Genomic DNA, 55335 nt, shown 5'->3' with positions numbered 1-55335 from the left:
GCGAAAACCAGCCTGACCCGCCCTGGCGGCATCGACGACGCGGTCGTGAAGCGTCTGCGTCGGCTCGACCTCTGGGTCTGGGGCAGCTTCGCCGCCGTGCTGGCCAGCGGATTGGCCCTCGTGTTCTGGGGGGTGAAGGGGCCGCAATGGTTGCTGCACAACCCGCTGCTGTGGGCCAAGATCGCCTTGCTGGCGCTGATGGCGGCCATGTCCTGGCCGTCGACTCGCCGTCTGCGTCAGTGGGTGCTCGAAGTGCAATCAAGCAAAGCGTTGCATTGGACACCGGCGCGGGAGGACATCGCGCGAGAACGCCGCTGGCTGATGGCGCAGTCGCATGTGATGGTGGTCATCCCGTTGCTGGCCACGCTCATGAGCCACGGTTTCGGCTGATGGCGAGGTGCCTTCAAAGAGACTTCAAAGCGCGTCGTCCGCTTCTCGTTGCGCGCGGTAGTCGCGCCGCTTGCGCTCGGCAAGTTCCTCCACCGCGTCACGATCGCGCAAATAGTCTTGCAACGGCACGATCAGGCAATGCTGTGGATCGAGGGTGCCGAATTGACGGCTTTGCCCGTAGCCCTCGATGCAGAAAAAGTAACGCATAGCGTCTTCTGCGTCGCGCGCCTGGGGAATGAAAAACCAGTGGTCACTGTCGCCGTAATGCAGCAGGTAGTCAACCGGATCGTCCACGCTCAAGCCCCACGAAAGTGCGCGGCCAGCCACACCAGGCCGACGAACACCGGCTGGTGCAGCAGGTAGATGGTGAGCGGCCAGCGTCCGAGAAAGGACAGCGGGCGGATGTCGGGCAGATGGCGCAGCGGGCGGAACTGCACCCGCGCCAGCAGCCAGCCCACGCCCGCGCCGATCCACAGCACGCCAATCCACGGCAGCAACGGTGCGTAGTCTTCGGTAATGGGCTTCTGGGTGATCAGCCCGGTCCAGTTCCACATCGGCGGGTTGAAAAACGCGTGCCCCCAGAGCTGCGGCGCGGCGATGGCGATGGGGGCGAGCAACAGCACCCAGGCCCGCGCGTGACGGAACACCAGCCGATGCAGCAACAGCATGGCCGCAATGCCCTGCAGAATGCCGAAGTAGATGAAACTCTGCGGAAACGCCGCGTAGCTTCCGGCCGTGACCAGCAGCGAGGCGCCCACGATCTGTGCCCAGCGCTTCCAGAAATGCCGCGCCGGACGCCCGCTGACATCGGTGAAGGTCTGCGTCAACCCCACGGTGAAAACGAACAGGCTGACGATGGCGATGCGCTGATCGAGCCACCAGGGGCTGGTGTAGAAGTCGGTGTGGATGAAGCCGAACCAGTTCAGATCGAAGCTGAAATGGAACGACATCATCCAGACAATGGCCAGACCGCGCAGGGTGTCCACCCCGCCGTAGCGGCTGGTTCGCTGGGTTGCCTCAGCCACACCACACCCGGGCATTGCGGAACATGCGCAACCACGCGCTGTCGTCGCCCTTCCCTTGCGGCGCCCAACTCATCTGCACGTTGCGGAATACCCGCTCGGGATGCGGCATCAGGGCGGTGAAGCGTCCGTCGGGCGTAGTCACCGCAGTGATGCCCTCGGGGCTGCCGTTGGGGTTGAAGGGATAGCGCTCGGTGGGCTTGCCGTGATGATCGACAAAGCGCATGGCCACCTGCAGCAGCTTGGCGTCGCCCTGCTGGGAGAAGTCGGCCCGGCCTTCGCCGTGCGCCACGGCGATGGGCGCGCGGCTGCCGGCCATGCCCTGGAAAAAGATTGAAGGTGACTCGGCAACCTCGACCAGTGACAGCCGCGCCTCGAACTGCTCGGAGCGATTGCGGGTGAAGCGCGGCCAGGCGCGGGCACCGGGAATCATGGGAGCGAGTGCGGCCAGCATCTGGCAGCCGTTGCACACGCCCAGCGCAAAAGTGTCGGGGCGGCCGAAAAAGCGGGCGAACTGATCGGCTAGTTCGGGGTTGAACAGGATGGAGCGGGCCCAGCCCTCGCCCGCGCCGAGCACGTCGCCGTAGCTGAAACCGCCACAGGCGACGAAGCCGTGAAAATCAGCGAGCTTAGCCCGCCCCGCCATCAGGTCGCTCATGTGCACGTCCACCGCGTCGAACCCGGCGCGGTGCATGGCGTAGGCCATTTCGAGCTGCGAGTTGACGCCCTGCTCGCGCAGGATGGCGACCTTGGGGCGGGCGCCGGTGGCGATGAAGGGCGCGGCGACGTCTTGCTGCGGATCGAAGGTCAGGTGCTGGTGCAGGCCCGGGTCGGCGGCATCGGCCAGCGCGTCGTGCTCGGCCTGAGCACACTCGGGGTTGTCGCGCAGCAGGGCCATGCGCCACGAAACGCTGTCCCACACCTGCTGCAGATGGGCGCGCGGTGCGGTGTAAACGCATTGGGTGTCACGCCACACCTCGACGACATCGCGGTCGTTCACGCTGCCCACGGCATGGCTGTGCGCCGACAGGCCATGTCGCCGCAAGGTCTGCAGCACGGCGTCGCGCTGTTCGGTTGCGACCTGCAGCAGCACGCCCGGCTCTTCATTGAACAATGCGCGCAGGGTCTGGATGTGGCGCCGCGGGCCGACCTGCTTGGCCCAGTCCTTGGCATCGCCCCAGTCGTCGGCTTCGCTGCCTTCCAACGTGAGCACATCGACATTCAGACTGACGCCGCAATGCCCGGCGAAGGCCATTTCACAGGCGGCGGCCCAAAGGCCGCCATCGGAGCGGTCGTGATAGGCCCAGACCTGGCCTGCAGCGCGTAGTTCGGCCAGCGCCGCGGCAAACGAGGTCAGCAAGTCCGGGCTGTCGAGATCGGGCGTGACGTCGCCGATCGCGCCCAGGGTCTGCGCCAGGATGCTCGCACCCATGCGCTTCTTGCCCTGTCCCAGGTCCACCAGAATCAGGCTGCTGGGCGCGTCGGTGCGCAACTGCGGGGTGAGGGTGCCGCGCACATCGGGCAGGGTGGCGAAGGCCGACACCACCAGCGACACTGGCGAGGTCACGCTCTTGGCCTGCCCGGCGTATTCCCAGCGCGTATGCATCGACAGCGAATCCTTGCCGACTGGCACCGAAATGCCCAGCGCCGGACAAAGCTCCATGCCGATGGCGTGCACCGTGTCGTACAGCGCGGCGTCCTGGCCGGGCTGGCCGCAGGCGGCCATCCAGTTGCACGACAGTTTGATGTCACCCAGCTTTTGCACCGGCGCGGCCAGCAGGTTGAGCACTGCCTCGCTCACCGCAAGCCGTCCCGACGCGGCGGGATGGAGCACCGCGACGGGCGCGCGCTCGGCCACGCTCATGGCCTCGCCGCGAAAACCGGCGTAGTCGGCCAGAGTGACCGCGCAGTCGGCCACCGGCACCTGCCAGGGGCCGACCATGGGGTCGCGGTGGCTCAGGCCGCCCACGGTACGGTCGCCGATGGTGATGAGAAAACGCTTGCTCGCCACCGTGGGATGACGCAGCACCGCCTCGCAGGCCTGGCCGAGATCGACCTCGGCCAGATCGAGCGCCGCGCCACGCGGCAACTGCCTCTGCGCCTGACGGTGCATGCGAGGCGGCTTGCCCAGCAGCACATCCAGGGGCAGATCGACCGGACGGGCCTGATCGGGCTGGTCGGCATGCAGGCTGTCTTCGACGATCAGGGTCTGCTCCTGCGTCGCCACGCCCACCACGGCAAACGGACAGCGCTCGCGTGCGCACAGTGCCGCAAACGTCTCTCTCTGATCGGGGGCGATGGCCAGAACATAGCGTTCCTGGCTTTCATTACTCCATATTTCCTTTGGACTTAAACCTGTTTCTTCAAGTGGAACATCACGCAACTGGAACACCGCGCCGCGCCCTGCCCCCTCCACCAGCTCGGGAAAGGCGTTGGACAGTCCACCGGCGCCGACATCGTGAATCGACAAAATGGGGTTGCTCTCGCCCAGGGCACAGCAGGCGTTGATGACTTCCTGCGCACGACGCTGGATTTCAGGGTTGCCGCGCTGCACCGAGTCGAAATCGAGATGGGTGGCATTGCTGCCGGTGGCCAGACTCGATGCCGCCCCGCCGCCCAGACCGATGCGCATGCCAGGCCCGCCAAGCTGCACCAGCAGGGTGCCGGCGGGAAAGGCCTTCTTGTGCGTCATGCGCGCGTCGATCGAGCCCAGACCGCCGGCGAGCATGATGGGTTTGTGATAGCCCCAGACCCTGCCATCGACCGGCTGCTCGAACACGCGGAAGTACCCTGCCAGATTGGGGCGGCCGAACTCGTTGTTGAACGCGGCGCCACCCAGCGGCCCGTCGAGCATGATCTGCAGCGGGCTGGCGGTGTGGCCGGGCTTGCCCAGATCGGCGGTCTGGGCCTCCCACGGCTCGCTCGCTCCGGGGATGCGCAGGTGCGAGACCGAGAACCCGGTCAAACCGGCCTTGGGGCGCGAGCCGCGGCCGGTGGCGCCCTCGTCGCGAATTTCCCCGCCGGCCCCGGTGGCGGCGCCGGGAAACGGCGAAATGGCCGTGGGGTGATTGTGCGTTTCCACCTTCATCAGCACATGCCGCAGCGCCTCCTGCGCGGCATAGTGGTGCGTACCCGGATCGGGCTGCCAGGACTGCACCGTGCCGCCTTCCATCACCGAGGCATTGTCGGCATACGCCACCACCGTGCCCTGCGGCGCCAGGGCGTGGGTGTTGCGGATCATCTGAAACAGGGTGTGCGGCTGGTCGACGCCGTCGATGGTGAAGCGGGCGTTGAAAATTTTGTGGCGGCAATGCTCGCTGTTGGCCTGGGCGAACATCATCAGTTCGACATCGGTGGGGTTGCGCCCCAACTTGCGGTAAGCCTCTAGCAGGTAGTCGATCTCGTCGTCCGACAGCGCCAGACCCTGTTCGATATTGGCCTGAGCCAGCGCCGCCCGTCCAGTCTCCAGCGAGCCGGAGAGCACATCGACGTGCTGCAGCGGCTGCGGGGGCAACTCGGCGAACAGACGCTGCAAATCCTCGCGCCGCAGCGTCACCGACTCGGTCATGCGGTCGTGCAGCAGGTCGGCAAGTCGCAGCAGTTCGTCATCGCTCAAGGGCTTGGCCGCGCGCAGCAAGCCGCTTTCCATTTCGAGGCGGTACTCCACCGCGCGTTCCACCCGGTGCACCGGTGCGCCGCACAGGCGGGCGATGTCGGTGGCTTTCGAGGCCCAGGGAGACAGCGTCCCCAGGCGTGGCATGACGAACAGCGTCTGCCCCGCGCTCGGCCCGACGTAAGGGTCGCCGTAGCGCAGCAGCCCTTCCAGCTTGTCGGCAAGCGCCGATGACGGCGGGGCGTCGAGGGCGACGACATGCAGATAGCGGGCGTGGATGCGGCGCACCCTGGCGGCGAGATCCGGTTCGGCTTGGTGCAGACGGGTGTGCAGGGCGTCCTGACGGAAGGCGGACAAGGCGCTGGCGCCTTCGAAGAAAAGGATGTGCATGCGTGAACCCGAGGTGGGCGTGGCCGGAAGGGGAGGTCAGCGCGAAATTATAGAAAGCAGGCCTTCAGGCCCGGCCAGCGCATTCAGGAACGCAGTGAGATAATCCGCCCATGAGCATCACCATCAAAACCCCTGAAGAGATCGAGAAAATGCGCGTGGCCGGGCGACTGGCTTCCGAACTGCTCGATTACCTCACGCCCCACGTTCAGCCCGGCGTGACGACCAAGGCCATCGACAAACTGGCCTACGACTACATCACCCAGGTGCAGCAGGCCATTCCGGCCCCGCTGAATTACGCGCCCCCGGGTTACACGCCCTACCCCGCGTCGATCTGCACCTCGGTCAACAACGTCATCTGCCACGGCATTCCGAACGACAAGGCGCTGAAAAGCGGCGATGTGGTGAACATCGACGTCACCGTCATCAAGGACGGGTTTCACGGCGACTGCAGCCGCATGTTCAGCATCGGCACCGTACCCAGGCATGTGCAGCGGCTGGTGGACATCACCTTCGAGGCCATGTGGCACGGCATTGCTCTGGTCAGGCCCGGAGCGCGGCTGGGCGACATCGGCCACGTCATCCAGACCTTCGCCGAGAGCGCGGGCTACAGCGTCGTGCGGGAGTTCTGCGGTCATGGCATCGGACGCAAATTCCACGAAGACCCGCAGGTGCTGCACTACGGCAAGGCGGGTACGGGCGAGATCCTGCGCGAAGGCATGACCTTCACCATCGAACCCATGATCAACGCCGGTCGGCGCGACATCCGCGAAATGGCCGACGGCTGGACCATCGTCACCAAAGACCGCTCGCTCTCGGCGCAATGGGAGCACACGGTGCTGGTCACGCCCACTGGCTTCGAGGTGCTGACCACCTCGGCCGGTTGCCAGCCCGCACCCGATTTCGTCCGCCAGACCGCCCTTGCCGCCTGAGGGCGCGCATCCCGGGTCCATGACGGCCACCGCATCCCTTGTCGCCAGCCCGGATGCTGCGCTTCTGAGCGACATCCGTCAGCGCTGGAAGCAGGGCCGCGCCGAGCTGCTCGATCACTTCGCCCAGCACCCGCTTCAGGTGACGCCGCTGTTGCACGGCCTCACCCGACTGGCCGACCACACGCTGCAAGCCCTCTGGGCTGCCACGAGCATGCCGGCCGAAGCAGCCCTGATGGCTGTGGGCGGATACGGACGCGGCGAGCAGTTTCCGCACTCCGACATCGACCTGTTGCTGTTGCTGCCCCGTGCTCAGGGCAGCGACCGCGCGCTCGATGCCGCTGCCGAGGGCTTCATCACCGCCTGCTGGGACAGCGGCCTGGAGATCGGCGCGAGCGTGCGCACCATCGAGGCCTGCATCGACGAGGCGGCCAAGGACATCACCGTGCAGACGGCGCTGCTGGAATCGCGCTTTCTGTGCGGCCATCGCGCGCTTGCCGAGGCGATGCAGGCCAAGTTTATCCAGCATCTTGACGCCCGCGTCTTCTTTCAGGCCAAGATGCGCGAGCAGCAGCAGCGGCACATCAAGTTTGAAGACACGCCCTATGCGCTGGAACCCAACTGCAAGGAAAGCCCCGGCGGGCTGCGTGACCTGCAGGTCGTGCTCTGGGTGGCGCAGGCCAGCGGCCTGGGCCGCAGTTGGAAGGAACTCGCCGCCAGCGGGGTCATCCATGCCAACACGGTTCGTCAGATCCAGCGCAACGAGACGGTGATCAAGCGCATCCGCGCTCACCTGCACATGCTCGCTGGACGGCGTGAGGACCGTCTGGTGTTCGACCAGCAGTCGGCGGTGGCCAAGGTGCTGGGATTTGCGCCGACGCCCAGCAAGCGCGCCGGCGAACTCCTGATGCAGCGCTACTACTGGGCGGCCAAGGCCGTCGAGCAGATCAACCAGATCGTGCTGCTCGACATCGAAGGCAGGTTGTGGCCGCAATCGGTGGCCAAGGCCCAGCCCATCGTGGACATCGACGGCGTGGAAGACGGCCGCTACGTGCTGCGCGACGGCATGATCGAGCCCGCCGATCTGCAGTTGTTCCAGCACCAGCCCTGGACGCTTCTGGAGATTTTTGCGGTGTATCAGCGTGCGGCAGGCGCGCGAGGGCTGTCTCCGGCTGCGCTGCGCGCCATCTATCTGGCACGCCCCCGCATGGACAGCGCATTCCGCCACGACCCGCGCAGCCGCGCGCAGTTCGTGCGCATCCTGCAGGCGCCGGGCGGCATCGTCCATGCCTTGCGACTGATGAACCGCACCAGCGTGCTCGGGCGCTATCTGTGGGCCTTCCGGCGCATCGTCGGGCAGATGCAGCACGACCTGTTCCATGTCTACACGGTGGATCAGCACATCCTGATGGTCGTGCGCAATATGCGGCGCTTTTTCATGCCCGAGCACGCGCACGAATACCCGCTGTGCTCGGAGCTGGCCGCCCATTTCGACCCGCCCTGGGTGCTGATTCTGGCCGCCCTGTTTCACGACATCGCCAAGGGGCGCGGCGGCGACCACTCCGATCTGGGCGCCGTCGAAGTCCGCAAATTCTGCAAGGCTCACGGCATCGATGCCGCCAACACCGAGCTCGCCGTGTTTCTCGTGCGCGAGCATCTGCAGATGTCGCGCGTGGCGCAGAAAGAAGACCTGAGCGACCCCGAGGTGATCTCCGCCTTTGCCCAGCGCGTGGGCGACGAGCGCCACCTCGTCGCGCTCTATCTCCTGACCGTGGCCGACATCCGCGGCACCAGCCCCAAGGTGTGGAACGCCTGGAAAGGCAAACTGCTCGAAAACCTCTACCGCGCCACGCTGCGTGCCCTCGGCGGGCAGACGCCGCAACCTCAGGCCGAACTGCAACTGCGTCAGCGCGAAGCCCAGCGCATTCTCAACCTCTACGCCCTGCCCGAAGGCGCGCAAAAGCCGCTCTGGGACACGCTGGACATGGGCTACTTCCTGCGCAACGACCCGCAGGACATCGCCTGGCACACCCGCAAGCTCTACGCCCGCGTCGCCAGCGCCAGCCCCGTGGTCAGCGCCCGCCTGGCTCCCGAAGGCGAGGGGCTGGAAGTGCTGGTCTATGCGCCCGACCGACCCGATCTCTTCGCCCGCATCTGCGGCTATTTCGACAGTCAGAACTTCAACATTCTCGACGCCAAGATCCACACCGCGAACAACGGCTGGGCGCTCGACAGCTTCGTCGTCGTCTCGCCGCACACCAAGCTGCACGACCGCGGCATGATCGGCGTGATCGAAACGTCGCTGCTGCAAGAGCTCGGCAGTACTGGCCCGCTACCGGCCCCACACCACGGCAGACTGTCGCGCCGGGTGCGCAACTTCCCCGTCAACCCGCGCGTGGGTCTGCGCCCGGACGAGCGCGGACAGCGCTGGATTCTCAGCGTGACCGCGCATGACCGGGCCGGTCTGCTGTTCGGCATCGCCCAGGTGCTGGCCAGACACCATATCGATCTCCAGCTGGCCAAGATCACCACGCTCGGCGAGCGGGTCGAAGACACCTTCCTCGTCTCCGGCCCCGGATTGGGCGACGCCCGGATTCAGAACATCATCGAGGGCGAGCTCCTCCAAGCGATCGCGGATTGACATGGACATTTCCGCCCTGCAAGCCCGCCTGCGCCAGTTCGCCGCCGATCGCGACTGGACGCCCTATCAGACGCCCAAAAATCTCGCGATGGCCATGATCGTCGAGGCCGCCGAACTGGTGGAACACTTCCAGTGGATGACACCCGAGCAGTCGCAGCAGGCCGGCCAAGACTCCGATCTGCAAGGCCGGATCGCCGACGAAATCGCCGACGTGCTGATCTATCTCGTGCAGATTGCCGACCACACCGGGATCGACATCGATCGCGCGGTGGAGCGCAAGATCGGCAAAAATGCCCTGAAATACCCGGCTCCGTGAAAATCCCAGCAACTTCAAACATGGGACAATTCGAGTATCGTCTTGCCGACTTTCTCATCGTTGCGGGTCACGCACCACGCCCCGCCTCATTGACGCCTTGAAGATCCTTTTCGATTTTTTCCCCATCATCCTGTTTTTCATCGTGTTCAAGGTGGCGGGCATTTACGCCGCCACCGCGGTGACGATCGCGGCGACCTTCGCGCAGATCGGCTGGGTGTGGTTCAAGCACCGCAAGGTGGAGCCCATGCTGTGGCTCAGCCTGGGGGTGGTGGTGATCTTCGGCGGGGCCACCCTGCTGTTCCACAACGACACCTTCATCAAGTGGAAACCCACGGTGCTGTACTGGCTGTTTGCCGTCATCCTGGCAGGCGCGCAACTGCTGCAGGGCAAGAACCTGATGCGCAGCCTCATGGGCAAGCAGATGCAGTTGCCCGACCCGATCTGGAACCGTGTCAACTGGTCGTGGGTCGCCTTCTTCGCGCTCATGGGAGTGCTCAACATCGTGATCGCCTACAACTTCTCCACCAACCTATGGGTGGACTTCAAGCTGTTCGGCAGTCTAGGGCTGACGCTGGTGTTCGTCCTCGGGCAGTCGCTGCTGCTTGCCAAGCACATGAAGCTGGACGAAAACGCCTGATGCTTTTCGCATGACCCGTCGAGCGCGCATCGAGGCCCTGTTGCAACAGGCGCTGAACCCCGAATTTCTGAACGTGACCGACGACTCCGCGGCCCATGCCGGGCATGGCGGGTTCGATGCCGAAGGCAGTCATTTCCGGGTGCGGATCGTCAGCGCGCGATTTGCCGGCGCCTCGCGTCTGGCCCGACATCGCCTCGTGTATGATGCCCTCGCTTCGATGATGCACCATGAGATTCACGCCCTGGTGCTCGATTGTCAGGCGCCTGGAGAAGCACTTCAGGCAGGCTCATCTGACAAACCAGAGACGGCCTGATGGCTCGTCCTGGTCATGTGTTCCCTCCCCTTCCGGATGACTTCATGTTCAAACTCTCCCGCATTTTGACCGCCACGGCGATGAGCTGCGCGCTGGCCGCCCCCGTCTGGGCGCAGAACATCGCCACCGTCAATGGCAAGCCCATTCCGCAGTCCCTGGCCGACTCCGTTGCCAACAGCATGGCCAAGCAGCAGGGCCAGCCGGTCACGCCCCAGCTCAAGGACATGGTCAAGAACGAGCTGATCAACCGTGAGGTCATGGTTCAGGAAGCCGACAAACTCGGCCTGGACAAAGACCAGACGGTGCAGGATGAAATCCGCATCTCCCGTCAGAACATCCTGATTCGCGCCCTGTTCAACGCCTATCTGCAAAAGCACCCCGTCACCGATGCCCAGATCAAGGCCAAGTACGACGAGTTCGCCAAGAAGTTCGGCAACACCGAATACAAGGCTCAGCACATCCTCGTGCCTAGCGAGAAAGAGGCCCAGGACATCATCGCCCAGCTGAAAAAGGGTGCCAAGTTCTCTGAACTGGCGAAGAAATACTCCAAGGACACCGGCAGTGCCGCTAACGGCGGCGATCTGGGCTGGTCAACACCCAGCAACTACGTACCCCCGTTCGCCAAGGCTCTGGAGGCCCTCAAACCCGGCCAATACACCCAGACTCCGGTTCAAAGCCAGTTCGGCTGGCACATCATCAAACTCGACGCCACCCGCCCGGCCAAACCGCCCACGCTGGAACAACTCAAGCCGCAGATTCAGGCCGAACTGCAGCGCGAGGAGATCACGAAGTACCAGGACGAGCTGCGCGCCAAGGCCAAGATCACCGAGTAAGTCGATCCGCACAGGAAATTCCTCGTCTGGACAAAACGCCCGCAATTGCGGGCGTTTTGTTTTTCCGCCACCCTGCCGAGGGTCGAAAATCGCCCGGCGTTGGGTAATTGATGAGCACGCTCAGCGCCCCGGTCACTGCGTGCGATGCCGAAACAGCCATGCGGCGAGCGCCATACTGGCCACGCCAATGAGCGCCAGCGGCCAGTATTGCGGAATCAGATCGCTGACCCCGTACCCTTCCAGATAGACACCGCGGGTGATGATGAGGAAATACCGCATGGGGTTGATGTAGGTGAGCAACTGCACCGCCTCGGGCATGTTGGCAATCGGGGTGGCAAAACCCGAAAGGATGATGGACGGCACCAAAAACATGAACACCCCGAGCAGGCCTTGCTGCTGGGTGACGGCGATGGAGGAGATCATCAGCCCGATACCGGTGGCCGCGAGCAGAAAAAACAGCAGACCGATCGCCAGCGCAAGCACGCTGCCGACGAAAGGCACCTTGAACCAGATCACGGCGACGACGGCGATGAAAGCCGCTTCGAGCCCCCCGATGAGAAAGCCCGGCAAGGCCTTGCCAAGCAGGATTTCCACCGGCCGCAACGGCGTGACCAGTAACTGATCGAAGGTACCCATTTCACGCTCGCGGGCAACCGACAAGCCCGTCACCAGCAAGGTCACGACCAAGGTGAGCAGAGCGACGATGCCTGGCACGATGAACCAGCGCGACAGCAGATTGGGGTTGAACCAGGAGCGAACGTCCATTCGCGCGGGCGGCCCCTGCCAGCCATGCTGCGCCGCCCATTGCTGGTTGAACTGCAGCAACACGCCATTGGCATCATTCAGGGCCAGCGATGCCGTGTTCGAGTCGCGGCCATCGACCAAAATCTGCACCGTGGCGGGTTGATGACGCAACAGATCGCGGGTGAAATGCGGGCCGATGTGCAGCACCAGAAGAGCATCCTTGTCATTGATCGATGGAGCGATCTGCGCGTCATGCGTGATGGTCGCAACCTGCGCAAACGTGGTCGTGCCGGAAAAATGCGCCAGCAGTTCGCGTGAGGCATAGCCCGAATCTTCGTTGTAGACCGCATAAGGGATGTGGTTGAGGTCAAAGCTGGCGGCATAGCCAAACACCAACAACTGAATGAGCGGTGGGCCGATCAGCACCGTGCGGCTGGCGGTGTCACGCAGCAGCATGAGCAATTCCTTGATGACGAGTGCAAAGACGCGGGCCCACATGGTTCAGTCCAGTCGCTTGTGCGATTTGCGCCAGGCGATGCCCATGAAAATCACCCACATCACCATCAAGGCGGCGCTGTTGCTCAGAATCACCGGCCAGACATCTCCCGCAAGAAAGACGGTCTGCAAAATGGCGACGAAATAGCGCGCAGCCACCAGATGAGTGAGAAACTGCACCACGGCAGGCATGGACTCGATGTCGAAAATGAACCCCGAGAGGATGAATGCAGGCAGAAAGGTGACGATCACCGCCACCAGCGCAGCGACGAACTGACTGCTCGCCAGGGTTGAGATCAGCAGGCCCATGGCCAGCGCCACCAGCAGAAAGAGTGCCGAACACAGCACCAGCAGCCACAGGCTGCCCACCAGCGGCACGGCGAACAGCCACACGGCCATGGCAACCGACAGCGCCATACCTCCCATGCCCAGCACGAAATACGGGATCAGTTTGCCCAGCAGGATTTCCGCCATGGTGACAGGACTGGCCATGAGCGCCTCCATGGTGCCGCGTTCGCGTTCGCGCGCGATCACCAGTGCGGTGAGCAAGGCGCCGATCAGGGTCATGATGACCGCGATCAGCCCTGGCACCAGAAAGTCGCGGCTGCGCACCGCAGGGTTGAACCAGATGCGAGCCTGCACATTCACCGGCATGAGCAAGGGCCTGCCCTCACGCTCGGCCTCAAGTTGCAGCCAGTTTTGCCACATACCCTGCAGATAGCCCTCAGTGATGCGGGCATTGTTCGCATCCACGCCGTTCACCCAGACTGCAACCGGCGCCTCGCGGCCACTGAGTGCCAACCGGGTGAAATCGCCGCGCAGCCAGACAATGCCATCCACCTGCCGCTCCATCAGCGCACGACGCGCCTCGGCGATGTCGGGATAGGCTTTCGGCGCGAAAAAAGGCGATTGCTCAAGACCGCCGACAAAACTGCTGGTCTGGGCGCTGGGCTGATCGACCACCACCGCCAGCGGCACGCCGTGGGCGTTGAGCGACACGCCGTAGCCGAAGAGCAGCAGCAAGATCACAGGTAACACAAACGCAATCGCGATCGCAGAGGGATCGCGAACGATTTGCAAAAACTCTTTGCGCACCAGACCGCGCAGACGTTGTGGGTTCATCGGGCCACTCTCATGCCGCACGCCGAATTTGCGCCTCGTGCGACTGAATCAATGCGATGAAGGCGTCTTCCATGGTCGGATCGGGCAGCGTGTCGCTGCGCACGCGCCCGCGAATCTCGCTGGGCGTGCCGAAAGCCAGGATTTCGCCCAGCGACATCAGCACCAGATGATCGCAATACTCGGCCTCGTCCATGAAGTGGGTGGTGACCATGACAGTCACCCCGGACTCGGCCAGATGGTTGATGCGCTGCCAGAACTCGCGCCTTGCCAGCGGATCGACCCCCGACGTCGGCTCGTCGAGAAACAGAATCGAGGGCTCGTGCATCAGCGCACAGGCCAGCGCCAGCCTCTGCTTGTAGCCCAGCGGCAACTCCATGACGCCGGAGTCGGCATATTCGGCAAGATCGAATTCGGCAAAGGCCCATTCGAGACGCTGCCTTCGCCTGGCGCCCCTCAGACCATAGGCGGAGGCGAAAAAATCCAGATTCTGTCGCGCGCTGAGATTGCCGTAGAGCGCGAATTTCTGCGCCACATAGCCAATACGCGCCCGTGCGCTCGCACCTGCTGTACGCAAGTCCGCGCCTGCGACCCGCAGCGTCCCGGACGAAGCGGGAAGCAGGCCACACAGCATGCGAAACGTGGTGCTCTTACCCGCGCCGTTGGCACCGAGCAGGCCAAAGATCTCGCCCTTGTTGACGCTGAAACTGATCCCTTTAACCGCCTGGAAAGAACCGAAAAAACGTCGCAATTCCTTGACTTCAATGACCGTGAGCGGGTTGGTTGCCGCCGCGGCCTGAACGGGTGCAGCGTGCTCGGCGGCCATGGGCGCTGATGGCTGCGGTGCGGTCGTGGCATGGGCGAGTTGCCGACTTTGCAGCAAGCTGACGAAGGCGTCCTCAAAACGCGGCTCCACCGCCAACCATTGTTCGCCCTCCTGCGCTGGCGCGTCCGTGCTTTGCAGGACGACCCGCACCCCTTCGGCCTGCACCAGGGCGTCCACCACACCCTCTCGGATATGCAACGATTCCTGCAAGGCTCGGCGATGTTGTTGCGGATGCCTCACCAGAAATACGCGGCCCTCGAGAGGCGCGCGGAATGCCTTCGGCGGCTGATGCGCCAACACCTTGCCTTCGTGCAACAACACGATGTCATCGCATTGCTCGGCCTCGTCGAGATAGGCTGTGCTGACCACCACGGCAACACCCTGCTCGCGCATGAGCTTGATGATGCTCCAGAGCTCGCGGCGCGAAATCGGGTCCACGCCCACGGTGGGTTCGTCGAGCAGCAGCAGACTGGGCGCGCGCAGCAAAGTACAGGCCAGCCCGAGCTTTTGCTTCATGCCGCCCGACAACGCACCAGCGCGCCGGGCGGAAAACGGCCCGAGCGCTGTGAGCTTGAGCAACTCTGCAAAACGCTGCTGCCGCGCTGCGACGGTAAGCCCCTGCAGATCGGCGTAAAGCTCCAGGTTTTCCTGCACCGTGAGGTCTTCATACAGACCAAAGCGCTGGGGCATGTAACCGATGCGCTGCTGGATGGCAGTGGCGTGCAGCCGCGTGTCCAGACCCAGCACCAGAACCTGCCCGGCGCTGGGTTCGAGCAGCGCCGCAGCCAGGCGGATCAGGGTGGTTTTTCCGGCACCGTCGGGCCCGAGTAGACCAGAGATGCGGCCCGGCAGAAAGCGCGCGTCGAGGCCCTTGAGGGCATCAACCATCCTTTTGCCCTGCTTGAACTGCTTGTGCACCGCCACAAGCTCCAGGGCCGCTGCCGGAAGTTGAGCCCCCCGCGCCGCGCCGACGGCTTGCTCAGTGCTGGCAGACATGCTCTGAGGTCGCTTGCGGCGGGTTGTTCAACAGCGGTACACGCACGGTGACCGGCATGCCCAGCCGCAATTTTTGCGTGGGATTGCAGGCATACACCCGCACGCGATACACCAGTTGCGCACGCAGCTCGGTGGTTTCGACCGATTTGGGGGTGAACTCCGCAGTAGGCGAGATGCTGCCAATCCAACCTTCAAACGATTGCCCTGGAAAGCTGTCGCTCTCGATGCTGGCGTGCATGCCTGGTGCCAGCTTTCCGAGCTCGGTTTCGGGCACATACGCACGCACCCATACCGGGTTGTTGAGGGCGATGGTGATGACCGGCGTTTGCGGCGCAGCCATGTCACCAACCTCCAGAATGCGGTTTTCCACCACGCCGTCATCCGGCGCGCGCAGCACGGTATCGGCAAGCTGCCGCTGCGCCAGCGCCAGTGCGGATTTGTCGGCTTGCACCAGAGCCTGCGCCGCTTCGATGTCTTCCTTGCGCGGCCCCTGCAGGGCCAGACTCAGAGCTTGCTGGGCGCGCTGCACGTCTGCTGCCGCGGTCTTGCGTTGTTGGGTGATGTTGTCCAGGCTCTGTTTGGGCAGGAAACCCGAATCCACCAGGGTTTTCTGTCTTGCATAGGTGGCCTCGGCATTGGCTTGCGCTGCCAAAGCCGCGGACACTGCCGCGCGCGCCTGGGCAATTTCTTGCGGGCGACTGCCGGCGCGCAGCTTGGCAAGCTCGCTTTGCTGCGCCAGCAGGGCCGCCTGCGCGCGGTCCACGGTGTCTTGATAGCGCACGGCGTCGATGCGCGCCACCACTTGCCCCTTGCGCACCGCATCGCCTTCCTGCACGGCCAGCTCGACCACGCGTCCGGCATCGTTGAAAGCAAGCTGCACCTGTCGGATGTCGATGTTGCCGTACAGCGTCAGCTCATGGGTTGTCGGTGGCGCACGGTGGCTCCACCAATAAGCAGCACCTGCAAGCCCGAGTACGAGCAGCAGGAACAGAACGATCAAGGGCCGCTTTTTATTTTTCATGGGATGTGTCAATCATGCGGCGAAAAAGCCGTCAAAGTCGAGAGTCAATTGTCTCGCCAGCCTGCGGCCTGCTCTTGATCTGCGGCAACGATACGCAAGCGTCAGGGCTTAGCATCCATGACTGCATTTCACTCTTGAAGAACTCCGATGGCAACGCCTGGTTTGACCATTCGCCGCCTGACGCGGGCCGTATGCCTGGCTTGTTGTGGCCTCGGCCTGATGAGTGCTGCTCACGCCGAGACGCTGGCGCAGACCTTTGCGCTGGCGCAACAGCACAACCCCGCCCTGCGCAGCGCCCAGGCCGACTATCAGGCCGCGTTGTCGGGCATTGGGCTGGCCCGTTCTCGTCTTTTGCCGCAACTCGTCGCAGGCGCCGGGATCAGCGCCAATGCGCACGACAACAGCGAGAATCCACTGCTGACCAAATTCGGCATGCCGACGAGCTGGAACTACACCGAGCGCGACATCAATCTGGTCGCCACGCAGTCGCTCTACCAGCCGGGCGACCGCATCGGCGTTGAACAGGCCGAGCTGGCTGCGCGCATCGCCTACCTCAAATTCGTACAGCAAAACCAGACCCTGATGCTGCAAGTCGCATCGCGCTACTTCGATGTACTGGCCGCGCAGGACACTCTGCGCTCGCTCGAAGAACAGCAGAAGGCTGTGGTGCAGCAGCGCGCTGCTGCACAGGCCAATTTCGACGCCGGCAACGGCACCATCGTCGATGTGCGCGACGCCCAGGCACGCGTCGATCTCACCTCAGCCCAGACTCTTGCTGCAAAGAATCAGTTGCAACTCGCCCAGACCAATCTGGGGCAGGTCGTGGGGGCTTCGCTGCAGGGTGCGCTCGCGCCCCTTTCCCCCGATGCCTCCTTGCGCCCCCCGGCGGGCGACCTGCACGACTGGGTGCGCAAGGCAGAGGAACACAACCTCGGTGTCGATCAAGCCAGGCTCGGCGTGCAACTGGCCCGGCTGAGCGCGAAAAAGGCCCGTACGGGCGATTTGCCCACCATCTCAGCCTATGCCCGGGTTGATCATGACGCCACTTCAGTCGGTGGGCCGCTGTTTCCCTTTGGCAACCGCGCCAATATGGCGAGCATCGGTGTGCAGCTTCGTTGGGCCTTGGTGACGGGTGGCGCGGTGCAAAGCGATGTGGAGCAGACCGCCCAGCTGCTCGACAAATCCCAGGCCGATCTCGATGCCGCACGCCTGGGGGCGGCCCAGCAGGCGCGTGCAGCCTATTTGAATCTCCAGTCCAGTCTGGCCCAGGTCAAGGCGCTGGACGCGGCCATTGCGTCCAGCCGCAGTTCGCTGCAAGCCAACGAAACCGGGTTCAAGGTGGGCATGCGGGTGAACATCGACGTGCTCAATGCCTTGTCCCAGCTCTTTGAGACGCAGCGCCAGGCCGACAGGGCACGATATGACGTGGTGGTCAACGCCTTGCGCTTGAAAGACGCCGCCGGTGTGCTGTCACCCAGCGACGTCGAGGCCCTGAACGCTCTGCTGGCAAAGCCCTGAGCAGGGCCGCGTCATTCGCCTTGCAGCACTCGGGCGGTGGCAGGTCAACCCTCTCCGCCATGGGTCGTGCCGAGCCGATCCGTCAGGTGTCGACGTATGTTGCCTTGATGCGATCCCGAGCCCCTTACGCTTTGACGGTTTCAGGAAGGCCGAATTCATCGATCGCATTCAGCAGCGGCGTCATGTACATCATCGCCGGGCCACCGTGCATCAGCACGGCGAGAAAACCGGCCTCGATGAGCTCGTCGCGCTTTGCGCCTGCATGGACCGCTTGCTTGACGTGAAATGCGATACACCACTCGCATTGCGCCGCGACCGATAGCGCGACGTTCACCAATTCCTTCTGCTTGAGCGACAACGCAGGCCCGGCCTCGGCCTTGCCCATGAAATTCATGAAAGCCTGCACCTCGCTGGGGTGACTTTTGCCAAGCGTGGAAAGCAACGCCTCAATTTCGTGCAGGCGGTCGTGCATGGGGGTTTGTGCCATTTTCGTTTCCCTTCAGTCCAAAGCCGGAGGTTCAACTGCCACGCTTGCGCGCGACCGTCGTTTTTTGAGCGGTCGGCGACAAGCCCTTGGCCTGCTCGCTCATCAACTTGAGCGCCTGCTGCTGGGCATTCTGGACGGCCTCGATCGCCTGGTTGGCAAAGGTCGTCGCGCTCTGAAACAGTGCCTGCACAGGTTCGACATTGACAGGCAAGCCACTTGCACCCTGCTGGGCGGTCTCCTGTATCTCGGCTTGCATGCGGCTGAGGCGACTGTTCATGGTCTGCACCATCTCGGCCTGAGTGGCCGAGATGATCTGCGCGAGCTTCTGAAAATAGGTCAACATCTCCTCACCCCCGGTCTTTGGCGCCGCCTGAGCCTGGGCGTTCCATGCCTGCTGCAAGTCGCGTGCCGAGAGTGCCGCCTCCACAGCCGCTGCTGCATGCTGCGACATGTCGCGCATCATCTGCAACTGGAGCTGAGTCGTTTGCTCAAACCCTCGAAACAGGGTCTGGCTCAACGCGAAGGCAGCTTCCAGTTCGGCTTTCTGCTGCGCGCGCAGGGGATCTTTCGTTGACATCGCACACCTCCAAAGTGTGAATCGGGCTTTTCAGTGTGCTCCTGGCGCTACGGCATCGGCTTGACTTACATCAGGTCGAGTGAATGTGTGCGCTATCGCGCGCCAAGTCGCCCATCTTGGCGCGAAGTCACTCCTTGGGGAACAGCAGCTTGTGCACCGTATCGTTGTCGATCGGCTCGTCGAACAGATCACGCGCCAGAAGCTGGCTGCCCAGTAATTGCGGGGCAAACAGCACGTCGGGTTGAACGCGCCGGATCTTGTTCACATGCCTTACATCATTGACCCCGGCGATGGTCTTGACAGTGGGTGCCAGTTCCTTGACCGCAAGCACGGCGAAGGCGTTTTCCGCGTCGTCATCGCGCAGGGTCAGCACCGCCTTGGCCCTGGGCACTCCTGCCTGCTCCAACACTTCGTTGCGCGTGGCATCGGCGACGATAACGTCAGCGTTGGGCGGATAGGGCGACGCATGGCCGACGGGTGCAATCACCGTGACCGCCATGCCCCGGCTTGTGAGTTCTTTCCACATGGCGTAAGCCAGACTGGACGTGCCGATGATGACGTAGTGATTCTTGCGTTGCTCCTTCTGCATCTTGCCCTCCAGCGCGCGTTTGAGACTGCCCCCGACCAGCGGGCCGATGACCACTGACAGCGTGGTGGCAAACACCGAGATGCCCAGCACGATCATCGATACCGTAAACATCCGCGCCACCGTGGTATGCGGAACGATGTCGCCGTATCCCACCGTGGACATGGTCTCGATGGTGTAATAAAAGGCGGTGGGCAGGGAGTGAATCGGCGGGTCGTATCCTTGCCCGAACCACAGGCTGCCCAAGGTGCCATAGACCAGCAGGCTGCCCACACCGAGCAGTGCAAACAGCGAACTGGCCGCCAGACTGCTGCGCGCAAAATCCCTCGCGTACAGAAGCAGCAACAGCACCAGCGCGCCCGAGGCGATGACCACGCTGTCCAGACGTTGCGCCGCCCAGTAGCCCAGTCCTGCCGAAAGCAGCCCCAGCAGCAACGCCAGCACCCACGCAACCCGGGCGCGCAGCGCGAGCCCAGCGGCCATCAGGACGAGGCCCACGCCGATGATGACATGCGGCAGCGCGGCCAGATCGGCCAGCGCCGTCAACCCGCTTGCGCCATGATTGGCGATATTCGACACCGCCGCGCGAATATGGGTGAACTGCGGCAGGATCTGCAACGCACCGCAGAACAATGCCAGGCCGGACGCAAGCCAAGGCGGCCCTTGGTGCTGCCACAAGCCCCAAAGCCTGCGGCCGAAGGTCATGAGGCTAGGCTTGAGACGGCGCCAGGGGCCGGGCTGGCCGCTGGTTTTGCTGCCAGGGTCTTGGGACGTATCGTTCGACGATGCCATGGCGGGAGTATCGCTGATCGCATCTGCGCACGGCTTGCTGGGAGGCAAACCCGACAGGCTCTAGGGCCTGTTAACGCTATGGAGTGAACCAGGCGCTTCGACCGCCAGCGTCGCGCAGCAGCGTCCAGTCGCAGTCGTATAAATCGTGCAGCCGCTGCGGCTGCAAAGCCTGTTCGGTCGGGTCGAAAAACCAGTCTTGTGGCGCGCGGCGCAGCCCGAGTCCCAGCACATGCGTGGCATGTTGCGCCACCCAGTTGATGTCGTGTGCGCAAAACACCACGATGCGGTCTTTCAGGGTTTCCAGCAAGCTGCCGACAAGGCGCTGGTGGCCCGGATCCTGGAATGCGACGGGTTCATCGAGCAGCAGCAAGGGGCCGCCCTGTACTAGGGCCTGCGCAAGCGCGACACGCTGGCGCTCCCCGGCGGACAGGGAGAGCAGATTGCGGTCGCGCAGCGCCCAGGCGTCGACGCTAAGCAGAGCCTCCCGGGCCGATGGCAGATCGAGGCGCGGCTGGGCCAATTCGAGCAGCGCCAGCACCGGCAGATTGAAGCGGTCGCGCGTCTGCGAGGGCATGAGCGCCCTGAGCCGGGCGAAGGTCTCGACATCCATGCTATGCCAGGAATGGCCGTCCAGCATCAGTTCGGCATCGGCGCCGGCCAGCGGCAGTAGCCCGCCGAGCTGACGCAGCAGGGTGGACTTTCCGGCGCCGTTGCGTCCGATCAGACCCAGGCGCTCTCCCCGTCCGAGCTTGAACTGCACGCCGTGCGCCAGGATGGGCAAATGCGGCCCCGCCAGCACATCAAGATGCCCGACTTGCAGCATGGCCGCGTCTTGAGCAAGGGGGCGTTCGTCCCGCATCAGCTCCGCCTGAGCATCAGAATGAATATCGGAGCGCCCACCAGAGCCGTCACCGCCCCCACTGGCAATTCGTAGGGCATGATGATGCCGCGCGCCAGGGTGTCCGCCGCAACCACGAGGGCTGCCCCCGCCAGGGGCACAGCCCAGGCCAGATCGCGCATGCGGTGCAAACCGAGCAGCCGCAGAGCCTGCGGCACGACCAGGCCGACGAAGCCCACCGCGCCCGCCACGGCCACCGAGGCCCCAGTCGCCACTGCCGCGAGGAGCACCAGTTCCAGACGTATGCGGGCCACCGGCTCGCCGAGCAGCCAGGCTGCCTCGCTGCCGAGCAGCAGACGGTCGTAGGCCCGCTGCCGCCATGCCAGCCAGCCCGCGGCCAGCACCGCCAGCACACACAGGGCCAGCCCATGCTCGGCGCCGGAGAGATTGCCCACCAGCCAGAACATGGCGCCGCGAAGCTGTTGATCGGGCACCAGACTCAACAACAGGGTCGAGAGCGCCCCGGCAATGGCCGCGAGCATGGCGCCGATCAGAATGAGTTGCGCCGAGGCCTCGTCATCGCGGCTGGCCATGAAGCGACTCCCCATGAGCAGAAGCAGCAGCAGGACCAGACCCGCACCGATCACACTGCCCAGCCACAGCGCCGCCCCGAAAAGAAGCGCCGCGATGGCGCCCAGCCCGGCGCCGCCCGAAGCGCCCAGCACGTAGGGATCGGCCAGCGGATTGCGCAGCAGAATCTGCATGCTCAGCCCCGCCTGGGCCAGCAGCGCGCCGACCCCCATCCCGGCGAGCACGCGTGGCAGCCTGAGCTGCCAGATGATGTCCGCATTCCAGCCGCCCTCACCCACCGACACCGCCACCGCCACCACCACCGCCAGCAGCACAGGCAAGCCCCAGCGCAGGCGCGCGGCGCTCCGATCGACAAGGCGCATCGAAGAATCGGCGGACATGGTGATGGCGGATGCGAGGAGTATCAGAGTGCGGGCCGCCAGGTCAGACCCAGAAACACGCCGAGGGGTTCGCGGTTGTAGCCATAGACGGTCTGGTACTTCTTGTCGAACAGGTTCTGCACCCGCGCGTTCCAGCTCCAGTCTTTGGACAAGGCGCCGCTGGCGGTGAGGTCGACAGTGCTGTAGGCGCCCAGCGTCACCCTGCCTGACGGGCCGTTGTCCCAACGCGGACCGCTGTAATGCACGCTCGCGCCATACAGCACCGAGGCGAACTCGCGCTGAACCGAAACGTTGGCCATGCTGCGGGCACGACGTTGCAGGGTTGGATCCCCCGGCTGGCTGGTGTTGACCGGCTGTTGCAGGGTGAGGTTGGCGTCGTAAGTCCAGCCGTTCCAGTTGCCGCGCCCACTCAATTCCAGCCCACGGGTGCGACTGCTGGCGATGTTCTGGAAGGTGCTGGTGGTGAAGTCGTATTGCCACTGATCGGTCGCCTTGGTCTGGAACAGCGTGGCACGCCACACGTTCGGCCCTTGCGACCACTGCAACCCGGCTTCCACAGAGTGCGCCTTCTCAGGGCGCAGGTTCGGGTTGCCGTAATACGGCGCATAGAGATAGCCCAGCGGCGCGGCATTGAAGGCGGTGGAATAGCTGGCGATGGCCTTGAAGCCTGCGCCGAGTTCTCTGCCGTAGCCCAGATAGCCGGTGTTCTCGCCGGAATACCCGTCGATGGCGTCGTGGCGCAGGTTCAACTGCACTTCATTGCCGCTGAAACTGCCGTCCAGACCGATGAAGGCAGCCTTCGCATTGCGCTCCTTGCCCGGAATCGAGCCGGTGATCGAGGCAATCGACTGTCGCTGAAGTTCCAGTCCGCCGGTTGCCGTCCATCCGGCGCCGAGAGCCACCACATTGCGCCACTGCAACTGCTGCACCCTCGTGCGATAGGTGCTGCTGTAGGGGAAGGCGCTGAAGTTCTGCGTGGTGTTGGTCGTGCTCTGCTGCGAGGCGTTCAGATGAGACTGCCATGCTGCGGTGATCTGGTTGTCGCTGAACAGTTGGTAAAGGTCTTGCGTGGTACGGCTCAGATTGGTGTCCGTTGGGCTGGCGTAGGAGCCATAGCTATCAAAGCTGGCGCGGCCTTCACTGCGGAATGCGCGAAGTCCCAGCGACTGTCCGGGCGCCAGGGTCTGCACGATGGAGCCGTTCATCGTGGTGTTGCGATAGCCGTTGGCGTTGGGGTTGGCGTTGCCGAGCTGCGCGGGATTGATGGCGCTGATGCCCTGGGTGGTGTAGCGGCTGATGCCCGCCTGCAAGGCGGTGTGGCCCACCTGTCCACTGGCGTTGGCCGAGACCGTCGCGGTGTTGCGGCTGCCCGCCGTGACCGATACCGAAGCCTGCGGCGTCTTGCTGCCCTGACGCGTGGTGATGAGTACCACGCCGCCGATCGCGCCCGAGCCGTAGATGGCCGAGACGTTGCCGCGGATGATCTCGATGCGCTGGATCTGGTCGGTGGTGAAGTTGTTGAGATAGGCGACGCCAGTGGCGTCCTGCGCGTTCATCGGCACCCCGTCGAGCAGCACCAGCACATCCGGTCCGCCAAAGCCGCGCAGAAAAACGTTCCCCGACTGCCCCGGGCCGCCGTTGCTCGTGACCTGCACGCCGGCCACCTGTTGCAGCAGGGTGGTGAGGTTCTGCGCGCCCGAGGCTTCGATCTGCTCTCGGGTGATCACGCTCACGCTGGGCAGCGCCTGCGAGAGCGCCTGAGGGTAGCCTGTGGCCGACACCACCACGGGAGGCAGCGCCGTGGCATCGGGCACAGCTGTCTGCGCATGCGCGGCAAGCGTGGTGGAGCCCAGCGCGGTAGCCAGCATGGAACGCGCGAACAAACTGGACGGAAGGGTCGCCGCGGCACGGCGACGCAAGGACGGGACGGGCGCGACGCCCAGGAATGAAGACTTGAAAGTCATGGCTGATGAGTTCGGAGAGAAAAGCGCTGCCGTGTTCCCCCGCACGGCTGGCGCGGCTGAGAAGCGCCGCCTCGCGTTGGCGAACGCATCACGGCCCTGCACTGGCGGGGCGAAGCCCCTCTCCGGCCTTGATGCGCTGCGTCGCCCCGAGGCTGCGCGTTCCCTCGTCGTTGGCCGGTATCCGGGCTGGCGACGCGATCCGGACATCCTTCCCAAATCCGCGGATTCAGTGGATGAAGCGTCCGAACAGAAGGCAGAGCCTTCGGTCGCTGACCGTTGCGGGGGCAGCACAGGCTGGAGCGTTTGCCGCAGGCATGTCTCTTCCTGTTTCCCGTTTAACTGCGAGGCGTGAACCGCCACGCGAGCACCAACGCACGACATCTTAGCTGGGCGCAAGTCGAGTCTGGTCGAGGTCGGTGCCGCCTTAGAATCAGCCGTATGGACGAACGACAGCCCTCCCCCGCCATCGCCCAGCTGCATGCGCGCGTCGAGCGGTTGCTGCTGCGACACAACGAGCTGCTGCGCACCAACGCTCTGCTGACCGAGCGCCTCCAGGGCCTCGAAGCCGAGCGCGACCAGTTGCGACAGCGCCTGCATGACGCCACACAGCGGATCGATAAACTGCTGGCCAGGCTGGATCAGACCCCTTCCCTTTCGGGCGAGCCCGACTCTCAAGCATGAGCACGACCACGCTGGATGTGAACATCATGGGCCAGATCTACACCCTGGCCTGCCCCGCGGACGAGCAGGCGGCGCTGCTGGCCGCCGTGCGCGAAGTCGACACGGAAATGTGCGCCATTCGCGACATGGGCAAGGTGCGCGCCCGCGAACGCATCGCGGTGCTCGCCGCGCTCAATCTGGCCCACAGCCTGATCGAGGCACGCCAGGCTGCGAAAGCCGGGGGTGAGTCCGTGCAGTCCTCCCTGGCCTTTGAAGAAGATGCTCAGGCCGTCGCCCAGCTCACCCGCCAGCTCGACGAAGCCTTGGGGGCCGAGGGTAAATTGCTCTGACGTCTTGCCCTCGCATGAGGGCGCCCTACAATGGTTTCGTCTGTCGGACTGGCTTGGGTCGGCATTTCCTGAACCGATAAATTTGTGCCTCGGGCTTGGAAATTCTGTGTGTGCGCGTGACGTCTCGCGCAGACGTCCCCAAAGCGCAGTGACCTTGCCCACCTGTCCCAGTAGGGTTCAGGGATCAACGCTCAATCCGGTTCCGGCAGACACCTCTCCCGCATGACCCTTCCCCCTGTTTCGATGCCTCGCTGCGTGCTTGACACGCAGGTGCTGCTCGACTGGGTGTTGTTCGACGATGCGCGAACGCAGGCCTGGGCACAGTCCATTCGACAGAGCCATGTGGCATGGGTCTATTGCCCGTCGATGCGGGACGAAGCCTTGCGCGTGATCCATTACCCGGCGCTGGCCCGGCGTTTCGACCCCGCCGATTCAGCCGCGAAGATCGACGCCTGTTTCGATCGCTGGGGCCGATGCTGCGCAAGTCCTCCGGGTCAACGCCGACTGATCTGCGCCGACCCTAACGATCAGATGTTTCTCGACCTGGCGCTGGTGCAGGCCGCCATCGCGCTTCTGAGCCGCGACCGCGCCGTCCTGAAGTTGGCGCGCAGCGCCAGACCGCTGGGCCTGATGATCGGCGCGCCGGAACACATCGACGCGCCTTGCGGTTCAGGCGGCTGACTGTCCCTGCGCAGCCAGACGGTCTCTGCGCCGCAGCGACCACCAGATCATCAAGCTGCCCAGAAGGATGAGCGGGATCGACAGCAACTGGCCCATGGTGAGGTGAAACCACAGATAGCCGAGGAAGGCATCGGGCTGACGGAAAAATTCGGCGGTGAAGCGCGCCAAGCCGTAGCCCAGCGCAAAACACCCGGCGATGAAGCCGCGCGGCCGTTCCTTGCGCGACAGCCACCACAGCACGGTGAACAACACCACGCCTTCGAGAAACATCTCGTACAGCTCGGATGGAAAGCGCGGAACCATGCTACCGGACTCGGGATAGATCATCGCTCCCGGCCACCATGCGGGTGCCGCCCGGCCCCAAAGTTCACCGTTGATGAAGTTGCCGATGCGGCCGAACGCCAGCCCCGGGGGGATGAGCGGCGCGACAAAGTCCATGATCTGCAACCAGGAGTAGCGGCGAGTGCGCGCAAACCAGTAGGCCGCGACCATGACGCCGAGCAGCCCGCCATGAAACGACATGCCGCCGTCCCATACCGCGACGATCTGCGCCGGATGGGTGAAGTAGTAATCGGGCTGATAGAACAGCACATAGCCGGTGCGCCCCCCAAGGATGACCCCCAGCACTCCGGCAAACAACAAATCCTCGATGTCGCGCGAAGTCCAGCCCTGACGCGCATAGGGCTGGTCCTTGAGACGCTTTTGCGCCAGCAGCCAGAAGGTGATGAAGCCCAGCAGATACATGATGCCGTACCAGTGCACCTTGATCGGGCCAAGCTGCAGGGCGATGGGGTTGAAGTCGGGGTGGATCAGCATGGGCGTGAAGTGTACGGGGTCGGCTGCGGCATTCCTTTCAGGCGCCCGCCGCGCGGCTCAACATTTACCTTTGGATACCTCTGCGCGGGTGCCCAGCCCGCGACGGTGGCGGCTTACCGCGCGACAATGACCGTACGTTGATTCGCACCCTATGCCTGCCATGAGCCAGAAACTGCGTTCCGAAAACATCACCGTGGGCGCGTCCCGCGCACCCAATCGTTCCATGTTCTACGCCATGGGTTACAAGAAGTCGGATTTCAGCAATCCGATGATCGGCATCGCCAACGCCCACTCGACCATCACGCCCTGCAACTCCGGCTTGCAGCGCCTGGCCGACGCCGCCATCGAGGGCGTGCGCGCGGCGGGCGGCAATCCGCAGATGTTCGGCACGCCGACGATTGCCGACGGCATGTCCATGGGCACCGAGGGCATGAAGTACTCGCTGGTGTCGCGCGAGGTCATTGCTGACTGCATCGAGACCTGTGTGCAGGGGCAGTGGATGGACGGCGTGGTCACCGTGGGCGGTTGCGACAAGAACATGCCCGGCGCCATGATCGGCATGCTCCGCTGCAATGTGCCGGGCATCTTCATCTATGGCGGCACCATCCTGCCGGGCCATTACAAGGGCCGCGATCTGAACATCGTCTCGGTCTTCGAGGCCGTCGGCGAGCACGCCGCCGGGCGGATGAGCGATGCCGATTTCGACGCCATCGAGCAATGCTCCGTGCCCACCAGCGGTTCCTGCGGAGGCATGTACACCGCCAACACCATGTCCAGCGCCATCGAGGCCATGGGCATGTCGCTGCCCTATTCAAGCACCATGGCGAACGTCCACGAGGAAAAGGTGCAATCCGCGCGGGACTCCGGCCAGGCGCTGCTTGCCGCGGTACGCGCCGGACTCAAGCCACGGGACATCGTCACCCGCAAGGCGCTGGAAAACGCGGTGGCCGTGGTCATGGCCACTGGCGGCTCGACCAATGCCGTGCTGCACATTCTGGCCATCGCCCACGCGGCCGGAGTGCCTTTCTCCATCGAAGACTTCGAGGTGATCCGCCAACGCACCCCGGTACTCTGCGACATGAAGCCTTCTGGCAAGTATGTCGCCACCGATCTGCACCGCGCGGGGGGCATTCCGCAGGTCATGAGGGTGTTGCTCGAAGCCGGGCTGCTGCATGGCGACTGCATCACCATCAACGGCAAGACGGTGGCCGAAAATCTCGCGGACGTTCCCGCCCGCCCCAGTGCCGAGCAGGACGTGATCCGGCCGATCGACAAACCCATGTATGCCCACGGCCACCTCGCCATCCTCAAGGGCAATCTCGCCGCGGACGGCTGCGTGGCCAAGATCACCGGCTTGAAGAAGCCCAGCATGACCGGCCCGGCGCGGGTCTTCGACGACGAGCAGAGCGCCCTGGAAGCGATTCTGGCCGGGGCCATCAAGGCCGGCGACATCATGGTGCTGCGCTACCTCGGCCCGAAGGGCGGCCCGGGCATGCCCGAAATGCTCGCTCCGACCTCGGCGCTGGTAGGCGCGGGGTTGGGAGAGTCGGTCGGGCTGATCACCGATGGGCGGTTCTCGGGTGGAACCTGGGGCATGGTGGTCGGGCATGTCGCACCCGAAGCCATGGTCGGAGGCCCCATCGCCCTGGTCCAAGAGGGCGACAGCATCACCATCGACGCGCCCTCGCTGAGCCTGACCCTGCACGTCAACGACGATGAACTGGCCCGGCGTCGCGCGGCCTGGACGCCGCCGAGCCAACGCTACACCCGTGGGGTCATGGCCAAGTTCGCCACTCTGGTCGGCAGCTCACACCGGGGTGCCGTGCTCGACGCCGATCTGGGCTGAGCCGCGCCGCCAGGCGCGCCACGCATGGCCGATCAGATAAGAGCCGAAGCTCAGCGAAGCAATCCAGGTGCTGGCCGGAAAGCCGATGTAATACGCCGCCGCCAGCCCACCCCAGGTCACCCCCAGCCCCAGCGCCACCGACAGGCCCAGGCCCGAGGCCACGCTGCGGCTGAGGGTCTGCGCCGTGGCCGCAGGCCCGATCAGCAAGGCGAAGATGAGCAAGGCGCCGATTACCGGCACGGCGATGGCCACGGTAGCGGCAACGAGCAGGATGAACAGCACGTCGAGCCGCCGCGTGTTCACCCCACGCGCCTGGGCGCCTTCGGGGTTGAAGCTGGCGAAACACAGCGGCCGATACAGCAGCGCCAACGCGGCCAGCCCTGCCACGCAGACCAGCACCGACAGCAGCGCCTGCCCGCCGGTGATACCCACGATGCTGCCGAACAGAATGCTCATCGCCGACTGCGCGTTGGCGGTGTAGAGGTTGAGAAATAGCACCCCCAGCCCTAGCGCGAACATGAGCACCATGCCGATGCCGATATCGCGCTGACGCAGGCGACCGCCCGTCAGCGCCAGCGCCACGCCGCTGGCCAGGGTGAAGGCGAACAGGCCTAGATACGGACTCAGCCCCAGAAGAATGGCGCCGGCCGCGCCGGTGAAGCCGACATGCGAGAGCGCATGCGCGGCAAAAGCCTGCCGCCTCAGGGTGATGAAATAGCCCACTGCGGCGCTCAGAACGGCGATCGCGCTGCCCGCCACGAGCGCGTGGCGCATGAAGCCGTACTCCAGTCCGAGCATCATGCCCCGTCTCCAAGGTCCGATGGGTCGACTTCCCCGTGACCGTGATCGTGCCCGCAATGGCTGGCCTCTTCGGGTATGAAGCCGCCCACAGGATGGATGAACCGATATCCGCCGTCTCGCGCTACGGCCATGGGCATGCCGTAGAGCGCCGACAGCGTCGGCCCGTTGACCACCTCATCGACCGTGCCCAGACGCCCTCGCCCGCCCGCGAGATACAGCACCTGATCCATGTGGGGAAGCAGCGGATTGATGTCGTGCGCGGTCATCAGCACGGTCAGGCCCTGTTCGGTGCAGAGCCTGCGCGCCGTCTGCAGGATGCGCTGCTGGGCCTGGGGGTCGAGATTGGAGAGCGGCTCATCGAGCAGCAGAATGCGCACCGGGTTGACCAGCGCCTGGGCGATGCGCGCCCTCTGGCGCTGCCCACCGGAGAGGCTGTCCATGCCACGTTCGGCAAGACTTGCCATGTCCACGGCCTGCAGCGCGGCTTCGACGGCCTGCATGCGCTGGGCGGCATGGCGCAGCCCCAGGCCCCAGCGTTCGCCTTGCCACGCCGCGGCCACATAGCTGCGCACCCGCAGAAAGCTGTCGGCGCCGACGGGGTCGCGCTGCGAGACGTAGCCGATCAGCCTGCGCTTTGAGACGCCGTCCTGCCCGAGCAGCCGCAACTGGCCCGCCTGTAGAGGTTGCAATCCGAGCAAGGCGCGAAGCAAGGTGGTCTTGCCCGCACCATTGGCTCCGAACACGCCGACGAACTGCCCGGGGCGGATGGCGAGATCCAGACCGTCGAGCACGACGCGCCCGCCGAGCGAGCAGCGCAGACCTTGCGTCTGGATGGCCCAGCCGCCGCCTTTGCTCGCCGTCGATGAATCGCTCGCCACGATCAGTGGGCTTTGCCCAGCGCCTGCTCGATGGCCGATAGCGTCTGCATTTGCCATGGGACGTAGCCTGTGTTCGGTGGCACGAATTCATCGACGCCCACGACCGGCACCCCAGAACGACGCGCCAACTCGCGCAGCCGGTCGGTCAGTGGGTCGGTCACCTGGCGGTTGTAGAACAGCAGGGCCACCTTGTGCTCGCGCAGGTTGTCCTCATAGCGCGCCACTTCGGCGGGGGATGGCTCGGTATCGTTCATCACGTCGAATTGAAATTTCTCGCCCAGGCTGGTCCATCCCAGTTGTCGCAGCAGATAGCCTACGACAGGCTCGGTCGCCGTGACCTTGAGCCCCGGATGGCGTTTGGCCAGCGCCGTCTGCGCTGCAGTCAGCCGGTCCAGTTGCGCTTCGAATTGCCGAAGGCGGGCGGCGAACACCTCGCGATGGGTCGGGTCGGCTTGCTGCAGCAGTTGGGTCAGCTTCACGGCCACCTTGAGGGCCACCAACGGGTCGTAAAACACATGCGGGTTGCGATCAGGCATGATCAGGGTGGGATCGAGCTCCGCGGCTACGATCACCTGCCGATGCGGCGCGGGATTGGCCGCCAGCAGCTTGCTCATCCAGTCGTCATAGCCGATGCCGTTGAGCAGGACGATCTGCGCCTTGGCCACCTTGCGCGCCACGGCGGGCGTGACCTCGAAGCTATGGGGGTCGACGTTCGGATTGTTGATGATGCTGTCCACCTTCACCTGCGTCCCGCCTATGGCCTGTGCGATCACGCCGTAGGTGCTCTCGGCCGCCACGATGGCAATCGGCTCTGCCTGCGCCGCATGGCTCGGCGCAACCACCAGGATCAGGAAGGTCGCAAGGCCAGACAAAAAGGTTTGAAGTTTCATGACAATGAATCGAATCCGTTTCGTTACTGTATAACGTCTCGCAAACGGCCCATGTAACGATCGGCAACGCGAACACCGTGGTGCGACAGGCAAAATGCGGCTATTTGCACGCCACGACCATGAAAATAGCGACCTGGAACGTCAACTCCCTCTCCGTGCGCCTGCCGCAGGTGCTCGACTGGCTGCATGCCCAGTCGCCCGATGTGCTGGCGTTGCAGGAGACCAAGCTGACCGATGACCGCTTTCCGCATGCCGACCTGCTCGCGGCGGGCTATCACAGCGTCTGGCTGGGCCAGCCTACCTACAACGGGGTGGCCTTGCTCAGCCGCGAACCGGCGCAGCAGGTTCAGCGCGGCATTCCAGGGCTGGACGACCCACAGGCGCGCGTGATCGCCGCGACGTTCGGGGAGATTCGGGTGATCGGCGCCTACTTCCCCAACGGTCAGGCGCCTGGCAGCGACAAATTTGCCTACAAGATGCAGTGGCTCGACGCCTTGCAGGCCTGGCTGGCCAAGGAGCTGGCGCAAGACGCGAAGGTGGCTCTGGTCGGTGACTTCAACATCGCCCCGGAAGACCGCGACGTCTATGACCCGGTCGCTTGGGAGGGCCAGATTCACTGCACGCCGGAAGAGCGCGCTCATTTCCGCAGCCTGCTGGACCTGGGTATGTTCGACGCTTTTCGCGCTTTCGAGCAGCCGCCCAAAAGCTGGAGCTGGTGGGACTATCGCAATCTGGCCTTTCGCAAGAACCAGGGCCTGCGCATCGATCACATTCTGTTGAGCGAATCGTTGCGTGCCTCGTTGCGGCAATGCTTCATCGACAAGGCACCGCGCAAGAACGAAAGGCCCAGCGATCACGCCCCGGTCGTGGCCGAGTTGGAGACCTGACGCTCAGTCTTCCATGCCGAGTTCCTGAATCTTGCGCGTGATGGTGTTGCGCCCGATCCCCAGCTTATGTGCGGCTTCGATGCGCCTTCCGTGGGTCTGCGTCAGCGCGGCGCTGATGACCGCGCGCTCGAAACGCTGGGTGAGTTGGTGCATGACGTCGGGCTCGCCGTTGCGGATCAGGCCCAGCGCCACCTGCTCCACGCTGCGTTCCCAGTCGTCGTGGGGTAGCTGCGCGACTTCGGCAGGCAGATCGGTCGGCGCCGCTGGCACGGGCGGCGAGGTCGGGGCAGGTGCAGGTGCTGTGGCGGGCCTAGAAACGGCATCCGCCGAGGCTGCGCCGGGACGCAACTCATCAGGCAGATCCTTGACCTGAATCGTCTGCGCCGGGGCCATGACAGTGAGCCACTGACACAGATTCTCCAGCTGCCGCACATTGCCCGGGAAAGGAAACTGCTGCAGCACGTGCAGGGCTTCGGTGGAGATGCGTTTGGGCTCGACGCCGAGCTCCTGCGCGCTGCGCTGCAGGAAGTGCCGGGTGAGCGGCGCGATGTCTTCACTGCGCTCACGCAAGGGCGGAAGGCGCAGACGGATGACGTTGAGCCGGTGGAACAGATCCTCGCGGAACTGCCCCTGCGCGACGCGCTGCTCCAGGTTCTGGTGCGTCGCGGCGATGACGCGAACATGGGCCTTGATCGCGCTGTGCCCGCCCACCCGGTAATAGTGGCCATCGGAGAGCACACGCAGCAGCCGGGTCTGAAGTTCGAGCGGCATGTCTCCGATTTCGTCGAGGAACAAGGTGCCGCCCTCGGCCTGCTCGAAGCGACCGCGCCGCATGGTCTGCGCGCCGGTGAAGGCGCCGCGCTCGTGGCCGAACAGCTCGCTCTCGAGCAGGTCTTTGGGGATGGCCGCGGTGTTGATGGCAACGAACGGCCCGCCCGACCGCGGGCTGTGCTTGTGCAGGGCGCGCGCGACCAGCTCCTTGCCCGAGCCGGATTCGCCCGTGATCAGCACGGTGACCTGAGAATGTGCCAGCCGACCGATGGCGCGGAACACGTCCTGCATGGCCGGGGCCTGACCGAGCAGTTCCGGGGTTTCGTTGTGCGCTTCGTCGGCCTGCTCTTCGCGCAGGCTTTCATCGACCGCCCGCTGGATCAGCTCGACGGCCTTTTCCACATCGAAAGGCTTGCTCAGATAGTCGAACGCTCCGCCCTGAAGCGAAGCCACGGCGCTGTCGAGATCGGAATAGGCCGTCATGATGATGACGGGCAGGCCGGGGTGCGACTGGCGGATCTGCTGCAACAGGTCGATGCCGTTGCCCCCTGGCATGCGAATGTCGCTGATGAGCACCTGCGGGCAGGCGTCGGCTAAGGCACTCAGTACGTCGCGCGGGTTGGAGAAGCTGCGCACCTCCATGCCCGCCTTCTGCAACGCCTTCTCCAGCACGAAGCGGATGGAGGCATCGTCATCGACCACCCAGATCGGTTTCATCGCCGGCCCTCCCGCGCGAGCAGCCCTTTCAAGGCAGTGGAAGGGTGATACGGAAGTCGGTATGGCCTGGCTGGCTGTCGCATTCGATGGTTCCCTGATGTTGCTGGACGAAGGTCTGGGCCAGCGTGAGCCCCAGTCCACTGCCTCCTTCGCGGCCCGAGATCAGCGGAAAGAAGATGCGATCTTTCAGTTCCGCAGGCACCCCTGGGCCGTTGTCCACGATATGCAAGACCAGTGCCAGCTTGTAGCGCTGGCGAGCCACCGTCGTCTGCCGCGCCACGCGGGTGCGGAAGACGATGCGTGCGTCACCCGTGGCGATACGGCCCTGCAAGGCCTGCGCCGCGTTGTGCGCGATGTTGAGCACGGCCTGGATGAGCTGCTCCTTGTCGCCGCGAAATTCGGGCAGGCTGGCGTCGTAATCCTGCTCGATGGTCAGACCTTGAGGGAACTCGGCCTGCAGCAAGGTGCGCACATGCTCGCAGACTTCGTGAATGTTCACATCGCCCACGACATGCGGCTTGCGATGCGGCGCCAGCAGCCTGTCCACCAGGGTTTGCAGGCGATCGGCCTCCGCGATGATGACCTGGGTGTATTCCTGCAGTTCGGCCGAGGGCAGCTCGGCATGGAGCAATTGCGCAGCTCCGCGTATGCCCCCGAGCGGGTTCTTGATCTCGTGCGCCAGATTGCGGATCAGTTCCTTGTTCGCCTGCGCCTGGTTGTGCCACTGCTCCTCGCGCTCCAGCCGCGACTGCTGGCTGATCTCGACTACTTCGACGAGCAACAGCCCCTCGGGATGATCGGTTCGCGTCACAATCACCTGAACCTGCACGGCATCGCGCAGACGCATCATGCAATCGAAGCGCTTGCTGCTGAACACGTTGCCGCGCACTTGCAGCAGCGCTTCCTGCCACAGATCCGCGCAATCCAGCCAATGCCCCAGGTTCTGCGCCTGTAGCATCCGGCGGGAGACGCCAAGGCCGTTTTCGAGGGCGGGGTTGGCGTATTGAATCAGACCGCCTTCATCCACCAATGCCGCCATGGAGGCCAGCCATTCCAGGCCGGGGTAGTCGGGCGTGCTCTGCGACCCGGCCGCGCCCTCGTTCATTGGGGATATTTCTGCAATTCGCGCTGCAGCGCGGCGATGTTGGCCTGAGTCATGGCAATCTGGTCTTTCATCGCTGCGACACGCTGGGCGTATTCGCCGCCCTTGATGCCACCCCCGACGATGCGCTCGCTCGGCAGATAGGGCGGCTGGCCGTTGTTGTATTCCTTGAGCTGCTGCTCTAGGCGGGCCTGCTGCTGCTGCAACTCCTGCTCCAGAATGCGACGCGCCTCGGCATCGCGTTCCTTCTGCGTCGATGGCGCCACGCGCGCGGCCTGGTTGCCGCTGGGCGCGGCTCCCGGCTCATTGGGCTTGCTGCCGGAACCGATGACCTTGGGCGGCATGCCCGGGCTCGACAGAATGCTCACATTGGCGTTGTCGATGAGCTTGCAGTTCTTCTGCTTCACCTCGGAGAGGTCGTTGGTGTAGGAATTGTCGGGGCAGCGATACACCCTTTGCGGATCGGTCTGGGCCTGTGCAGCCGAAGCCAGCGCGAGCATGGCAAGGGCCGCAGGCGCGGCATATCGGGCGGTCAGACGGTTGAGCAGAGTCATGGCAACGATGCTGGCGTTGAACCCAGATTGTCCATGAGGCGGCGCTTTGCGCCTGCACGGGCGCTGGCGGTCTGTTTGGGGCGTTTTTGCCCCCGTGCTTCGCGCCCATAGCTTGGGCTATGAGCTTGTAGCACGGAGCCAAATCCATCCCCAACCCGCCTCGCCATCATCCCGTGCCCTCATGAACAATCTGGGTTGAAAGTGCAGAAGTGTAAGTCTGGCAACGTCCCAGCCGCCCTCGCAGCCGACACGGCGTCGCGAAATTGCCAACGTGACGCAAAAAAAGCGGCCCACAGGCCGCTTTTTTCCATCGCAGCAAATTACAGCGAGTAGTACATGTCGAACTCGACCGGATGGGTGGTCATGCGGAAGCGGGTGACTTCCTCCATTTTCAGGTCGATGTAGGCGCTGATGAAGTCGTCGCTGAACACGCCGCCCTTGGTCAGGAAGCCGCGATCCTTGTCGAGGTAGTCCAGCGCCTGGTCGAGGCTGGAGCAGACGGTGGGGATCTTGGCTTCTTCTTCGGGCGGCAGGTCGTACAGATTCTTGCTCGCGGCTTCGCCCGGGTGGATCTTGTTTTCCACGCCGTCCAGACCGGCCATCATCATGGCGGAGAAGGCCAGGTAGGGGTTGGCGGTGGGATCGGGGAAGCGCACCTCGATGCGGCGGGCCTTGTCGCTCTGCACGAACGGTACGCGGATCGATGCCGAGCGGTTGCGGGCCGAGTAGGCCAGCATGACCGGGGCCTCGAAGCCAGGCACCAGGCGCTTGTAGGAGTTGGTGCCGGGGTTAGTGATGGCATTGAGCGCGCGGGCATGCTTGATGATGCCGCCGATGTAGTACAGCGCGAACTCGCTCAGGCCGGCATAGCCGTTACCGGCGAACAGGTTCTTGCCGTCCTTCCAGATCGACTGGTGCACATGCATGCCCGAACCGTTGTCGCCGACCACGGGCTTGGGCATGAAGGTCGCAGTCTTGCCGTAGGCGTGCGACACGTTGTGCACCACATACTTGAGGATTTGCGTCCAGTCAGCACGCTGCACCAGGGTGGAGAACTTGGTGCCGATTTCGCACTGGCCTGCGTTGGCCACTTCGTGGTGATGCACTTCGACGGGCACGCCCATCTGTTCGAGCAGCAGGCACATTTCCGAGCGGATGTCCTGCAGGCTGTCGACCGGGGGAACCGGGAAGTAGCCGCCCTTCACCGACGGCCGGTGGCCCATGTTGCCGCCTTCCATCTTGTCACCGGTGGCCCATGCGGCCTCGTTGGAATCGATCTTGACGAAGCTGCCCGACATGTCGACATTCCAGCGGACCTGATCGAAGATGAAGAACTCGGGCTCGGGACCGAAGTAGGCGGTGTCGCCGATGCCCGAGGCCTTGAGATACGCCTCGGCCTTCTTGGCGATGGAACGCGGATCGCGGTCGTAGGGCTTGCCGTCGCCGGGTTCGAGCACGTCGCAGCTCAGCAGCAGCGTGGTTTCTTCATAGAACGGGTCGATGTTGGCGGTGTTGGGATCGGGCATGAGCAGCATGTCCGAGGCTTCGATGCCTTTCCAGCCGGCGATGGAGGAACCGTCGAACGCATGGCCGTCGGTGAACTTGCCTTCGTCGAAGGCGGAAATCGGCACCGACACGTGTTGCTCCTTGCCGCGAGTGTCGGTGAAACGGAAATCCACGAACTTGACGTCGTGTTCCTTCACCATGCCCATCACGTCGGCGACTGTTTTGCTCATGAAAATCTCCTGTCAGGTTGAAATGCGTGTGAGGGACCATCTTAGGTGCAAAGGTGGCACTCAACATCGGTTGCTGCGATGCTCTGCGCAGTACGCGCAATCTAGCAGAAAGCGTGCCTGCATCGACCGGTCGTCGCCCTCTTGGGCCAGCCCTCGCAGAGGGCGCGTTTAGCGGGACAGCGTCGGGCTCTGGAAGGCCTCATTCTGGTGCACAGATTCTGTGCGCACCACAACAATGCGTAACGCCTTATTTTGGTGCATTTTCCCAACTCCCAGGAGGCAAATGTGTGCAGAGATAGTCAAACGCTGCCCCAACTTCGGCGCCTTTGACCCCCAGTTCGATGTGCCGCCCCCAGACCGGATGATCCACACTCGGCAGGCTGAAGACCTTCACGCCGGGGAAGCGCTGCTCGATGTCTTCCATCAAAGGCGTCAGATCCGACTCCATCGCCTTGCGGACGATGACAGCCTTTTCGACCTGATGCCCTTGCCCATGAAGCCCGGCAAGCGGACCATCGAGCGCCCATTCGAGCATCGGCCAGGCCATCACCGGAAACCCGGGCACGAAGTAGTGCTGGCGGATGGAAAAGCCCGGAATCTTGTTGTAAGGATTGGGGATGATGGCGCTGCCCTGGGGGAAGTACCCCATTTGCAGGCGCTGCTGGTTCGCTGCGGAATCCAGTTCGCCCAGCCCGGCTTCGATCACCCGCTGCTGAATCAGCGCCTTGGCTTCAGGATGGAGCTTAAGCGGCACGCCCAATGCCGCAGCGGCGCTTTGCCGGGTGTGATCGTCCGGTGTGGCGCCGATGCCGCCACAGCTCAGTGCCACATCGCCACGCTGGAAGCTGGCGGCGAAGGCTGCAGTCAGCAGCGTCGGGTCGTCCCCCAGATACTGCACCCAGTCCAGCCGCATCTGCCTCGCCCTGAGCATCCCGAGCAAATGGGGAAAATGTTTGTCCTGACGTTTTCCCGAGAGGATTTCGTCGCCGATGATGTAAAGCCCCAGTCCCATATACGCATCCTTTTGAAATGGTAAGGATAGCGGGCGCCTCGGTTCCAAATAAGTCACAAACTAGCGCTTTTGTTGCGGCGTGGGAGGGTTTCGAGCGCCCGCACCGCTCGTATGCTTGACTACTCCATCGACAAACCGATCATGCTTCTTCACCAGACGTTCGAGACGACGGTCTCCTCCCATGCCGATCATCGCGCCCTCGTGCGCGAGGGCGTGACGACTCGCTACGCCGACCTGGCCGACCATGTGGAAGGCATTGCCGCCGCGCTGCGCGCCGACGGCATCCAGCGCGGCGAGCGGGTAGCGCTCTTCCTCGACAACTGCGTCGAAATGATCGCGGCGATGTACGCCGTGCTCAAGATCGGCGCCGTGTTCATGCCGGTCAACACCCTGACCAAGGCCGACAAGCTGGCCTACATCCTCAACGATGCCGAGGCCAGCGCCCTGCTCACACAGCAGGAACTGGCCGAAACCAGCCGCGCCGCACTGGCGCAGAACCGCAGCGTGCGTCATTGCTACATGCTGACGGCCTACGCACAAGGCAAGGCGGATACCGGCACGGCCGATGCGCGCGAACGGCCATTCCCGCCGGCTCTGCCCCAAGCCGCCTGCTCGCCCACGCATCCCGATCTGATCGACCAGGATCTGGCCGCCATCATCTACACCTCGGGCTCCACCGGCGACGCCAAGGGCGTGATGCTCACCCACCTGAACATGCTCACCGCGCTGCATTCGGTGCGCAGCTATCTGGGCCTGCGGCAGGACGACATCATCGTCTGCGCCCTGCCTCTGGCCTTCGACTACGGGCTTTATCAGGTGCTCATGGCCTTTAGCCTGGGCGCCACCGTGCTGCTGGAGCGTTCGTTCACCTTCCCGGTGAAAGTGCTCGAACGCATGGCGCAGGAGCGGGCCACCGTGTTCCCGGGTGTGCCCACCATGTTCACCCTGCTGACCAATCTCAAGACGCTGCATGAGTTCGATCTTTCCGCGCTGCGCCTGATCACCAATACCGCCGCAGCGCTGCCACAGACGCAGATTGCGCAGATCCGCGCCCTGTTTCCTCAGGCCACGCTGTTCTCGATGTACGGGCTGACCGAGTGCAAGCGCGTCACCTACCTGCCGCCCGAGCAACTCGACATCCGCCCCGCCAGTGTGGGACGCGGCATGCCCAACGAAGAAGTCTGGCTGGTCGATGACGAAGGACGCCGCCTGCCCTGGGGTTCGACGGGCGAACTGGTCATTCGCGGCAGCCATGTGATGCGCGGCTACTGGCGCAAGCCCGAGCAGACCGCGCAGCGCCTGCGCCCAGGGCCGATTCCCGGCGAAATGGTGCTGTATTCGGGCGACCTGTTCCGTACCGACGATGAGGGCTGGCTGTACTTCGTCGCCAGGCGCGACGACATCATCAAGAGCCGGGGCGAAAAGGTCAGCCCGCGCGAAGTCGAAAACGTGCTGCATGCGCTCGAAGGCGTGCTCGAAGCGGCGGTCATCGGCGTGGATGACCCGCTGCTGGGCCAGGCCGTCAAAGCCTTCGTGGTGTGCAAGCCCGGCGTCAGCCTCAGCGAGCGCGAGGTCATCAAGCATTGCCTGGCCAACATCGAAAATTTCATGGCGCCCAAGTACGTCGAGTTCGTCGACGCCCTGCCCCGCACCGACACCGGAAAGATCAAAAAAACGGGCTTGCGCTGATGCCGCTTTCCCGTCTGCCCTTCCCATCTGTCCTTTCCATCACCAAGGTCTCGATCCCGTGACTGACATGCACCGGCAAATCCGCGACTACATCGACAGCAACTTTCTGCTCGGCGCGCGCGACACCAACTACAGCGACACCGATTCCCTGCTGGATCTGCACATCCTGGACTCGACCGGCGTGCTCGAACTCATCCTGTTCCTGGAGGAGACCTGGGGCATCCAGGTCGCCGATACCGAGATGGTGCCGGAGAACCTCGACAGCATTGCCGCCATCGCGGCCTATGTGCAGCGCAAACAGGCTGCCTAAGAGGTTGTGAACACATCCACCATGAAACGCCCCGCCCTCGACGCCGAAGTTCTCGCACTCGATTGCGAGGCCGAGACCGCCCGCATTGGCGAATTCTTTCTCCAGACTCTGCGCGGCCTGAACAAGCGCGGCGTGGTGCTCGGCCTCTCCGGCGGCGTCGACAGCTCGGTGTGCGCGGCGCTAGCGGTGCGCGCTCTGGGGCCACAGCGCGTGTTCGGCCTGCTCATGCCGGAGCGCGATTCCTCGCAGGCCAGCGCCAGCCTGGGTGCTCAGGTCGCGCAGCAACTGGGCATCGAGCATGCGGTGGAAGACATCGCCCCGGCCCTCGATGCCATCGGCTGCTACCGCTGGCGCGACGAGGCGGTGCGCAGCGTGCTGCCCGACTACACCCCGGAGTGGAAAATCAAGCTCGCGATCTCGGGCGGACTCGCCGGCGGCATCAATCACTTCAAACTCATTGCCCAGGCCCCGGACGGCGTGCTGTCGGAAACCCGGCTGCCACTGCGCGCCTATCTGCAGATCGTCGCCGCGACCAACCACAAGCAGCGCCTGCGCAAGACGCTCGAATACTTCCACGCCGACCGCCTGAATTACGCCGTGATCGGCACACCCAACCGGCTGGAATACGACCAAGGCTTTTTTGTGAAAAACGGCGACGGTTCCGCCGATCTCAAACCCATCGCGCACCTCTACAAGACTCAGGTGTACGCGCTCGCCCGCCACCTCGGTCTGCCCGAAGCCGTGTGCAACGCGGCACCGACCACCGACACCTACAGCCTGCCGCAGGGGCAGGACGAGTTCTATTTCGCCCTGCCCTGGCATCAGATGGATCTTGCACTTTGGGCACGCAACCACGACTACACCGCTGACGAGCTGGCCCAGGCTCTCGGCACCACGCCGCAGGTGGCCGCCTCGGTGTTGGCCGACATCGACGCCAAACGCCGCACCACACGCTATCTGCACGCCCGGCCCGCACTGGTCGAGCCGGTTTTTCTCGGAGATGACGCTTGAACTCACGACTCGACGAGGCCATCGCCCTCGACCCTGCCGACAGCCCGATGCTTAATGCACACAGCCACGCCGCCTTCGCACAGCGCTTGATCCACCTCACCAAGGCGCTCGACATCCTTCCCGACAAGCCTGAGGAAACTCCGTCATCCGCCCTGCGCGCGCTCTGGCTCTTGGCCGCAGGACAGCCGCTTTCGCTCCATGCCGCCAGCGAAACCGACCTGCCCGCGCTCGACACACAGCAACTCGACGCCCTCGACGCCCTGATCGCACGGCGCATCGACGGCGAGCCGGTCGCCTATCTCACGGGTCGCCAGCGCTTCATGGGGCTGGAGCTCCTCGCCTCACCCGAGGCGCTGATTCCCCGCGCCGAGAGTGAAATGCTGGCCCGCGTCGCCATCGAGAAACTGCGAGATGTCGCGGCCAACCGGTCAGCGCCGCCCCTTGCCATCGATGTGTGCTGCGGCTCGGGCAATCTCGCCTTGGCGCTGGCGCACGCCGTACCCCAGGCGCAGGTACATGGCGCGGACATTTCCCCGACGGCGATCGACCTGGCCAGAGCCAACACCCAGCAGCTCGGCTTGAACTCTCGGGTTCAACTGCACACCGGCGATCTGCTGGCTCCGTTCGGCGAAGCGTTTCATCGCCAGGTCGACCTGCTGGTATCGCTTCCGCCCTACATTTCGACGACCAAGATGGACACCATGCCGCGAGAAATCGTGGGACACGAACCCCATCTCGCCTTCGACGGCGGGCCGTTCGGCGTGCGCATTCTGATGCGTCTGATCCGCGAGGCCCCACCTTTGCTGCGTCCCGGGGGCTGGCTGGGCATGGAAGTCGGCCTTGGGCAAGGCCCGGCCATGACACAACTTCTGGAGAAAAGCCCGGCTTACGACCAAGTCGAAACCATCGTCGATGCTCAGGGCGCGGTACGCGCCGTGCTGGCCCGCGCCGTCTGATCCCGGGCCAGCCTCGCCCAGCGGGGCCAGGCGCGCGCAGCGGCGGCGCGCGCTCCCAGCCGATGCGCGCCATAGAGGAGCGGCAAAAGCCCACCGGCCAGGAGATGCGCGACCGCACTCCACTTCGGCAGCGCTTCACCCGCGGCGTAGTACAGACCCAGGCCGCTTAGGCCCAGCAGCCCGAAAGCCGCCAGCAGCGACAGACCGCTGACCATGTTTTCGCGCCGCGCCCAACCGGCGCGTACATGCACCGCCCACACCGCACCGATGAGTCCGGCGATCAGCAGAAAACTCAGGGCATGCAGCATCGCCACCCAGACCCGCAGGCCGCCGGGCAACACCCAGGGCAGATCCCAGTCGAGGCGCATCTGCAGCGCCCCGGGGACGAGGAGCAACCCCGTTCCCAGCAGCGCAACGGCGGCGAGGTGTAGCGTCGGCCCGAAAGCGCGTGGATACGTCTTCATGCTGCGGCCTCCAAACCGGTGGCGTCCTCCGGTGTCATCAGATGCCCACCCAGGCGTGCCACCCATGCAGCACGCTGCCCGGGTTTGGCCAGGGCTGCCACCTTGGTGAGCGCATCGGCGAGCCATGCCTGGTCGGCCCGCACCGTCCAGATCTGCGGGATGGACGGCACCGCATGGCCCTTGGGATGGATCAACCTCGCGGTAAACCGCTGCCGCTGCTGGGCATCAGGCGCGACGATGGACGACGCCACGGCTGCGTTGAACAGTTGCCCCGCATCGTTCAGGGCGCCGTGGGCATTGCGCACGGCGATCGGAACAGGCTCAGGGCCGAAAACACGCAAATCGCCTCCGGCATTGACCACAGCCTGATGCACTCCGGCGCGCTGAAGGCAAGCCGTGGCCAGATCGACCGCATAGCCCTTGGCGATGCCGTCCAGGGTCAGCACCACGGGGCGATGCAATCGCACCCGACGCCCCGGCAGCAGCTCCACCGCATCACTGCCGGTCGGCGCGTGAAGCGAGGCGTAGCCGTGATCGGGAAGCGCGCCACAGGCCACCAGTCGAGCGCCCACCGTAACGTCGAAGAAGCCGTCGCTGGCACGCGCCAGATGCAAGGCCTTGCGCAGTACGTCCCAGGTCCAGACATCGACCTGCTGCGCAGAATGGTGCGCGCACAGGTTGATGCGACTGAGCGTGCTGTCAGGATCGTGAAAACTCATGCGCCGCTGCGCCCGGGCGATGTGCAGAAATGCACTTCGCACGGCCCTTTCCACCCTACCTGCGCGGCCGCGGGCGCGAATCTCCACCCAGGTACCCAAAAGCGGTTGCATGCGGCGAATGGACACGACTTCAGCCTCTCGCCGTCTCATTTGTCCCCCTGCAGCGCGACTTGTTGCAGCACCAAAAGGCGCTTCACACCGTTCATGACGTTGCGGCACGACAGCGTAGCGCCGCTGATGTTGGGCACGTCTTGATCGAGCTTGAACGGATCGGCCAGTGTCTTGCCTTCGAGCGACTTGCGCCAACTCGCCTGGCGGATCTGATCGCCGTGGGTCTCGCGATAGATCATCACCTCGATGCCGCGCACCTTCCCTTGGGGCAGCAGGGCCGTGCCGTAGCGGATGAATTCGTGCTTGCCCACCACATCATCGACTATGAACCAGCCCAGCAGCTTGCCGCCACGCTCGGCCCGCCAGACCTCCTGCCGGTCCCAGCGCTGTTTCAGACCGGAGCGCTCCTCGATAGCGGCTTTCTGGGCCGCACTGAGTTGCACCGGTGCGGCAACAAAGCGCTCGGCATCGGGGAACAGCGCCTTCTGCGCCTGCTCGACGGTGAGATATTCAGTCGCTCCCACCGGCGCCGCCACCAGGGCCGCCACCGGCATGAACAGAATCGGATGCCATCTTCGCATAGCCAAGCCTCAGAAGTTGTATCCGAGCTTCAGCCGGATTTCGCGCCGCTCGTGATCGGCCAGATGCAGACCGCTGACGTTGTCGGCCGCTTCGTTGGAGCCGCGCAGTTGCTGCGCCCAGGTCAGCGTGGCCCACCAGGTCTTGCCGCCGTAATGGAGCGACGGGCCAGCGAAAAAGTCCCAGTGATCGAACTGCCACGACTCTCCCGCCGGACGCAGGATTTCGGCGTCGATCCAGCCCTCTGCGCCGATGGACCAATTCGGGGCGAACCGATACGACACGCCACTGCGTAACCGCGGCGCAACAGCAAACTCCGTTCCGCCACCAGCCTGCGGTCGCCACGACTCTGCCTCGAGTTCAAGGTTGGTCACCCACTGCAATTGGCCATCCAGATAGGGACGTTGAAGGATGAGCTTGGCTTCCACCTCGTAGCCTTGGCCCTTTTCGCCGGTGATCGGATCGACTGTGTCATAGGTCACCTCGCCATACAGAGCCACGCCCAGATCGTCCTTGTACGGCGACAGAAGCATTTTTTTCAGCTCCAGCGAAAAACCGCTGAGCTGAGTTCGGTGCAGGCTGCCGGTGATTTCGCCCTGCCCCACCGGGCCGGCGCAACCGACCGTGCCGCAGTCGTAGCTGTGCCGGTAGCCATTGAGATAGATCGCGCCACTCAGACTGTTGGTGATACCGTATTCGTACTCGGCGCGGAGGTACTGCGCCGAGTAACTGCCACGCCTTTTGCCGCTGTGATCGGTGAGCCAGAAATAGGCCTCGGATGCGCCTTTTGGCAGTGTCTCAGCCCCCACGGTATAACCGAGCAGGTTCTCGTCTGCCGCGGCGCTCATCGGCAGCGCAGCGAAGGTCAAGCCAGCGAGCGTGGCCAGTGTCAGGTGAAATCGATAAGTCAATTCAATCTCCATAAATACGAACGGTTCGCATTTTTATTTTTATGGATGATTGTGTCAAGCATGTCTTCTTGTAACGCGCAAACGCCAAGGCAACGCTCCGGACGCTCGCGCTCAAGGCAGGACGACGCAGGCAAAATAGCGCGTCGTTTCGCGCCCCTTATCCATGCCTCAACCGTCCAACCTCAGTGCCCACACGCCCTTGATGCAGCAGTACCTGCGCATGAAGGCCGATCATCCTGGCAGTCTGCTGCTTTGCCGCATGGGCGATTTTTATGAGCTGTTCTATGACGACGCGGAAAAGGCAGCGCGGTTGCTCGACATCACCCTGACGCGGCGAGGCCAGTCGGCGGGCGAGCCAGTCATCATGGCCGGCGTACCGGCGCAGGCTCTGGACGGCTACCTGGCCAAGCTGGTCAGGTTGGGCGAATCGGCAGCAATCTGCGAGCAGATCGGTGATCCGTCGCAGGCCAAGGGGCTGGTCGAGCGGCGAGTGGTGCGCGTCGTCACGCCCGGCACGCTCACCGAGCAGGCGCTGCTCGACGACAAGCGCGACGCCATCCTGCTGGCCATCGCCCCGGCGAAGTCGGCCCGCGGCGTCTGGGGACTGGCGTGGATGGCCCTGACCGGCGGCAGCGTCACCCTGGCGCAGTGCGACCCGACGGCGCTGCCCGACTGGCTGGCGCGCATCGGCCCGGCCGAAATCCTCTGGCCGCAAAGCCATGTTGTGCCTCAAGAGTTAACCTTGCCCTTCACGACGGAGCGGCCCGACTGGCATTTCGATTCGGCGCTCGGCCTGCGCAAGCTCTGCGCCCAGTTGCAGGTGGCGCATCTCGACGGATTTGGCGCCCAGGGTCTGGGCAGCGCCCACGCCGCTGCCGCCGCGCTGCTGACCTATGCCGAGCAGACGCAGGGCGGCGCCCTGCCCTTGCTGGCCGATCTGCGCGTCGAGCGCGCCGAGCAGAGTCTTCGCCTCGACGCCGTGGCACGCCGCAACCTCGAAATCCTCCAGCCTCTGCGCGGTGACGACAGCCCGACGCTCTTTTCGCATCTCGACTCCTGCCAGACGGCTGCGGGCAGCCGCCTGCTGCGCGACTGGCTGCAGGCGCCGCCGCGCGATGCCGACATCGCCCGCACTCGTCACGCCGCGTTGCAGAGCCTGATGGACGGTGGATTGGCTGCCCTGTGTGGCAGCCTTCGCGGCATGGCCGATCTGGAGCGCATTGCCGCACGCATCGCCCTCAGGCAGGCCAAGCCGCGCGAGCTTTCCGGCTTGCGCGACGGCCTGCTGCTCCTGCCTGCGCTGCGCCGTCAGGCTGCCGCGTTCGAGCGCTGCGACTTACTACAAACCGTCGATGCACAGCTCGACCTGCCGCCCGAGCCCGCCGCCTTGCTGCTGCGCGCCATCGCCGCCGAGCCCGCGCTGAACCTGCGCGACGGCGGCGTGATCGCCGCGGGCTTCGATGCCGAACTCGACGAACTGCGAGCCATCGACACCGACTGCGGCAGCTTTCTCATGGAGCTGGAGCAGCGCGAACGCGCGCGCACCGGCATTGCCAATTTGCGGGTGCAATACAACAAGGTTCACGGGTTTTTCATCGAAGTCACCCACGGGCAGACCGACAAGGTGCCCGACGACTACCGCAGGCGGCAGACCCTCAAGGGTGCCGAACGCTACATCACCCCCGAGCTGAAGGCCTTCGAGGACAAGGCACTCTCGGCACAAGACCGGGCGCTGAGCCGCGAGAAGGTCCTGTTCGACGGCGTCATCGACGTCTTGCAGGCGAGTCTCGCCGCCATCCGCCGCGCCGCGCAGGCCATTGCCCTGCTCGACGTGCTGGCTGCCCTGGCCGAGCGCGCGAGCACCTTCGGCTGGGTCTGCCCCGAGTTCACCCAGACACCGGGGCTGGAGATCGTCGGTGGCCGCCATCCGGTGATCGAAAGCCGGGTCGACCGTTTCATTCCCAACGACTGCCAGCTCGACGAACAGCGCCGCCTGCTCATCCTCACCGGGCCGAACATGGGCGGCAAATCCACGTATATGCGGCAGACCGCGCTGATCGCCCTGCTCGCCTATCTCGGCAGCTACGTGCCCGCGCGCAGCGCGCGCATCGGCCCGCTGGACGCCATCTTCACCCGCATCGGCGCTTCCGACGATCTGGCAGGCGGGCAATCGACCTTCATGGTCGAAATGGCGGAAACCGCGGCGATCCTGCGTCAGGCCACACCGCAAAGCCTGGTGCTGATGGACGAAGTCGGGCGCGGCACCTCCACCTTCGACGGCCTGGCGCTGGCCGCCGCCATCGCGGCGCAGCTGCACGACCGCAACCGCAGCCTCACCCTGTTCGCCACCCATTATTTCGAGCTGACCGAGCTGCCCCTGCGCCACCCACACGCGGCCAACGTCCATGTGGGCGCAACCGAGACGCCACAGGGCATCGTGTTTCTGCATGAAGTGCGCGAAGGACCGGCCAACCGAAGCTACGGCGTGCAGGTCGCACAGCTTGCGGGGGTGCCGTCAGCCGTCATACGCGACGCCCGTCGACGGCTGGACGCGCTGGAGCGCAGACAACAGGCGCAGGACGCGCAGCTCGACCTGTTTGCTGCCCCCGTCGAGGCGCAACGGCAAGCAACTGAAGCTGCGCCGCAAACCGATGCGCTACGCGACGCCCTGGAGACGCTGGACCCCGATGCCCTGACCCCGCGCCAGGCGCTCGAAGCCCTTTACCGTCTCAAGGATCTGCAGTCGTCCGACTGAACTCAGGCTCGTTCGATCAGGGCGTAGGCCGAGTGATTGTGGATGGACTCGAAATTCTCCGCCTCAGCCACGTAATGACCGATGCGCGCATCGGCGTTGAGACGGGCGGCGACATCGCGCACCAGATCCTCAACGAATTTCGGGTTTTCGTAAGCGTGCTCGGTGACGTATTTCTCGTCCGGCCGCTTGAGCAGGCCCCATATCTCGCACGAGGCCTCTTCCTCGGCGATGCGGATGAGTTCTTCCAGCGCCACCGGTTGCAGCAACTCGGCGGTGATGGTGATGTTCGAGCGCTGGTTGTGCGCGCCGTAATCCGAGATCTCCTTCGAGCACGGGCACAGCGATTTCACCGGCACCATGACCCTGGCCGTGAGCTTGACCTGATCGCCGCGCGCTTCGGCGATCCAGCCCGCCTCGTAATCGAGCAGGCTTTGCACCCCGGACACCGGCGCGGTCTTGCGCAAAAACAGCGTGAAGGCAAACTCCAGCCGACCCGCCGTGGCATTCAGCTTGGGGAGCATCTGCCGGGTGAGCGCGGCAAACGCCTGCGCGTCCATCGCCTCGGGCATGGCTTCGAGCAGTTCGACGAAGCGCGACATATGCGTGCCCTTCTTCTCGGCAGGCAGCGCCACGTCGGCCGTCACCTGGGCAATGCTCGGATGCACGCTGCCATCGCGCAGACACACGTTCACCGGGTAGCGCAAACCCTTGACCCCGACCCGCTGGATCGCGATATGGCGCTCGTCCACAGTGCTCTGGATATCTGGAATGGCATCAAAGGGTTTGTTCATGGGATGACGGGTGGGGCTGCGCCGCGGCATTTCAGCGCAGCCCGCCCGGGGCATAGTTGAGAAAAGTTCTCAGATTATCCCGGATGGCGCTGTTCCTTGCCCGGCCTGCGGGATTGGGCGCTCTCAGCCGCGCTGCGGCAGCACCCGCAACAGCAAAAAGAGCACCGCTGCCGCGACCACGATGGCCGGGCCCGTGGGCAGATCAGAGTGCAGCGAGGCCATGACCCCCAGCCCGACCGCCGCCGCGCCAATCACCGCCGCGCCCCAGGCCATCTGCAGCGGGGTGCGCGCCAGTCGACGCGCCGCCGCTGCCGGAATGATGAGCATCGCCACCGTGAGCAGAATGCCCACCAGTTTCATCGCCAGCGCGACGAACGCCGCCAGCAGCAGCATGAAAGCCAGTTGCAAGGCCCTCACCCTGCGCCCTTCGACTGCCGCGAGTTCTTCGTGCACCGTCATCGCCAACAGACCGCGCCACAGCAGTGCCAGCACGCCCAGCGCGACGACGTCGAGCAGCGCAATCCAGCCGAGGTCGGCCGGTCTGAGCGCCAGAATGTCGCCGAACAGATAGGCGAACAGATCGACCCGCACGTCTTCCATGAAGGCCAGCACAACCAGTCCCAGCGCCAGACTGCTATGCGCCAGCAGCCCCAGCAGGGTGTCTTCGGCCAGGCCATCAGCGGGCTGCCTGCGCGCCAGAATCAGCGCCACCACCACGCTGACCGCGAGCACACCCAGGACGGGATCGAGATGCAGCAATAGCCCCAAACCCACGCCGAGAAAGGCCGAGTGCGCCAGGGTTTCGCCGAAATAAGCCATGCGCCGCCACACCACGAAGCAGCCCAGAGGCCCAGCCAGCAGCGCCACGCCCACCCCGCCCAGCAGGGCACGCCAGACGAATTCGGGCAAACCGAGTTCACTCATCGCGCTGCCCTCCTGCCGCCGCTTCAGGCCCCTTGTCGGGAACGATGTTGCCATGCAGGTCGTGGTGGTGATCGTGATGGTGACGATAGACGGCCAGGCCCGCCAGATCGCGCCCGAACAGGCGTCGATATTCGGGGTGCACCCCGACGTCTTCGGGGCGACCGACACAGCAGACGTGCCGCTCAAGGCAAATTACCTCGTCGGTGGCCGCCATGACCAGATGCAGATCGTGAGAGACGAGCAGCACCCCACAACCCGTGGTGTCGCGCAGACGTGCGATCAGCGCATAGAACGCCTCCTGCCCCTGCACGTCGAGCCCTTGCGCGGGCTCGTCGAGCACCAGCAGATCGGGCTGGCGCAGCATGGCGCGGGCGAGCAGAACACGCTGCATTTCTCCGCCGGACAGGGCCCGCAGCGGGCTGCGCACCAGGTCACCGGCCCCATTGTCGACCAGTACCTGCTGCCGCTGCCTCGCATCACCGGCGCCCGAGAGCAGCAAAAAACCGTCCACATCCATCGGCAGATTCGCCGGCACCACGAAGCGCTGCGGCACATAGCCCACCCGCAGATCACCCGCCCGCTGGACACGGCCACCGTCGGGTTGCAGCAGCCCGAGCACCACGCGCACCAGGGTGGTCTTGCCCGCGCCGTTCGGTCCGATCAAAGTGACGATCTGGCGCGGCATCACCAGCAGACTCACGTCGTCGAGCAGGCGCTTGCCGTGACGGGTCAGATGAATGTTTTCGAGCGTGATCAGAGGCTCGGTATGGAGCGAGGCCATTGCGGTATGTTGCATATGTTATATAGTAACATCCATCGTTTCATTGCCTGGATCAACCATGCTGAAGTTATCCCGAATTGCCGTCTTCTGCACCGTCTTGGTCGCCATCCTTCGGGCGCCGCTCGCAGGCGCAGAGCCGGTGAAGGTTGCCGTCAGCATCAAACCCGTTGGCGATCTCGTCGCCGCGGTCATGCAGGGGGTGGGCACACCGAGCGTGCTGATTCCCCCGGGTCGCTCGCCCCACACCTACGCGCTCAAGCCCTCGGAGCGTGCCGCGGCCGAGCAGGCCCAGGTCGTCTTCTGGATCGGCCCCGATGTCGAACCGGCGCTGAATCCCGTCACCCGATCGCTGCCCAAATCCACCGAGGTGGTCACGCTCTCGACAGCGCCCGGCATGAACCTGCTCCCCGCGCGGCAGGGTGGCGACTGGGAACGCAAACGGCCCGCACCCAAGCTGCACCACGACGGCGAAGACCATGAACAGGAGCATGCGCACACCGGCAGCTTCGACGGCCATCTCTGGCTGTCGCCGACCAATGCCAAGACCATCGTGCGCACGGCCGAACGCGTGCTGGCGGCCAAGGACCCCGCGCATGCCGCACAGTATCAGGCCAATGCCGACAAGGCGGTGCAGACTATCGACGCCATGACCGCCGAGCTGACCTTGCAACTCCAGCCGGTGAAGCACAAGCCCTTCATCGTGTTTCACGATGCCTACCAATATTTCGAGCATGCCTTCGGACTGCGGGCGGTCGGCTCGCTTCTGGTCAGCCCGGAGGCCATGGCCAACGCACGGCGCGTCAGCCAGATGCGCGACAAGATTCAATCTCTGGGCGTGGTCTGCGTCTTCACCGAACCACAGTTCGAGCCCAAGCTGGTGCAGACCCTGGTGGAAGGAACGCCTGTGCGCGTGGGCACCCTCGATCCTCTCGGTGCGAAAGGGCCTTTGGGGCTTGCGGGTTACACCCAGTTGATGCGGCAACTGGCCACGAATCTCAGCCAGTGCCTCTCGGCCCGGTGAGGCGTCATTCGTTGGCGGCGCGCTGCCGCCCAGCGGGGCTGAGCATGGTGCCGAAGCGTTTGCGCACACTCGCGGCAATGCCCGCGGCATCCAGCCCGAGGTCGGTGGTGATCTGCGCCGGATCGCCGTGTTCGATCCAGGCATCGGGCAGACCGAGGTTGAGCACCGGGATCTGAACGCCTGCTTGCTGTAGAGCCTCCAGACAGGCCGAGCCGGCGCCGCCCATGACCACGCCCTCTTCGACGGTGACCAGCGCATCATGGCTGCGCGCGGCTGCCAGCAATGCCGCGGTGTCGAGCGGTTTCACGAAGCGCATATTGATGACGCTGGCATCGAAGGTCTCTGCGGCCTGCAAAGCCGCGTAGAGCACCGGCCCGAACGCCAGAATGGCGATGCGCTGACCCGGCTGGGCGCCGCTGGCGCGCCGCGGCTGGGCCTGCCCCCAGGGCAGCACGACCAAAGACGCCTGAACGGCCACGCCGGCACCGCTGCCACGCGGGTAGCGCACCGCCGCCGGAGCGTCGTGACGATAGGCGGTGGTGAGCATGTGTCGGCACTCGTTTTCATCGGCCGGGGTCAGCACGCTCAGGTTCGGCACGCAGCGCAGGAAAGGAATGTCGAAGGCGCCGGTATGGGTCGCCCCGTCCGCGCCGACCACGCCGGCGCGATCCACCGCAAACATCACCGGCAGGTTCTGGATGGCCACGTCATGAATCACCTGATCGTAGCCACGCTGCAGAAAAGTCGAATAGATCGCCACGACGGGCTTGAGCCCTTCGCAGGCGAGACCAGCGGCAAAGGTCACCGCATGCTGTTCGGCGATGCCGACATCGAAGTAGCGCTGCGGAAAACGCTCGGCGAATTCGACCAGGCCCGAGCCCTCGCGCATCGCCGGCGTGATGCCCACCAGACGCGCGTCGGCCTGCGCCATGTCGCAAAGCCACTGGCCGAACACCTGGGTGAAGGTCGGCGCCTTGCCCGGCTTGCCGGGCGCCAGTCCCACGGCTGGGTCGAAGCGGCCCGGGCCGTGATAGGCCACCGGGTCGGCTTCGGCCAGTTTGTAGCCCTGCCCCTTCTTGGTCACCACATGCAGCAGGATGGGCCCGTGCATGTCGCGCAGGTTGTGCAGAGTCGGGATGAGCGCATCGAGATCGTGACCATCGATCGGCCCAAAATACTTCACTCCGAGTTCCTCGAACAAAGGCGAAGGCGCCACGAGGCCCTTGGCATATTCCTCCAGCCGGCGCGCCAGGCCCAGCAAGGGCGGTGCGGCGCTGAGCACTTGTTTGGCGGTACTGCGCGCGGCGGTGAACAGGCCGCCAGACAGCAGGCCGGTGAGGTGGCGATTGAGCGCGCCCACCGGCGGCGAGATCGACATGTCGTTGTCGTTGAGCACGATGAGCAGATCGGCTTCGGGGTGCACGCCGGCGTTATTGAGCGCCTCGAAGGCCATGCCGCCGGTCAGCGCGCCATCGCCGATGATGGCGACCACGCGGCGCGATTCTCCCTTGCGCTGCGCCGCAAGCGCCATGCCCAGCGCGGCCGAAATGGACGTGGACGAGTGGGCGGTGCCGAAAGTGTCGAACGACGATTCTTCCCGGCGGGGAAAGCCGGAAATGCCGCCCTTCTGCCGCAGACCGCGCATGCCCTCGCGGCGCCCGGTCAGAATCTTGTGGGCATAGGTCTGATGACCGACATCCCACACCAGCCGGTCGTGCGGAGTGTTGAAGACAGCGTGCAACGCGATGGTCAGCTCCACCGTGCCCAGATTGGAGGAAAGATGCCCCCCGGTACGCGAGACTGATTGCAGGATGAACTCGCGCAACTCGGCGGCAAGTTGCCGGAGATGCGCGCGATCGAGCCCGCGCAGATCGGCGGGCGAGGCGATGCGGTTGAGCAGCGAAAACGATGCAGTCACTATTGATCAGCGTGTGAAGAAGAGGCCAGCCGACGCATCGCGACCAGCAGCAAGGCCATCGTCAGGGCGAAGCCGACCGCCGACCAGAACGGCAGCGCAAGGCCGAAAATCGATGGCGTATCGGCGCAAAGGCCATCGGCACGAAACATCCACGGCGCCCACTGCGTGAGCTGCCAATGATTGATGACGGCAGCCAGCGGGTCCAGACCGCAGAGCTGCCCCGGGTGCAGCACCAGCCAGATATGCCGTGCCGCGAAGCCCAGACCGACCAGCCCACTCACCACGCCCAGGCCGAGCACGATTTGCGCCGCCAGGCGCGACCGCATCAGGCTGCGCGCAAACAGCGCGAACACGAGCACCGCCAGATAGGTCATGCGCTGCAGGATACACAGCGGACAAGGCGCAAAACCCTTGCGCTGCAGCCAGAGCGCCCCACCGAGCGCGCCCAGCGCCGTCGCGGCGGCGAGCATGGGCAAGGCGGCAGTTGCGCGTTCTCGGTTCATCGGGGCATCTCGAAGAGGTCGGCCTTGCGAAAGATACGCCGCGCTTAATACCCGCGCAGCACGATGAGATCGGCCAGCTCGCGCAGGCGCTGGCTGGCCGCGCGCTGCGGCGGCGCAAGGGTGTCGAGCGCGGCCTGAGCCTTGTCGCGCAGACCGTGTGCCAGGGTGCGCGCGGCATCGAGCCCGAGCGCCGAGACGTAGGTGGACTTGTTTTGCTGGGCGTCCTTGCCGGCGGTCTTGCCCAGGGTGTGAGAGTCGGCGGTCACATCGAGAATGTCGTCGACCACCTGGAAAGCCAGGCCCACGGCATCGCCGTAGATTTCGAGCGCCTTGTGCGTCGGCGACGAGGCAGAGGCCGGATGGACTCCGCCACAGGCTGCGCCCATCAGCACGCTGGCCTTGAGCAGGGCGCCGGTCTTGCGGCGGTGCATGTGCATCAGATCGTCGCCGCTGACCGCCCCGCCCGTGGCGAGAATGTCCAGCGTCTGACCACCCGCCATGCCATCGGCGCCCGAGGCACGCGCCAGCAGCGCACACAGCCGAGCCTGCAGTGGCGGCGCGATCTCATCTTCGGGCGTGAGCACTTCATAGGCCAATGCTTGCAGCGCATCGCCGGCCAGCAGCGCCAGCGCCTCGCCAAACCGCACATGGGTGGTGGGCTGGCCGCGCCTGAGCACATCGTCGTCCATGCAGGGCAGATCGTCGTGAACCAGCGAATAGGCGTGCACCAGCTCGACCGCGCAGGCGGCACGGTCGAGAGCCTGTGCTTCACCCTGCACGCACTCGCCCGCAGCCCAGACGAGCAGGGGGCGCACGCGCTTGCCGCCCATGGCTGCGGCGTAGTGCATGGCCTCATGCAACTGCGGCACCAAGGGATGCTGCTGAGGAACGTAGTGTTCGATCAAGGTCTGCGCGCGTTCCTGGTGCTGACGCAGCCAGTCGTCGAACGACGGCCGATCCGCCAGCTTGGGGGCTGCAGCGGCACCCTCGAGGTGGGCGACATCAGACACGGTCGTCCTCCTCGTCCGGTTCGGTGCGCAGGGGCTGAAGCTGCTCGCCATCGAGAACCTGCACCTGCTGCTCGACGGCCTGCAGCTTGTCTCGGCAGTATTGCAGCAGCAGGTTGCCGCGCTTGTAGGCCGCCAGAGTATCGTCGAGACTGAGCTGCCCGCCTTCCATCGCCTGCACGATCTGCTCCAGCTCGACCAGCGCCTGCTCATAGCTGGCTGGGGCGGCGTCGGTATGGCGGGCGGATTTCGCGGCTGGCATCGGATCGGGCCGGGGCCGATAGCGTTGTCGGCAACCCGGGGGCAGGAACGGGAAAGCTTTGCATTTTAGGCGCCGCACCCCGTCTTGGCTGCAAGCATGGACTCTACAATCGGGAGCCGAATTAGGTTGTGGTCCATTTCAACGAATTGTGGAGGTGCATCCCCATCATGTCCGATCTGAGCATTCGTCTGTCGCAAGATCATTTGCAATTGCCGGTTTCGACCTATTTCGATGACGACCTGTTCAAGCTGGAACAGGAACAGATTTTCCGCTCTGGCCCACGCTACCTCGGACATGAACTCACGGTGCCCAAGATCGGCGACTACGCCGCTCTCGCTCAGGAGGGCGAAGGCCGGGCGCTGATCCACACGTCCGAAGGCATCGAACTGCTCTCCAACGTCTGCCGCCATCGCCAGGCCGTGATGCTTCGTGGCATGGGCAGTACGGGCAAGAACATCGTCTGCCCACTGCATCGCTGGACCTACGGCCTCGACGGCCAGCTCGTCGGCGCCCCTCATTTCGAGCAAGACCCCTGCCTGCACCTGCAGAAATATCCGCTGCAGCGCTGGAACGGCATGCTGTTCGAGGACAACGGCTACCCCGTGGCCGAAACCATGCAGCAACTGTCCGTGCTCAAGGAGTTCGACTTCACCGGCTTCGTGCACGACCACACGGAAATGCACGTCTGCAACTACAACTGGAAGACCTTCATCGAGGTCTATCTCGAGGACTATCACGTCGTCCCCTTCCATCCCGGGCTGGGCAAGTTCGTCGATTGCAGCGCGCTGCAATGGCAGTTCGCGCCCGAGTGGAGCGTGCAGACGGTGGGGGTTCACGAAGGTCTGCAACACCCCGGCAGCGCGGTCTACAGCAAGTGGCACCAGGCCGTGCTCAACTTCCGCTCCGA

At 64.5% G+C, this 55335-nt stretch carries 53 protein-coding genes and 1 riboswitch (2 of these 54 running past the window's edge); of the genes, 20 read left to right on the top strand and 33 right to left on the bottom strand.

What is annotated here, in order from left to right; all coding sequences use genetic code 11:
• On the top strand, positions 1–390 hold the 3' portion of the coding sequence (locus tag ASC45_RS11560) for a DUF2214 family protein (protein ID WP_055451258.1). Its footprint begins 69 nt before the window's first position; the window shows 390 of its 459 coding nt (coding positions 70–459); its start codon lies off the left edge, out of view; the stop codon is at positions 388–390.
• Positions 391–414: 24 nt separating this feature from the next.
• Here ASC45_RS11560 and ASC45_RS11555 read toward each other — a convergent pair whose 3' ends face one another.
• Genes ASC45_RS11555 through purL form a run of 3 tightly spaced genes read right to left on the bottom strand, consistent with a single transcriptional unit; the run spans position 415 to position 5415 of the window.
• Entirely contained in the window at positions 415–690 is a 276-nt protein-coding gene (locus ASC45_RS11555) for a hypothetical protein (protein ID WP_211263362.1), read from the bottom strand.
• Positions 687–1415, bottom strand: a complete 729-nt coding sequence (locus ASC45_RS11550) for an acetyltransferase domain-containing protein (protein WP_281173303.1) — start codon at positions 1413–1415, stop codon at positions 687–689. The genes ASC45_RS11555 and ASC45_RS11550 overlap by 4 nt, the downstream gene beginning before the upstream one ends.
• Positions 1408–5415, bottom strand: coding sequence for a phosphoribosylformylglycinamidine synthase (purL, locus tag ASC45_RS11545; RefSeq protein WP_055451190.1), 4008 nt, complete (start codon positions 5413–5415; stop codon positions 1408–1410). The genes ASC45_RS11550 and purL overlap by 8 nt, the downstream gene beginning before the upstream one ends.
• A 110-nt stretch (positions 5416–5525) precedes the next feature.
• Between purL and map the strand changes: the two genes are divergently transcribed.
• From map to ASC45_RS11515, 6 genes are all read left to right on the top strand, one after another.
• The gene (map, locus tag ASC45_RS11540; protein ID WP_055451189.1) at positions 5526–6344 is read left to right on the top strand and encodes a type I methionyl aminopeptidase; all 819 of its coding nucleotides are present in this window, start codon (positions 5526–5528) and stop codon (positions 6342–6344) included.
• Positions 6345–6363: 19 nt separating this feature from the next.
• Positions 6364–8982, top strand: coding sequence for a [protein-PII] uridylyltransferase (locus ASC45_RS11535; RefSeq protein WP_055451188.1), 2619 nt, complete (start codon positions 6364–6366; stop codon positions 8980–8982).
• A gap of 1 nt (position 8983) precedes the next feature.
• Positions 8984–9298, top strand: a complete 315-nt coding sequence (locus tag ASC45_RS11530) for a nucleotide pyrophosphohydrolase (RefSeq protein WP_055451187.1) — start codon at positions 8984–8986, stop codon at positions 9296–9298.
• 97 nt (positions 9299–9395) lie between these two features.
• Positions 9396–9935 (top strand): septation protein A, encoded by a 540-nt coding sequence (locus ASC45_RS11525; RefSeq protein WP_055451186.1) that lies wholly within the window; start codon positions 9396–9398, stop codon positions 9933–9935.
• Positions 9936–9945: 10 nt separating this feature from the next.
• Positions 9946–10248, top strand: coding sequence for a BolA family protein (locus tag ASC45_RS11520; protein WP_055451185.1), 303 nt, complete (start codon positions 9946–9948; stop codon positions 10246–10248).
• 44 nt (positions 10249–10292) lie between these two features.
• Positions 10293–11081 carry a peptidylprolyl isomerase gene (locus tag ASC45_RS11515; RefSeq protein ID WP_055451184.1) on the top strand — a complete coding sequence of 263 codons (789 nt, stop codon included), beginning with the start codon at positions 10293–10295 and terminating at the stop codon, positions 11079–11081.
• A 132-nt stretch (positions 11082–11213) separates the two neighbouring features.
• Here the strand turns inward: ASC45_RS11515 and ASC45_RS11510 are convergent, their stop codons facing one another.
• From ASC45_RS11510 to ASC45_RS11495, 4 genes are read right to left on the bottom strand one after another with little or no spacing between them, the layout of a single operon-like run.
• Positions 11214–12323, bottom strand: a complete 1110-nt coding sequence (locus ASC45_RS11510; RefSeq protein WP_055451183.1) for an ABC transporter permease — start codon at positions 12321–12323, stop codon at positions 11214–11216.
• A 3-nt stretch (positions 12324–12326) separates the two neighbouring features.
• The gene (locus ASC45_RS11505) at positions 12327–13442 is read right to left on the bottom strand and encodes an ABC transporter permease (RefSeq protein ID WP_055451182.1); all 1116 of its coding nucleotides are present in this window, start codon (positions 13440–13442) and stop codon (positions 12327–12329) included.
• 10 nt (positions 13443–13452) lie between these two features.
• A complete protein-coding gene (locus tag ASC45_RS11500) occupies positions 13453–15261 on the bottom strand; it encodes an ATP-binding cassette domain-containing protein (RefSeq protein ID WP_082454381.1) in 1809 nt (602 codons plus the stop codon).
• Complete coding sequence (locus tag ASC45_RS11495; RefSeq protein ID WP_055451181.1) at positions 15245–16282, bottom strand: HlyD family secretion protein; 1038 nt, start codon at positions 16280–16282, stop codon at positions 15245–15247. Before ASC45_RS11495 ends, ASC45_RS11500 begins: the two co-directional genes overlap by 17 nt.
• Positions 16283–16429: 147 nt before the next feature.
• Between ASC45_RS11495 and ASC45_RS11490 the strand changes: the two genes are divergently transcribed.
• The gene (locus ASC45_RS11490) at positions 16430–17800 is read left to right on the top strand and encodes a TolC family outer membrane protein (RefSeq protein WP_072243050.1); all 1371 of its coding nucleotides are present in this window, start codon (positions 16430–16432) and stop codon (positions 17798–17800) included.
• A 124-nt stretch (positions 17801–17924) separates the two neighbouring features.
• On the opposite strand, the gene ASC45_RS11485 is transcribed toward ASC45_RS11490, so the two are convergent.
• The 6 genes from ASC45_RS11485 to ASC45_RS11460 form a co-directional block, all read right to left on the bottom strand.
• The gene (locus ASC45_RS11485; protein WP_055451180.1) at positions 17925–18287 is read right to left on the bottom strand and encodes a carboxymuconolactone decarboxylase family protein; all 363 of its coding nucleotides are present in this window, start codon (positions 18285–18287) and stop codon (positions 17925–17927) included.
• Between the two features lie 31 nt (positions 18288–18318).
• Entirely contained in the window at positions 18319–18864 is a 546-nt protein-coding gene (gene phaP / locus ASC45_RS11480; RefSeq protein WP_055451179.1) for a TIGR01841 family phasin, read from the bottom strand.
• Between the two features lie 127 nt (positions 18865–18991).
• Complete coding sequence (gene kch, locus ASC45_RS11475; RefSeq protein WP_245610045.1) at positions 18992–20242, bottom strand: voltage-gated potassium channel protein; 1251 nt, start codon at positions 20240–20242, stop codon at positions 18992–18994.
• Positions 20243–20318: 76 nt separating this feature from the next.
• Positions 20319–21101: an ABC transporter ATP-binding protein gene (locus ASC45_RS11470; RefSeq protein WP_055451178.1), complete on the bottom strand. Its 783-nt coding sequence runs from the start codon at positions 21099–21101 to the stop codon at positions 20319–20321.
• Complete coding sequence (locus ASC45_RS11465) at positions 21101–22051, bottom strand: FecCD family ABC transporter permease (RefSeq protein ID WP_055451177.1); 951 nt, start codon at positions 22049–22051, stop codon at positions 21101–21103. The genes ASC45_RS11470 and ASC45_RS11465 overlap by 1 nt, the downstream gene beginning before the upstream one ends.
• A 23-nt stretch (positions 22052–22074) precedes the next feature.
• Positions 22075–23919 carry a TonB-dependent receptor domain-containing protein gene (locus ASC45_RS11460; protein WP_245610044.1) on the bottom strand — a complete coding sequence of 615 codons (1845 nt, stop codon included), beginning with the start codon at positions 23917–23919 and terminating at the stop codon, positions 22075–22077.
• Between the two features lie 251 nt (positions 23920–24170).
• Positions 24171–24402, bottom strand: a riboswitch (cobalamin riboswitch).
• 51 nt (positions 24403–24453) lie between these two features.
• On the opposite strand from ASC45_RS11460, the gene ASC45_RS11455 reads away from it, so the two are divergent.
• The 3 genes from ASC45_RS11455 (at position 24454) to ASC45_RS11445 (ending at position 25706) form a co-directional block, all read left to right on the top strand.
• Positions 24454–24696, top strand: a complete 243-nt coding sequence (locus ASC45_RS11455) for a hypothetical protein (protein ID WP_055451175.1) — start codon at positions 24454–24456, stop codon at positions 24694–24696.
• Entirely contained in the window at positions 24693–25025 is a 333-nt protein-coding gene (locus ASC45_RS11450; protein WP_055451174.1) for a cell division protein ZapA, read from the top strand. The genes ASC45_RS11455 and ASC45_RS11450 overlap by 4 nt, the downstream gene beginning before the upstream one ends.
• 222 nt (positions 25026–25247) lie before the next feature.
• Entirely contained in the window at positions 25248–25706 is a 459-nt protein-coding gene (locus ASC45_RS11445) for a PIN domain-containing protein (RefSeq protein ID WP_055451173.1), read from the top strand.
• Here the strand turns inward: ASC45_RS11445 and lgt are convergent.
• On the bottom strand, positions 25695–26522 hold the full coding sequence (gene lgt, locus ASC45_RS11440) for a prolipoprotein diacylglyceryl transferase (RefSeq protein ID WP_055451172.1): 828 nt from the start codon (positions 26520–26522) through the stop codon (positions 25695–25697). The genes ASC45_RS11445 and lgt overlap by 12 nt on opposite strands.
• A 160-nt stretch (positions 26523–26682) precedes the next feature.
• On the opposite strand from lgt, the gene ilvD reads away from it, so the two are divergent.
• Positions 26683–28368 carry a dihydroxy-acid dehydratase gene (gene ilvD / locus ASC45_RS11435; protein ID WP_082454391.1) on the top strand — a complete coding sequence of 562 codons (1686 nt, stop codon included), beginning with the start codon at positions 26683–26685 and terminating at the stop codon, positions 28366–28368.
• Here ilvD and ASC45_RS11430 read toward each other — a convergent pair.
• Genes ASC45_RS11430 through ASC45_RS11420 form a run of 3 tightly spaced genes read right to left on the bottom strand, consistent with a single transcriptional unit; the run spans position 28330 to position 30937 of the window.
• Positions 28330–29169, bottom strand: coding sequence for a metal ABC transporter permease (locus tag ASC45_RS11430; protein WP_055451170.1), 840 nt, complete (start codon positions 29167–29169; stop codon positions 28330–28332). The two genes, ilvD and ASC45_RS11430, sit on opposite strands and share 39 nt — an antisense overlap.
• Positions 29166–30104, bottom strand: a complete 939-nt coding sequence (locus ASC45_RS11425; protein WP_082454379.1) for a metal ABC transporter ATP-binding protein — start codon at positions 30102–30104, stop codon at positions 29166–29168. Before ASC45_RS11425 ends, ASC45_RS11430 begins: the two co-directional genes overlap by 4 nt.
• Positions 30050–30937: a metal ABC transporter solute-binding protein, Zn/Mn family gene (locus ASC45_RS11420; RefSeq protein ID WP_055451168.1), complete on the bottom strand. Its 888-nt coding sequence runs from the start codon at positions 30935–30937 to the stop codon at positions 30050–30052. Before ASC45_RS11420 ends, ASC45_RS11425 begins: the two co-directional genes overlap by 55 nt.
• 119 nt (positions 30938–31056) lie before the next feature.
• On the opposite strand from ASC45_RS11420, the gene ASC45_RS11415 reads away from it, so the two are divergent.
• On the top strand, positions 31057–31824 hold the full coding sequence (locus ASC45_RS11415) for an exodeoxyribonuclease III (protein WP_055451167.1): 768 nt from the start codon (positions 31057–31059) through the stop codon (positions 31822–31824).
• A 3-nt stretch (positions 31825–31827) separates the two neighbouring features.
• Here the strand turns inward: ASC45_RS11415 and ntrC are convergent, their stop codons facing one another.
• From ntrC to ASC45_RS11390, 5 genes are all read right to left on the bottom strand, one after another.
• Positions 31828–33312: a nitrogen regulation protein NR(I) gene (gene ntrC, locus ASC45_RS11410; RefSeq protein ID WP_055451166.1), complete on the bottom strand. Its 1485-nt coding sequence runs from the start codon at positions 33310–33312 to the stop codon at positions 31828–31830.
• Between the two features lie 28 nt (positions 33313–33340).
• The gene (gene glnL, locus ASC45_RS11405) at positions 33341–34417 is read right to left on the bottom strand and encodes a nitrogen regulation protein NR(II) (RefSeq protein WP_055451165.1); all 1077 of its coding nucleotides are present in this window, start codon (positions 34415–34417) and stop codon (positions 33341–33343) included.
• Entirely contained in the window at positions 34414–34968 is a 555-nt protein-coding gene (locus tag ASC45_RS11400) for a hypothetical protein (protein ID WP_055451164.1), read from the bottom strand. Before ASC45_RS11400 ends, glnL begins: the two co-directional genes overlap by 4 nt.
• Before the next feature lie 320 nt (positions 34969–35288).
• Positions 35289–36704, bottom strand: coding sequence for a type I glutamate--ammonia ligase (gene glnA, locus ASC45_RS11395; protein WP_055451163.1), 1416 nt, complete (start codon positions 36702–36704; stop codon positions 35289–35291).
• A gap of 247 nt (positions 36705–36951) precedes the next feature.
• Positions 36952–37716 (bottom strand): competence/damage-inducible protein A, encoded by a 765-nt coding sequence (locus ASC45_RS11390; RefSeq protein ID WP_055451162.1) that lies wholly within the window; start codon positions 37714–37716, stop codon positions 36952–36954.
• A gap of 111 nt (positions 37717–37827) precedes the next feature.
• Here ASC45_RS11390 and ASC45_RS11385 point away from each other — a divergent pair, with 111 nt between their 5' ends.
• The 4 genes from ASC45_RS11385 (at position 37828) to prmC (ending at position 41682) form a co-directional block, all read left to right on the top strand.
• Complete coding sequence (locus ASC45_RS11385) at positions 37828–39405, top strand: class I adenylate-forming enzyme family protein (RefSeq protein WP_245610043.1); 1578 nt, start codon at positions 37828–37830, stop codon at positions 39403–39405.
• Between the two features lie 67 nt (positions 39406–39472).
• Positions 39473–39715 carry an acyl carrier protein gene (locus ASC45_RS11380; RefSeq protein ID WP_245610049.1) on the top strand — a complete coding sequence of 81 codons (243 nt, stop codon included), beginning with the start codon at positions 39473–39475 and terminating at the stop codon, positions 39713–39715.
• A 21-nt stretch (positions 39716–39736) separates the two neighbouring features.
• Positions 39737–40726 (top strand): NAD(+) synthase, encoded by a 990-nt coding sequence (gene nadE, locus ASC45_RS11375; protein ID WP_055451160.1) that lies wholly within the window; start codon positions 39737–39739, stop codon positions 40724–40726.
• The gene (gene prmC / locus ASC45_RS11370; protein ID WP_245610042.1) at positions 40723–41682 is read left to right on the top strand and encodes a peptide chain release factor N(5)-glutamine methyltransferase; all 960 of its coding nucleotides are present in this window, start codon (positions 40723–40725) and stop codon (positions 41680–41682) included. Before nadE ends, prmC begins: the two co-directional genes overlap by 4 nt.
• On the opposite strand, the gene ASC45_RS11365 is transcribed toward prmC, so the two are convergent.
• From ASC45_RS11365 to ASC45_RS11350, 4 genes are read right to left on the bottom strand one after another with little or no spacing between them, the layout of a single operon-like run.
• Entirely contained in the window at positions 41643–42146 is a 504-nt protein-coding gene (locus ASC45_RS11365; protein WP_055451159.1) for a hypothetical protein, read from the bottom strand. The genes prmC and ASC45_RS11365 overlap by 40 nt on opposite strands.
• The gene (locus tag ASC45_RS11360; RefSeq protein ID WP_281173302.1) at positions 42143–42976 is read right to left on the bottom strand and encodes an FAD:protein FMN transferase; all 834 of its coding nucleotides are present in this window, start codon (positions 42974–42976) and stop codon (positions 42143–42145) included. The genes ASC45_RS11365 and ASC45_RS11360 overlap by 4 nt, the downstream gene beginning before the upstream one ends.
• Positions 42977–43011: 35 nt before the next feature.
• Positions 43012–43557 carry an FMN-binding protein gene (locus tag ASC45_RS11355; protein WP_082454377.1) on the bottom strand — a complete coding sequence of 182 codons (546 nt, stop codon included), beginning with the start codon at positions 43555–43557 and terminating at the stop codon, positions 43012–43014.
• 9 nt (positions 43558–43566) lie between these two features.
• Positions 43567–44466 carry a DUF6662 family protein gene (locus tag ASC45_RS11350; RefSeq protein WP_245610040.1) on the bottom strand — a complete coding sequence of 300 codons (900 nt, stop codon included), beginning with the start codon at positions 44464–44466 and terminating at the stop codon, positions 43567–43569.
• Between the two features lie 163 nt (positions 44467–44629).
• Between ASC45_RS11350 and mutS the strand changes: the two genes are divergently transcribed.
• Entirely contained in the window at positions 44630–47221 is a 2592-nt protein-coding gene (gene mutS, locus ASC45_RS11345; protein WP_055451155.1) for a DNA mismatch repair protein MutS, read from the top strand.
• A gap of 2 nt (positions 47222–47223) precedes the next feature.
• Here mutS and folE2 read toward each other — a convergent pair whose 3' ends face one another.
• The 3 genes from folE2 to ASC45_RS11330 all read right to left on the bottom strand — a co-directional run bounded on the left by folE2 (position 47224) and on the right by ASC45_RS11330 (position 49732).
• Positions 47224–48012 carry a GTP cyclohydrolase FolE2 gene (gene folE2, locus ASC45_RS11340; protein WP_141655782.1) on the bottom strand — a complete coding sequence of 263 codons (789 nt, stop codon included), beginning with the start codon at positions 48010–48012 and terminating at the stop codon, positions 47224–47226.
• A 123-nt stretch (positions 48013–48135) separates the two neighbouring features.
• Positions 48136–48936, bottom strand: coding sequence for a metal ABC transporter permease (locus tag ASC45_RS11335; RefSeq protein WP_055451153.1), 801 nt, complete (start codon positions 48934–48936; stop codon positions 48136–48138).
• Positions 48929–49732 (bottom strand): ATP-binding cassette domain-containing protein, encoded by an 804-nt coding sequence (locus tag ASC45_RS11330; protein ID WP_245610039.1) that lies wholly within the window; start codon positions 49730–49732, stop codon positions 48929–48931. The genes ASC45_RS11335 and ASC45_RS11330 overlap by 8 nt, the downstream gene beginning before the upstream one ends.
• A 43-nt stretch (positions 49733–49775) precedes the next feature.
• Here ASC45_RS11330 and ASC45_RS11325 point away from each other — a divergent pair, with 43 nt between their 5' ends.
• A complete protein-coding gene (locus tag ASC45_RS11325) occupies positions 49776–50738 on the top strand; it encodes a zinc ABC transporter substrate-binding protein (RefSeq protein ID WP_055451151.1) in 963 nt (320 codons plus the stop codon).
• A gap of 4 nt (positions 50739–50742) precedes the next feature.
• Here the strand turns inward: ASC45_RS11325 and dxs are convergent, their stop codons facing one another.
• Genes dxs through ASC45_RS11305 form a run of 4 tightly spaced genes read right to left on the bottom strand, consistent with a single transcriptional unit; the run spans position 50743 to position 54428 of the window.
• Positions 50743–52656 (bottom strand): 1-deoxy-D-xylulose-5-phosphate synthase, encoded by a 1914-nt coding sequence (gene dxs / locus ASC45_RS11320; protein WP_055451150.1) that lies wholly within the window; start codon positions 52654–52656, stop codon positions 50743–50745.
• The gene (locus ASC45_RS11315; RefSeq protein ID WP_055451149.1) at positions 52656–53159 is read right to left on the bottom strand and encodes a disulfide bond formation protein B; all 504 of its coding nucleotides are present in this window, start codon (positions 53157–53159) and stop codon (positions 52656–52658) included. The genes dxs and ASC45_RS11315 overlap by 1 nt, the downstream gene beginning before the upstream one ends.
• 44 nt (positions 53160–53203) lie before the next feature.
• The gene (locus tag ASC45_RS11310; protein WP_342665702.1) at positions 53204–54169 is read right to left on the bottom strand and encodes a polyprenyl synthetase family protein; all 966 of its coding nucleotides are present in this window, start codon (positions 54167–54169) and stop codon (positions 53204–53206) included.
• Positions 54162–54428: an exodeoxyribonuclease VII small subunit gene (locus ASC45_RS11305; RefSeq protein ID WP_055451148.1), complete on the bottom strand. Its 267-nt coding sequence runs from the start codon at positions 54426–54428 to the stop codon at positions 54162–54164. The genes ASC45_RS11310 and ASC45_RS11305 overlap by 8 nt, the downstream gene beginning before the upstream one ends.
• A gap of 167 nt (positions 54429–54595) precedes the next feature.
• On the opposite strand from ASC45_RS11305, the gene ASC45_RS11300 reads away from it, so the two are divergent.
• On the top strand, positions 54596–55335 hold the 5' portion of the coding sequence (locus ASC45_RS11300; RefSeq protein WP_055451147.1) for an aromatic ring-hydroxylating oxygenase subunit alpha. 367 nt of this gene lie beyond the right edge of the window; only the first 740 of its 1107 coding nucleotides appear in the window; it begins with the start codon at positions 54596–54598; its stop codon lies beyond the right edge, outside the window.

Origin of the sequence: Thiomonas bhubaneswarensis (assembly GCF_001418255.1) — a bacterium.
Lineage (GTDB): Bacteria > Pseudomonadota > Gammaproteobacteria > Burkholderiales > Burkholderiaceae_C > Thiomonas > Thiomonas bhubaneswarensis.
The sequence above is the reverse complement of the archived record's forward strand: the minus strand, read 5'-3'. Positions and strand labels throughout refer to the sequence as shown.

Excerpts from the sequence above, each read along its gene's own strand:
- purL (WP_055451190.1), bottom strand. The coding sequence starts at position 5,415 with ATGCACATCCTTTTCTTCGAAGGCGCCAGCGCCTTGTCCGCCTTCCGT.
- map (WP_055451189.1), top strand. The coding sequence starts at position 5,526 with ATGAGCATCACCATCAAAACCCCTGAAGAGATCGAGAAAATGCGCGTG.
- ASC45_RS11535 (WP_055451188.1), top strand. The coding sequence starts at position 6,364 with ATGACGGCCACCGCATCCCTTGTCGCCAGCCCGGATGCTGCGCTTCTG.
- ASC45_RS11530 (WP_055451187.1), top strand. The coding sequence starts at position 8,984 with ATGGACATTTCCGCCCTGCAAGCCCGCCTGCGCCAGTTCGCCGCCGAT.
- ASC45_RS11520 (WP_055451185.1), top strand. The coding sequence starts at position 9,946 with ATGACCCGTCGAGCGCGCATCGAGGCCCTGTTGCAACAGGCGCTGAAC.
- ASC45_RS11515 (WP_055451184.1), top strand. The coding sequence starts at position 10,293 with ATGTTCAAACTCTCCCGCATTTTGACCGCCACGGCGATGAGCTGCGCG.
- ASC45_RS11510 (WP_055451183.1), bottom strand. The coding sequence starts at position 12,323 with ATGTGGGCCCGCGTCTTTGCACTCGTCATCAAGGAATTGCTCATGCTG.
- ASC45_RS11505 (WP_055451182.1), bottom strand. The coding sequence starts at position 13,442 with ATGAACCCACAACGTCTGCGCGGTCTGGTGCGCAAAGAGTTTTTGCAA.
- ASC45_RS11500 (WP_082454381.1), bottom strand. The coding sequence starts at position 15,261 with ATGTCTGCCAGCACTGAGCAAGCCGTCGGCGCGGCGCGGGGGGCTCAA.
- ASC45_RS11495 (WP_055451181.1), bottom strand. The coding sequence starts at position 16,282 with ATGAAAAATAAAAAGCGGCCCTTGATCGTTCTGTTCCTGCTGCTCGTA.
- ASC45_RS11490 (WP_072243050.1), top strand. The coding sequence starts at position 16,430 with ATGGCAACGCCTGGTTTGACCATTCGCCGCCTGACGCGGGCCGTATGC.
- ASC45_RS11485 (WP_055451180.1), bottom strand. The coding sequence starts at position 18,287 with ATGGCACAAACCCCCATGCACGACCGCCTGCACGAAATTGAGGCGTTG.
- phaP (WP_055451179.1), bottom strand. The coding sequence starts at position 18,864 with ATGTCAACGAAAGATCCCCTGCGCGCGCAGCAGAAAGCCGAACTGGAA.
- kch (WP_245610045.1), bottom strand. The coding sequence starts at position 20,242 with ATGGCATCGTCGAACGATACGTCCCAAGACCCTGGCAGCAAAACCAGC.
- ASC45_RS11470 (WP_055451178.1), bottom strand. The coding sequence starts at position 21,101 with ATGCGGGACGAACGCCCCCTTGCTCAAGACGCGGCCATGCTGCAAGTC.
- ASC45_RS11465 (WP_055451177.1), bottom strand. The coding sequence starts at position 22,051 with ATGTCCGCCGATTCTTCGATGCGCCTTGTCGATCGGAGCGCCGCGCGC.
- ASC45_RS11460 (WP_245610044.1), bottom strand. The coding sequence starts at position 23,919 with ATGCTGGCTACCGCGCTGGGCTCCACCACGCTTGCCGCGCATGCGCAG.
- ASC45_RS11455 (WP_055451175.1), top strand. The coding sequence starts at position 24,454 with ATGGACGAACGACAGCCCTCCCCCGCCATCGCCCAGCTGCATGCGCGC.
- ASC45_RS11450 (WP_055451174.1), top strand. The coding sequence starts at position 24,693 with ATGAGCACGACCACGCTGGATGTGAACATCATGGGCCAGATCTACACC.
- ASC45_RS11445 (WP_055451173.1), top strand. The coding sequence starts at position 25,248 with ATGACCCTTCCCCCTGTTTCGATGCCTCGCTGCGTGCTTGACACGCAG.
- lgt (WP_055451172.1), bottom strand. The coding sequence starts at position 26,522 with ATGCTGATCCACCCCGACTTCAACCCCATCGCCCTGCAGCTTGGCCCG.
- ilvD (WP_082454391.1), top strand. The coding sequence starts at position 26,683 with ATGAGCCAGAAACTGCGTTCCGAAAACATCACCGTGGGCGCGTCCCGC.
- ASC45_RS11430 (WP_055451170.1), bottom strand. The coding sequence starts at position 29,169 with ATGATGCTCGGACTGGAGTACGGCTTCATGCGCCACGCGCTCGTGGCG.
- ASC45_RS11425 (WP_082454379.1), bottom strand. The coding sequence starts at position 30,104 with ATGGCAAATGCAGACGCTATCGGCCATCGAGCAGGCGCTGGGCAAAGC.
- ASC45_RS11420 (WP_055451168.1), bottom strand. The coding sequence starts at position 30,937 with ATGAAACTTCAAACCTTTTTGTCTGGCCTTGCGACCTTCCTGATCCTG.
- ASC45_RS11415 (WP_055451167.1), top strand. The coding sequence starts at position 31,057 with ATGAAAATAGCGACCTGGAACGTCAACTCCCTCTCCGTGCGCCTGCCG.
- ntrC (WP_055451166.1), bottom strand. The coding sequence starts at position 33,312 with ATGAAACCGATCTGGGTGGTCGATGACGATGCCTCCATCCGCTTCGTG.
- glnL (WP_055451165.1), bottom strand. The coding sequence starts at position 34,417 with ATGAACGAGGGCGCGGCCGGGTCGCAGAGCACGCCCGACTACCCCGGC.
- ASC45_RS11400 (WP_055451164.1), bottom strand. The coding sequence starts at position 34,968 with ATGACTCTGCTCAACCGTCTGACCGCCCGATATGCCGCGCCTGCGGCC.
- glnA (WP_055451163.1), bottom strand. The coding sequence starts at position 36,704 with ATGAGCAAAACAGTCGCCGACGTGATGGGCATGGTGAAGGAACACGAC.
- ASC45_RS11390 (WP_055451162.1), bottom strand. The coding sequence starts at position 37,716 with ATGGGACTGGGGCTTTACATCATCGGCGACGAAATCCTCTCGGGAAAA.
- ASC45_RS11385 (WP_245610043.1), top strand. The coding sequence starts at position 37,828 with ATGCTTGACTACTCCATCGACAAACCGATCATGCTTCTTCACCAGACG.
- ASC45_RS11380 (WP_245610049.1), top strand. The coding sequence starts at position 39,473 with ATGCACCGGCAAATCCGCGACTACATCGACAGCAACTTTCTGCTCGGC.
- nadE (WP_055451160.1), top strand. The coding sequence starts at position 39,737 with ATGAAACGCCCCGCCCTCGACGCCGAAGTTCTCGCACTCGATTGCGAG.
- ASC45_RS11365 (WP_055451159.1), bottom strand. The coding sequence starts at position 42,146 with ATGAAGACGTATCCACGCGCTTTCGGGCCGACGCTACACCTCGCCGCC.
- ASC45_RS11360 (WP_281173302.1), bottom strand. The coding sequence starts at position 42,976 with ATGCAACCGCTTTTGGGTACCTGGGTGGAGATTCGCGCCCGCGGCCGC.
- ASC45_RS11355 (WP_082454377.1), bottom strand. The coding sequence starts at position 43,557 with ATGCGAAGATGGCATCCGATTCTGTTCATGCCGGTGGCGGCCCTGGTG.
- mutS (WP_055451155.1), top strand. The coding sequence starts at position 44,630 with ATGCCTCAACCGTCCAACCTCAGTGCCCACACGCCCTTGATGCAGCAG.
- folE2 (WP_141655782.1), bottom strand. The coding sequence starts at position 48,012 with ATGAACAAACCCTTTGATGCCATTCCAGATATCCAGAGCACTGTGGAC.
- ASC45_RS11335 (WP_055451153.1), bottom strand. The coding sequence starts at position 48,936 with ATGAGTGAACTCGGTTTGCCCGAATTCGTCTGGCGTGCCCTGCTGGGC.
- ASC45_RS11330 (WP_245610039.1), bottom strand. The coding sequence starts at position 49,732 with ATGCAACATACCGCAATGGCCTCGCTCCATACCGAGCCTCTGATCACG.
- ASC45_RS11325 (WP_055451151.1), top strand. The coding sequence starts at position 49,776 with ATGCTGAAGTTATCCCGAATTGCCGTCTTCTGCACCGTCTTGGTCGCC.
- ASC45_RS11315 (WP_055451149.1), bottom strand. The coding sequence starts at position 53,159 with ATGAACCGAGAACGCGCAACTGCCGCCTTGCCCATGCTCGCCGCCGCG.
- ASC45_RS11305 (WP_055451148.1), bottom strand. The coding sequence starts at position 54,428 with ATGCCAGCCGCGAAATCCGCCCGCCATACCGACGCCGCCCCAGCCAGC.